Here is a 55,671-nt window from a genome sequence, read left to right as displayed (position 1 = left end):
CCGCGTCCACCGCACCGGCCTCGGTGCCGAATCCGACCCGCAGCGGGTTGTCCCGGTCGTCGGGGCGTTCGGGCGTGGCCAGGAGGTACTGCACCGCGCGGCCCACATAGGTGAAGTACGTCGCCTCGAACTCCCGTACGTCGGAGAGGAACCGGGACGCCGAGAAGCGGCTGCGCAGCGCCACTGCGGCGCCCGCGGCGAGCGCCGGGGCCCAGTCCGCGATCACCGCGTTGCCGTGGAACATCGGCATGCAGATGTAGTGGGTGTCCTGGTCGCGCACGCCGAAGTGCGCGACCAGGGAGTTGCCGGCCGCGGCCAGCCTGCCCTGGCTGCAGATCGCGGCCTTGGGCGCGCCGGTCGAGCCGGAGGTGAAGTAGAGCAGCATGCGGCTGCCGGGGCGCACGGCGGGGGCGATCTCCGGTGTCGCGTCGGCGTAGGGCGCGAGCAGCCGCGCGTAGGCCTCCGTGTCGGTCACCAGGAGGCGTACGCCCGGCAGTTCCAGGCCGTCGAGCAGGGGCAGGTGCGCCCGTTCGGTCACGAGGACCGCGCACTCGGTGTGCAGGATGTCGCGGGCCAGCTCGGCGCCGCGCCGGGTGGGGTTGATGCCCGCCACCGCCGCGCCCGCGAGCGCGGCCGCTCCCAGCCAGAGGGGGTATTCGGGGGTGTTGTCGAGCAGGACGCCGATGTGGGGTTCGCCGCGCCGCGGCAGCAGGTCGCGAAGGAGCGCGGCCCTGGCCGCCGCGCCCGCCGTGACCTGGTGGTGACTCAGCTCCCCCGCCGCGTGCCGCAGCCCGACACGGTGATCGCCCCACCGCGCCCGCACGAGCTCCGCGACCGTGATTCCGGTGCTCTCCATGGCCGCGCACCATAATTGACGTACCGTCAGATGTGGAGAGGCCCGGACGGGTCCACCGGTCAGGGCAGGTCGCCGAAGAGGTCGCTCGCGAAGGAGTCGTGCACGGAGGTCAGGAAGAAGACGCAGAACACGAGCACCAGGCCGAGGAAGCAGAGCTGGCCCACCGTGCCCGCCGCCATGGCGAAGGGCCGCGGCGGCCGGGCGGTCGCCGCCTCGGGGCGCTCGGGCAGGTAGTGCACGGTGACGATGTCGCCCTGGACGGTCGTCGCGGAGCCGTGCCGCTCCTCGAAGCGCACGGACCGGCCCTCGCGAGTGGTGAACTCGTAGACGTGGTGCAGCGTGGTGGACACGTGGTCGCCGTGGCCGCTGGTCGTCGTGTACGCCCGCAGGCAGCGCGCCTCCGCGCCAGGCCCGGCCCACCTCGGTCGAGCGCCTGATGACCTTGGCCGCCATGAGCAGCGCGCCCCCTGCGATGAGCGCGGGAACGACGTAGAACATGAACTCCATGCGGACCCCCCGATCCGGTGCGGGCGCCCGCGCCGATCGCGGGCGGCTCCGCGCACGCCGTGCGGTCGACACGGCGTGCGCAGAACCTACCCGCGGGTCGGGGGGAAGTTCCTCAAGCGTTGCTCAGAACTGAAAGCACTTCTCAGCACTGCGGGCGGCGCCCGGTCAGGGCTGATCGGATCCCTCGTTCCCGATCAGAACTGGACGTCCGAGCAGGCGTAGAACGCGTTCGCCGTGTCCGCGATCGTCCAGACCGCGACGATCACGTGGTGCCCGCTGCGGCCGCCGGGGATGGTGCCGCTGTGCGACAGGGTCGCGGGCGGCTGCTGGCTGTTGTAAGGGACGTTGAGGAAGGGCTGGGTGTCCAGGGCGGACCTGGTCACGGCCTTGCTCTCGTCCCAGCCCTGCTTGGTGATGTAGTACTTGAAATCGGTGGTGCGGTGGCGCGCGGTGAACTGCCAGCGGAAGGTGTAGTTCTGACCCCCGCTCACCTTCGTCGTCGGCCAGGCGCCGCCGCCCGGTGCCTTGGGCGAGTTGAGCTGGTCGAAGCCGGCGATGCCCGCCGAACAGATCTTGCCGTCGGCGGGGCCCCCGGCCGGGAAGCCCTTGGGGCCCTCGACGCTCTGCGGCTCCCACTGGATGGATCCGCAGTTGGACACCACGCCCTTGGCGCAGTTGATCTGCCGGCTCGCGGGCAGATCCGTGTAGCCGTGGCTGCTTGCGCCACCGGCGGAGAGCGCGAAGGCGCCGACGGTGCCGAGGCCGACCATGGCCGCGTACAACTTCTTGTTTCGCATGTGCCGCTCCTGCCGAACGTGGGGAGTTCCGGGTGGGACGTGCGCGCACTGCGGTCTAGACCAAGCCTCAGATTATTGCCGTTAGTTGAACATGTCCATACCAATCGTGGAGAGGATCCGTCCGCATCGCTCACGCGACGTTTCCACGAGTTCACCGTTGGGCCGGTCGTTCGTCGCGACCCAGTCCGCGGCCTCCGCCGGGGTCCGGCCACCCGCCAACTGCCGCTCCACCAGGCGTTGTTCCCGTACCTTTGCTGGTGAATCGATGTACCAGCACTCCCCGAGGAGCCCGTGGGCGGCCCGCCAGCCGGGCAGATCGCAGGCGAGATAGTTGCCCTCCGTGACCACGAGACGGGCCTCGGGGGCCACCCGGTGCCGGGCCGCGACCGGCTCGTGGAGCGTGCGGTCGTAGTCGGGTACGTAGATGTCGTGCGCCCGGTCGTCGAGCACCCGGCGCAGCAGCGCGACGTACCCGCCCACGTCGAAACTCGGCTCCGAGCCCTTGCGGGCGGTCAGACCGAGCCGCGCCAACTGCCCGTTGGAGAGGTGGAATCCGTCCAGCGGCAGATACGCAGCTCCCGCGCCGAGCCGCTCGACCAGGGCCCGCGCGAGCGTCGACTTGCCGGTGCCCGGCGGCCCCGCGATCCCCAGGACCGCGCGCGGGACGGACTCCGTGAGCCGCCAGGCGTCGGCGGCGAGGCCGGCGAGGGAGCCGGGGTGCTGATCAGCGGTGTTCTCCATGGCCCGTATAGAACGCCACCGTCAGGTCCTTCACCAGGGCCTTGCGCTCGTAGTCGTCCAGCTCCACCAGGCCGCGCGTGGTCAGCCGCGTCACGGTGTCCTCGACCGAGTCGACCACCGAGGTCAGCACGGTGTCGCGGTGCCGGGCGTCCAGGGCGGCGACCCGGCGGCGCTGCATCACGGCGGCGACCTCGGGGGCGTACTCGATCCGGGTCGGCTGCGCCGAGAAGACCTCGATGCCGACCGCCTCCGCGTCCACGGCGAGCGCCCGGGTCAGCGCGGCCCCGACCGCCTCCGCGTCGCGCAGGGTGGGGGACTCGTCGTGGAAGGCGTCGGCGGGCAGCCGGGACAGCACCCGGGCCGTCGCCGCCTCCACGCACTCCCGCAGGTACTCCTGGTGGTCCTCCACCGCCAGCGTCGCCCGCGCGGTGTCCCGCACCCGCCACACCACGAGGACGACGGCGTGCAGCGCGACCCCGCCGCGGTCCACGCAGGGCATCGGCTCGCTGCGCCAGTGCCGCAGCCGCACGTCGACCCGGCGGCGCAGCAGCAGCGGATTCACCCAGAGCAGACCGGTGCGCCGGACCGTGCCCCGGTAGCGGCCGAACAGGCTCAGCGCCCAGGCCCGGCCGACCCGCCCGCGCGCCAGGCCGCCGAACCCGAAGAGCCCGAGCGTCCCGGACCCGGCGAGCGAGGCCCACTGCGCGGCGCCGAGCCCGGCGCCCGGGTACCCGGGCAGTCCCGTCACCCGCAGCGCGGGCTCCGGCAGCACCCCCGCCCACCACAGCGAGAGCGCGCACCCGGCGACGCCCGCGCAGCCGCCGAGCACCCCGGCCAGGCCGGGCAGCACCCGGGCCCTGCGCTCCGCCAGGGCCGGGTCCACGTGGACGACGGGGCGCGCCACCGGCTCGGGCGCGGCCACCGGCGGGGCGGGCCTGCGCCCGGCGCGCGGCTGCTCCCCCGTACCGGGCCTGCGCCGCACCACGGCGGGCGACAGCGGGACGTCCCTGATCCGGTCCGGCCTGACCTGGTCCGGATCGTCGCGGAAGAGGAGGTGCACGGGGATCTCGGTGGTGGCCTCGCTCTGGATCACCCGGTACGGCCGCGCGCCGGCGCCCGGCTCGGGGGCCCCGTCGGACCGCGGGGACTGGGGCTGTGAAGCTGCCGTCGCGCTCATCCGTGCCTCCGCGTCATTCCTGCCTCGATCCGATGGGTGGGTGCGTCGGTTCCTGCGTGTGTCGCCGTGCGTGCGCGGCTCCGGTCCGGTGCTCCTGGATGCCCGCTCACCGGAACAACCGCCGCCACGTCTCCGGCCCCGGGTGGCCGTCGGCCGCCGCGCCCCGCCAGCCCTGGGCCCGCTGGAACGCCGCCACGTTGCGCCGGTCGCTCTCGCCCCAGGTCCGGCCCGGGCCCCGCGCGTAGTGCGTGCCGAAGCCCTTCTTCACCAGCTGCCTGCCGAGCAGCTCGATCGCCGCGTGCGACCGGCCCGGACGGAAGACGCCCGGGCCCGGGTAGGCGGGCGCGGCGGCGGAGGCGCCCGCGGGGGTGCCGCCGGGGCCGGCCGCGCCCCCGGGCGGGATGTCCTTGCCCTTGCCCCGCATCAGGTACGACCAGGTCGTCGGGCCCGGCAGGCCGTCCGCGTCGGCACCCGTCCAGCCCTGCGCCCGCTGGAACGCCTGCGTCGCCCTGCGGTCCGCCTCGGTCCACCGGGGTCCTGGCCCGGACCGGTAGAACCGCTTGCCGCCCCGGGCCACCAGCGCCTTGCCGAGCCGGGTCACGTGGGCGTTGTCCGCGCCGGGGCCGAAGGCCCCCGCCCCCGGATAGCGCGTCGCCGGGTCCGCCGTGCCCGAGCCGCCCTGGGCGCCGCCGCCCAGGCCTTTGTAGCGATAGGCCAGATAGCGGGTCCCGTAGGTCCAGTACGCATAGGGGGTGGCCTGTTTCCTGGCGTGCGGGCGGGCCTGCTCGTACGCCAGGTAATGCGAGTGGGTGTAGTCCGTCCATCCCCCGAAAAGGGTCACGTGGGAGCCCTGCGTGGGGTTCGTCGGATTGTGGAAGAGAAGAATGTCGCCGGGCTTCAGCTCGTCCTTCGTAATGCGGACCGCATACGACGCGAGACTGCCCGTCCATTCGTTTCCGCCGAGGTTCCACGCCATCGAGACGAAGCCCGAGCAGTCCTGGCGGTAGCCGTCCGACCAGTAGCCGTCCATGGCGTACGGCACCTGCGCCGCGACCCACTTCTTGGCACGGTTGATGATCGCCGTCCGGGTGGTCGCCCGGTACGCCGCCGCCCCCGGCGGCCCCGGCGCCGCGGCGGCCGGCCTGCCGTGCAGGGCGCTCGCGCCACCCTGGAGGCTGCCCGGCCCCTCGTCCGCCGGAATCCCGCTCCGACCTGCGACGGGACCGGCCGGGACGCGCTCCGCCGGGGTGGCTGCCGCCGCGGGCGGGGCCGGGCCACCACCGAGCACCGAGCCGGCCGCCGCGGCGAGGACCAGGGCCCGGCGGGCGCCGTGCGCCGCCGGATGGCCGCCGAGCGCCGGCGGCAGCGCGTGCACCGCGGAGCGGCGCCAGTGAATACAACCGGGACAGTCGCAGTCGCTCTCGGGGGTGAATTCCTCGAATACCGGAGCGACCTCCATGCGATTCCCCTCACACCCCGCAAAAGAATGTCCTCGCATCTGCACGTCCGTCAGTTTCTCAACTGTCCCGGGATACCGCATGTTGACGGTCCGAATGATGCAGCGGCCGCGCTCCCCGTACTCCCCCGGCGGCCGGGCCCGCGCCGGGCCCCCGGCCAGTGGTCATGAGCACCCCCGGACATCCGGTAGAGTTCTCCAGGTCAGCAGGCGCCGCTAGCTCAGTTGGTTAGAGCAGCTGACTCTTAATCAGCGGGTCCGGGGTTCGAGTCCCTGGCGGCGCACAGACAGCGAAGGCCCTCCGTTCACGCGGGGGGCCTTCGTCGTGCCGTGAGCAGGGCCGCTTCCCGTACCCCTACCGCTACCGTTGCGCCATGGCGCGCGACATCCAGGAGCGGATCAAGAAACTCATCATCGACGCGAGGCTGCCCTCCGGGGCCACGCTGCCGACCGAGCCCGAGCTGATGGAGCGCCTCGGCGTCAGCAGGAACTCCGTGCGGGAGGCCCTCAAGGCGCTCCAGGCCATGGGGATCGTGGAGATCCGGCACGGTTTCGGCACCTATGTCGGGCCGATGTCGGTCGCGCCGATGATCGAGGGGCTCACCTTCCGCACGGTCGCGGGCCACTACCGCGGCGAGGACAGCCTGCTCCAGCTCCTGGAGCTGCGGGAAGCGGTGGAGACCGGCCTCATCGCGCGCCTCGCGGGCCGCGTGCCGGAGTCCGACCTGGCCGAACTCGACGCCCTGGTCGACCGCATGGAGTCCGAGGCGGCATCCCCGGAGGGCGCCGTGCGCGCCGAGACCGACCGCGCGTTTCACGCCACGCTCTACCGCGGCCTCGGAAACCTGCTGCTCGGCGAGGTCCTGGAGGCCTTCTGGGACGCCTTTCACCGGGTTCGCACCGATCTCGTGGACGTGCCGCAGGACCCGCGGGTCACCTGCCGCCAGCACCGGGAGATCCTGGAAGCGGTGCGCTCGGGCGACGCGATGCGGGCCGAACAGGCGATTCGCGAGCATTTCGGCAACATCCGCACCCGCTTGAGCTCACCGGCCCCAACGGACGCCCCAAATCCCCCGTATGACCGGTAAACACCTTGTTTCACCCTTGCGATCATGCCGTAGGGCGTAGAACCCTGTCCGGGAGCCATCGGCTCTCATGAGGCGGACGATACGGGGCAGTTGGGGCACCGAGACGGCCGCGGCGGGGCAGGGACGGGGGTCCCGTTCATGAAGCGATGCCGAGGGGGGCATCATGCAACCGGAAGGTTGTCGTTCCATGTCTAAGGGGACGATGGTCTGCCATTGATGCGTCCGCCACGGCCTCGGGGGACCCGAGCGGACCGAAAGACCAACGAACACGCGGACGAGACCGCGTGCGGGGGGATGACTCATGACGTCGACGCCGACGGGCGCCGGACAGAACGACCCGTCAGAGACGACCCAACTGCGGGCTCTGTCGCACCGCACGGGCGGTTTCCGCAGGATCAAGAAGACCCTGCCGCGGTACGACTACGAGCACTACAGCCGGCTCGCCGGTCCGCTGACCCAGCCGGACCCGGCCAAGCCGTACACCGTGAAGTACCGCTCGCTGCTCTCCCAGGAGCCGCACCGCATCCGCGCGGCCCTGATGCTGGGCGCGGCGCCGCTGCTCTCGCTCGTGCTGCTCGGCTGGCTGCTGCAGCCCGAGCACTGGACCGAGCGCGACTACGTGGCCAACGACTGGCTGCCGGTGCTCGACGTCGTGATGCTGATATCCATCGGCCTGATCGAGTTCTTCCGCTGCATGAACGTGCTCTCCAACGCGCACGCGACGCTCGTGGCCCGCGATCCGATACCCGTGGTCCCCGAGACCGGCACCAGGGTCGCCTTCCTCACCTCGTTCGTACCCGGCAAGGAGCCGATCGAGATGGTGACGAAGACGCTCGAGGCCGCGGTCAGGATCCGCCACCGCGGCCTGATGCACGTCTGGCTCCTCGACGAGGGTGACGACCCGGAGGTCAAGGAGGTCTGCCGGCGGCTCGGCGTGCACCACTTCTCCCGCAAGGGCGTGGCCAAGTGGAACATGACCAAGGGCCCGCACCGCGCCAAGACCAAGCACGGCAACTACAACGCCTGGCTGGACGCGCACGGCGACGACTACGACTACTTCGCCTCCGTCGACACCGACCACGTCCCGATGCCGAACTACCTGGAGCGGATGCTCGGCTTCTTCCGCGACGAGAACGTCGGCTTCGTCATCGGCCCGCAGGTCTACGGCAACTACGACAACTTCGTCACCAAGGCCGCCGAGTCCCAGCAGTTCCTCTTCCACGCACTGATCCAGCGCGCCGGCAACGCCTACGGCGCCCCCATGTTCGTCGGCACGTCCAACGCCGTGCGCATCAAGGCCCTCAAGCAGATCGGCGGCCTGTACGACTCGATCACCGAGGACATGGCGACGGGCTTCGAGATCCACCGCGCCACCAACCCGGCCACCGGCAAGAAGTGGAAGTCGGTCTACACGCCGGACGTGCTCGCCGTCGGCGAGGGCCCGAACGCCTGGACGGACTTCTTCACCCAGCAGCTGCGCTGGTCGCGGGGCACCTACGAGACGATCCTCAAGCAGTTCTGGAAGGCACCCTTCTCGCTGCCCCCGGGCCGTCTCTTCAACTACACGATGATGGTCATCTTCTACCCGATGTCCGCCATGAACTGGATCCTGGCGGCCCTGAGCTGCGCCCTGTTCCTCGGCCTCGGCGCGTCCGGCGTGAACATCGACCCGACCATCTGGCTGATGCTCTACGGCAACGCCTCGGCGCTCCAGATCGGCCTCTACATCTGGAACCGCAGGCACAACGTCTCCCCGCACGAGCCCGAGGGCTCCGGCGGGGTGGCGGGCATGGTGATGTCGGCGCTCTCCGCGCCGATCTACGCCCGCTCGCTGCTCGACGCGGCACTGCGCCGCAAGAGCAAGTTCGTGGTCACGCCCAAGGGCGATTCGGCGAGCCCCGACACGCTGTTCGGGACCTTCCGGATCCACCTGTTCTTCATCCTGGTCTTCGGCGCCTCGATGGCCGCCTCCTTCGTGTACGGGCACTCCCACCCGGCGATGATCACCTGGGCCACCTTCGCCCTGCTGATCACGGCCGCGCCGATCTTCGCGTGGCGCTGGGGCATGCGGCAGGACAAGAAGAAGCCGCGGCCCCCCGAGGCCGCCGGCACGTCCGGACCGCCGTCCGGGGCGGGCACCTCGCTCCCGCAGCAGCACGGCGGCACGGCGCCGCTGCCGCAGGCCCACCCCGGCCCGCCCGCCTCCGGGGGCCGGCACGCGGCCCCGCACGCGCCGCAGCAGAAGCCCAGCTGGGCGTCGCCCGACCAGACCATGCAGATTTCCCTTGGGGGACGTAAGAAATGAAAGACCGTTCCAGCCGCCGCCGCGCCCGCCGCATCGCGATAGGCGCGGCGGTCGTCCTCGCGCTGGCGGGGATGAACGGCCCGTGGCTGTGGCGCGTGGGCTCCGAGAAGTACCACGACTACAAGATCAACAAGCCGGAGTACAAGGCGGACAACGGCCACTGGGAGGTCGTGGACTTCCCCGAGGAGTACCGCCAGAACACCATCCACGCGGCCCTCCTGCACACCGGCAAGGTGCTCCTCGTCGCCGGGTCGGGCAACAACCAGAAGAACTTCGACAAGAAGAAGTTCGACACCCGCCTGTGGGACCCGGTCAAGGGGACCATCAAGAAGATCCCGACGCCCACGGACCTGTTCTGCACCGGCCACACCCAGCTGGGCAACGGCAATCTGCTGATCGCGGGCGGCACCCAGCGCTACGAGAAGCTGAAGGGCGACATCACCAAGGCCGGCGGCCTGATGATCGTCCACAACGAGGACCCGGACGAGCCCAAGACGATCCCCGCGGGCACCAAGTTCACCGGCAAGAAGAACGGCAAGACGTTCGTCTCCAAGGACAACATCCTCGTCGAGAAGGCCAAGAAGGTCTTCGACCCGCAGACCGGCGCGTTCCTGCGGACCGAGCCCGGTCTCGGCCGGGTCTACGTCGAGGCGCAGCGCAGCGGCACCCGGCACGAGACGGGCACCCAGGACAACTACCGCATCCAGGGCCTGAAGGGCGCCGACACCCGCAACGTCTACGGCATGGCGCAGAAGCTCGCCCTGGACAAGAAGGACTTCCAGGGGATCAAGGACACCTTCGAGTTCGACCCGGTCGCCGAGCGGTACATCAAGGTCGACCCGATGAACGAGGCCCGCTGGTACCCGACGCTGACCACGCTCACCGACGGCAAGATCCTCTCCACCTCCGGCCTCGACGAGATCGGCCAGCTGGTGCCGGGCAAGAACGAGGTGTACGACCCGAAGACGAAGAAGTGGGCGTACACCAAGGGCATCCGGCAGTTCCCGACCTATCCGGCGATCTTCCAGATGGCCGACGGGAAGCTCTTCTACTCCGGGTCGAACGCCGGGTACGGCCCGGACGACGTCGGCCGCAAGCCCGGCGTGTGGGACCTGAGGACCAACAAGTGGAAGGGCATCCCGGGCCTGGGCGACAGCAAGCTCATGGAGACCTCCGGCACGGTCGAACTGCCGCCCGCCCAGGACCAGAAGTACATGGTGGTCGGCGGCGGCGGGGTCGGCGAGTCCGAGAAGTCGAGCAAGAAGACCCGCATCGTCGACCTGCTCGCCCAGAAGCCGATGTTCGCGGACGGCCCCGAGCTGGAGAAGGGCACGCGCTACCCGCAGATCTCCACGCTGCCCGACGACACCGTGCTGATCTCCGGCGGCTCCGAGGACTACCGCGGGCGCGGCGACTCCAACATCCACCAGGCGCGGATCTACGACGCGAAGACCGGTGAGCTGCGGCGGGTGGCCGACCCCGAGGTGGGCCGCAACTACCACTCCGGTTCGATCCTGCTGCCCGACGGCCGCGTGATGTTCTTCGGCTCGGACTCGCTCTACGCCGACAAGGCCAACACCAAGCCGGGCGTCTTCGAGCAGCGCATCGAGATCTACACGCCGCCGTACCTCTACCACGGCGCGCGGCCGACGCTCGGCGCCGGCCCGAAGACGATCGAGCGGGGCGGCACGGGGACGTTCCCGACGCGGCACGCGTCGTCCGTCAGGACGGCCCGTCTGATCAGGCCGAGCGCCTCCACGCACGTCACGGACATCGACCAGACGTCGATCGCGCTCGACCTGAAGAAGTCGAAGGGGTCGGTCTCCGTGACGGTGCCCAAGAACCGGTCGCTGGTGGAGTCCGGCTGGTACATGCTCTTCGTGACGGACGACCGGGGCACGCCGAGCACGGCGCGCTGGGTGCGGGTGCCGTAGCCCGCCGGGAGGGGGCGGGGAACCGCGCGGGCGAGCACCCGCGCGCCGCGGTTCCCCGCGCCGCTAGCGGGACGCCTTCGCCAGGCCCAGGGCGTATTCGGGCCACCACTGGCCGGCCTTGGGCCCGCCCCGGCACGTCCCGTCGGACTCGCCGGGCCGCTTGATCCACAGGTAGGCGTCGACGAGCGGATCGCTCGTCCTCGTCGTCGGCGTCTCGCCGAGCGCCCGGCCCGGCGGGTTGCACCAGGGGTCCTTGCCCTTGGTGTAGGGGCCGTTGCCGTTGCGCGCCGTGTCGATCACGAACGGCTTGCCGCCGATCTTCGCCGAGAGCTTCTTGCCGAACTCCGTGCTGGTCGCGGTGGTCTGGAAGTTGGAGACGTTCACCGAGAAGCCGTCGGCCTGCTCGACGCCGGACCACTTCAGGGGCTCCCAGAGCGAGTCCGGGTTCTTCCAGCCCGCGTTGCCCGCGTCCAGGTACACCTTGGTGTCGGGCAGCGACTTGAGCTTGCCGATGGCGCCCTTGAGGAGGTCGTAGCGCTCCTCGTGGAACTGCTCCGGGGTGCAGTTGTCGACCATGTGGAGCACCGCGTCGGGCTCCAGGACCACCGTGGCTCGGCGGTCGCCGATGCCCTTGGCGACCTGGTCGATGAAGGCGCGGTAGGCGTTGCCGTCGGCGGCGCCGCCCTCCGAGTACTGGCCGCAGTCGCGGTGCGGGATGTTGTAGAGGACCAGCAGGGCGTCACGGTCGGCCTTCTCGGCGGCCTCGGTGAAGCCGCGTGCCTGGTCCTGGGCGTTCTCCGGGACGATCCACTCGGCGACCGGCTGCTCGGCGATCTTCCTGAGCTGCTCGGCGTCGTCCTTCTTGCCGTCCCCGGCGTACGTGGCGACCTGCTTGGCCGCGTTTCCGTCCGGGTTGACCCAGTACGGGTCCTTGCCCTTGGGCTGCTGCTTCACCGGCGGGCTCGACGTGTCGTCGTCGGAGTCACCGGAGGAGGAGCACCCGGCCAGGAGCAGCGCCGCCCCCGCGAGCGCCACTCCCGTCCTCACCCCCGTGGCCGCGAACCCGTGCCCGCGACCTGCGTTGTTGCGGTACATCCACTCCCCCTTGGGTGCTCTGTCCGTGTCTCAATCCTGGCACACGTACACCCTGCCCACGAGGTCCGCCCGTACTGCCCACAGACCTGCGGGAGAGCTGTTACAGCGCTCTCGCGGCTGGGTAGGCGCAGTCCGCGGGGAGTTGAGGAGGAGGGGTCATGCGGGACCGCGACGACGAGCTGCGGCTCGCGGAGGTCCTGGTGGAAACCGCGGACACACTGGCCGACGACTTCGATGCCGAGCGGTACCTGCGCTGGCTCGCGGACCGCTGCGTGGAGTTGCTCGGGGCGCGGGCGGCCGGGGTCATGTACACGGGCGGGAACGGCTCGGTGCGCCTCGTGGCGTGCAGCGCCCAACAGGAGCTGGCGCGGGAGCTGCTGGCGGTGCAGCACCGCGGCGGGCCGTGCCTGGAGACCTTCGGCACCCGCAGGGCCGTGCCGCCCGTCGGGACCGGCCCCGGCGCGGCCGGGGGCCGCTGGCCCGAGTTCGCCCGGCGGGCCGGCGAGCACGGCGTGGCGGGGACGTACGCGGTGCCGATGCGCTGGGACGGTGTCGTGCTGGGCGTGCTCAACGTCTTCGCGCCCGAGGCTCCGGCGGAACACCGCCGCGACCGGGCCGAGCGCGAGCTGGGAATCGCACAAGTGCTCGCCGATGCGGCGGCGGTGGGGCTGCACAACCAGCGCACGCACTTCGAGTGCCGCGTCCTTTCGGAACAGTTGCGGACCGCCCTGGACAGCCGAATTCGCATCGAACAGGCCAAAGGCATGCTCGCCGAGCGCTGGAACACCGGTGTGGACGAGGCCTTCGATGCGCTGCGGCGCTACGCGCGCAGGGAACAGCAGGTCATCGACCGGGTCGCCGGTCTGGTGATCAACGGGGTGATCGATGCCGACGCGCTGCGGCCCGGCCGGTCCGGACCATGGTGAGAATCCCCCGCGGCCAGGAGTGACCACGGAGGGAAAGGAGGCGGCGACTTGGCGTCATTCCGTCTCCGACGCCCTCTAGGCCCGCGCGCCCATTCGTTCTAAAGTCGGTGGCAAGGCGCCCAGGCCCCCGGCCCCTTGCCCACCATTCCGGAATACGGAATGGTCCCGAACCTCCTGCGCCGACGCCGGGTTCCTCCCGCAGCTCGTGCGCGCGCGGTCGAGGACCAGCCCGGTCGGCGGCTCCGGGGGGAGCGGGCCGCCGATCGGGCCAGGTGGACCCCCTGGCGGTGTGCCGCGATCAGCGCGACACGTCCGTGAGGTACGCGGAGACGACCACGTTCGCCGTGTAGGTGCGGGTGGCCTTGTCGAAGGAGCCGCCGCAGGTGATGAGGCGCAGCTCCGCGCGCCCCTCCTCGTGCGGGCCGTACGCCTTCTTCGCGTCGAACCGCTTGCGGGTGACGACCTGCACGTCGTCCACGGTGAACTCCGCGACCGTGCCGTCGTCGCGGCGCACCTCGACCGTCTCGCCGGGGCGCAGCGTGCTGAGGTCGTAGAAGACGGCGGGCTTCGTCTCGGTGTCGACGTGGCCGACGAAGAGGGCCGCGCCCGCGGCGCCGGGGCGGGTGCCGCCGCCGTACCAGCCGACGGTGCCGGGCTGTTCGAAGGGCGGCGGATCGATGGCGCCGTCGGCGTCCAGGCCGCGGGCCGTCACCGGGGCGCGGACCCGCAGCGACGGCACGTCGACGCGTTCCGGGCGGGCGGCGGGCAACGGGTCGTGCGCGGGCGGCAGTTCGACGCCGAGGGGGCGGCCGACCTGGGCCACGTCGCCGGTGGCGGGTCCGGAGACGCCGCGCAGGTCGCCGACGTCGCTGCCCCAGAGCCAGAGGCCGACCAGCAGGAGCGCCCAGGCCACGCCGGTCAGCAGCCGTCCCGAGCCGGACGTGCGCTCGCCGTCGGACACCGTCATGCCCCGCCCGTCACTCGGAGCGGCGCCGGCGGACGCTGCGGAACGCGACGGCGACGGCGGCGACGCCGGCCAGCACCAGGCCGATCACGGCGTGCCGGGTGCCGGGGCCCGCCTCGGTGGCCTCGGCGGTCGCGGCCGTGGTCAGCCGCGCGGTGCCGCCGCCGCCCGCCCGTACCGGGGAGACCGGGGAGGGGTTGTGCCGGATGACGTGGACCGTGCCGGCGCCCTGGTGCGGGTGGCCGTCGCAGGTGACGGTGACGTCGTAGGTGCCGGCGACGCCGTGCTTGATCCGGGCGCTGCCGTTGAGGGAGTACTTGTCGCCGTCACGCCCGGTGAGCTTGGCGTCCTCCTCGAAGGCGCCGGACCCGGCCGATCCTGTGGTGCCGTCGCAGCCCGAGACGCTCACCTCCACGGTGGACCCGGGCGCGGTGCTGGACGGGGTGACGGTGGCCCGCACGGAGTCGTGCTCGTGGGCCTGCGCTCCGGCGGCGGGCAGGACGGCCGTCAGGGCGACGGCCACCGTGGCCCCACGGAGAGCAAGGGAACGTATGCGCATCATGAACCTCCTGTCTACGAGGTTCACGCGGGGTGAGCGCCCCCGCCCGTCCGGCGGGGCAAACGGGGGAGCTCCCGGGGGCCGGGCGCCCGCTCAGATGCGCTCGACGAGGTCGGCGATGGAGTCGACGACGTTCGAGGGGCGGAAGGGGTGCTGGTCGATGTCGGCCCGCGAGGTGAGGCCGGTGAGCACCAGGAACGTCTCCATGCCCGCCTCCAGGCCCGCCAGGACGTCGGTGTCCATGCGGTCGCCGATCATCGCGCTGGTCTCCGAGTGCGCCCCGATCGCGTTCAGGCCGGTGCGCATCATCAGGGGGTTCGGCTTGCCCGCGAAGTACGGGGTGCGGCCGGTCGCCTTGGTGATGAGGGCGGCGACGGCGCCGGTGGCGGGCAGCGGGCCCTCGGTGGAGGGGCCCGTCTCGTCGGGGTTGGTGCAGATGAAGCGGGCGCCGCCGTTGATGAGGCGGACGGCCTTGGTCATGGCCTCGAAGGAGTACGTGCGGGTCTCGCCGAGGACCACGTAGTCGGGGGCGTGGTCGGTGAGGACGTACCCGATGTCGTGCAGGGCGGTGGTCAGGCCCGCCTCGCCGATGACGTAGGCGGTGCCGCCGGGCCGCTGGTCGTCGAGGAACTTGGCGGTGGCGAGCGCGGAGGTCCAGATGTTCTCGACGGGCACGTCCAGGCCCATCCGGTTCAGCCGGGCCTGGAGGTCGCGCGCGGTGTAGATGGAGTTGTTCGTCAGGACCAGGAAGGGCTTGCCGGACTCGCGCAGCTTCTTGATGAAGGCGTCGGCGCCGGGGATCGGCACTCCCTCGTGGATGAGCACGCCGTCCATGTCGGTGAGCCACGATTCGATGGGCTTGCGCTCTGCCATGGGGTGCACTCCTGCGTTCTGCGTCGATGCGGGGTAACTGCGGGGCGCCGGGACAGCGCTGTGCCGACGCCCCTCAGCCTAATCAGGAAGACACGATCTTGACCCCGGTCAATTCTTCGTGATCGACACCCCGTCGACGACCCAGTACCAGTTGTTCCCGCCGGTGTAGCGGAAACGGACCTGCGCGGTGCGGGCGCCCGCGGGGACCTGGAGGGTGAGGCGCTCGACGACGGAGGGGGTGTCGGCGGTGTACGTCTTCACCGCGACCGGGGTGCCGCCGTCGTAGGAGACGAGCACCTCGCCCTTCTGCGGGGCTTCCTGGCGGTAGTACGTGGTGTACGTGAGGGTGGCCCGCGCGCCGCCCGTCACGGCGTACGCGGGGCTGATCAGCGTCGAGTCGAAGGTGCCGGTGAACGACTTGTCGGTCCACTCGTCGCCGTCGGCGACCGCGAAGACGCCGCGGGCGCGGACGTTGTTCTCGCGCCGCTGGTCGCGTTCGGCCTTGGTCCAGAACTCGTCGGTGGTGAAGGACCAGCCGCGCCACTCGGTGACGCCACCGGTGCCCATCGCGCCGTTGTCGACGCGCCAGCCGGGGGGCGGGGTGCGGGTGAAGCCGAGGACGCCGGCGCCGATGCCGCCCTCGTCGACGGGCCCGGTCAGCTGGGCACGCAGGGCGTCGAAGTCGTCGGGCGAGGGCTGCTGGATCGGTCGGCCGTCCAGGCCCCAGGCCGGGTCGACGGCGATGCCGAGGTGGGCCAGGGCGCTGGCGGCGACGTCGGGCATGCGGACGTCGTGGCGGACGGAACCCGCGGTGACCGTGGGGCCGGTGGCGATCATGAAGGTCTGGCGTTCGGCCCAGCTGGAGCCGCCGTGGCCGCCCGCGTCGGTGTGCCCGTGGTCCGCGGTGATCATGACGAGCCAGCTCTCGTCGCCGTAGGTCGGCCGGGACCTGACGGCGGCCAGGATCCGGCCGACCTGGGTGTCGACGCCGTGCAGCGCGTCGAGGTAGGCCTGGCTGGCGGCGCCGCTCCCGTGGCCCGCGTGGTCGACGTTGTCGAGCTGGACGAAGACCGCGTCGGGGTTGCCCGTGCCGATCTCGGCGACGGCGCGCGCGGTGGTGCCCTCGTCGTACTCGGCGGCGGGCGTGGAGACGCGGGTGTCGACCTTCGCGGAGAAGATGATGTCGGTGATGGGCGCCCAGGAGGCGACCGCGCAGGTGCGCAGGCCCGGCTTCGCGGCCTCGGCGCGCGTCATGAAGTCCGGGTAGGCCGCGAGCCGGTGGCCGGTGAACTCGTTGTTCACGACCCGGTGCTTGTCGGGCCAGACACCGGTGATCAGCGTCGACCAGCCGGGGCCCGAGGAGGTGGGCGCGAGCGGGTTGGCGTAGAGCGCGCTGGGGGCGGTGAGGCCCTGGCTCATCAGGCCCTTGAGGGTGGGCGCCGCGGCGTCCTTGATCCTGCCGAGCAGCGCCCCGTCGAGCCCGACGACCAGGACCTTGGGGGTCCTGGCCGCGGCTCTCGCGGCGGTGGCGAGGGGGCCCGCGGCGAGGGCGGCGGCCGCGGTGGAGACGAGCAGCGAGCGGCGGGTGATACCTGACGACACGTGGTCCTCCGGAGTCGGTGGTGCACGGGGGGGGGAAGGGCGGGGCACGCCAACGCCCCTGGCGCACCAGGGGCGTTGGGTCCATACCCGTTATCTTTTCGCTACCGAACCCCTGGGGCCAGGGGTGCGCCGGTGAACTCTCAGCTACCGGTCGCCGACTTCCAGTCCGCCACGTAGTCCGACAGGTTCTCGGAGATGTCCGCCCAGTCCGGCTGGAAGATCTCGACCCCGTCGATGATCTTGTCGAGGGCGAGCGCGTTCGCGTCGGTGGCCTTGACGTCCTTGCGGGCGGGGAAGCCGCCGCCGATCTCGCTGACCTGCCGCTGCGCCTGCCGGCCGAGCAGGTAGTCGAGGAACTTCCTCGCGTTGGCGTCGTGCGGCGCCTTGCTCACCAGACCGGCCGCGTAGGGCAGCGCGAAGGTGGTGGGCCGGTCGGGGTCCTTCGCGGTCGCGGGGAACCAGATGCCGAGGTGGGGCATGTCCTTGGACTGCGCGTAGTTCATCTGCACGTCGCCGTTGGCGGCCAGCAGTTCGCCCTTGTCGACCTTGGGCGCGAGCTTGCCGGTGGAGGCGGACGGGCCGACGTTGTTGGTCTGCAGCTTCTTCAGGTAGGCCAGTGCCGGTTCCTTGCCGCCGAAGTCGTGCATCGCCTTGATCAGCACCGCGGTGCCGTCGCCCGCGACACCGGGCGTGGAGTACTGCACCTTGTTCTTGTACGCGCTCCCGGTGAGGTCCTCCCATGTCCGGGGCGCCTTGCCGCCGGGCAGCTCCTTCTTGTTGTGGATGAAGCCGAAGTAGTTGTTCACCACGGACGTCCACTTGCCGTCGGGGTCCTTGTCGGCGCCGTCGACCTGCTCGGAGCCCTGGGGGCGGTACGTCTGCAACAGGCCCTTCGCGTCGGCCTGCTGGATGAACGGCGGAAGGGTGATGAGCACGTCGGCCTGGGTGTTGGACTTCTCGCGGACGGCGCGCTGCACCATCTCGCCGGAACCGCCCTCGACGTAGTTCACCTTGATGCCGGTCTTCTTCTCGAAGTCCTTGAAGACCCGGTCGTACCAGCCGTCGCCGTTCTCGCCCTTGAGGCCGTCGGCGCTGTAGACGGTGACGGCCTTCGCGTCGGACGCGGCGGAGTCGCCGCCGCACGCGGTGAGGGAGCAGGCCAGGACGAGGCCGCCGGTGACGGCGGCGACCGTGCGGAGGCGACGGACACAGCTGAGGCGGGACATGACGTTTCGTACTCCTTGGACAGCCGGGGACGGGGGTGGGTTCAGCGGTAGGAGGCGCGGGTGCGGACGCGGGAGACGGCGAAGAGCACGAGGAGCGTGGCCGCCATCAGGACCACCGCGACGGCGGCGCCGGTGAAGGTGGAACCGCGGTCGGTGGCCGCGTAGATCTGTACGGGCAGCGGCATCCAGTCCGGCGGGTAGAGCATCATCGTGGCGCTCAGCTCGCCCATGGACAGCGCGAAGCACAGCCCGGCGGCCGCGTTCAGGGACGGCAGCAGGAGCGGCAGCTTCACCTTCCACAGGACGTACGCGGGCCGGGCGCCCAGCGAGGCGGCGGCCTGTTCGTACGCCGGGTCGAGCCGGTGCACGGCCGCCGCGACCGACTGGTGGGCGAACGCCGTGACGAGGATCGCGTGCGCGAGGATCACGATCCAGCGCGTGCCGTTGAGGATCATCGGCGGCCGGGAGAAGGCGACGAGCACGGCGAGGCCGACGACCACCGACGGCACGGCGACGGGCAGCACGAACAGCGCGTCCAGGCCCCTCCCCCACAGCCGGGCGGCACGCCCTGCGGACTGCTTCAGCGAGGCGGCGGCCAGCGCGGCCCAGGAGCCGACGGCCAGCGCGAGCAGGCTGGCGGCCACCGCCGTGACCAGGCTGGTGGTGAGGGCCCGCAGCGACGAGCCGCGGGTGGCCGACGCGTAGTGCCCGGTGGTGAATCCGGACGGGAGCGCGCCCGACCAGTGCTCGGCGAACGAGGCCGCGAGGATCACCAGGAGCGGCAGCGCGAACAACGGCAGGAAGAGGACGAAGAAGAGCGCCCAGGTGGCCCACTTCCCCTTGCGGCTATGCACCAGCACGGCGGCTCACCACCCGGTAGAGGCCGTACAGGCCCACGGAGATCGCGATGTTGACGACGGCGACGACGCAGGCCGCCGGATAGTCGGACTCCAGGATCGCCTTGCCGTAGACGAGCATCGGCAGCGTCGTGACGCCCTTGGCGCCGGTGAACAGCACGATCCCGAACTCGTTCAGGCACAGGACGAGGACGAGGCTGCCGCCGGCGGCGAGCGCGGGCAGCGCCTCCGGCAGGATCACCTGGCGCACGATCCGCGCGGGCTTCGCGCCCAGGCTGGACGCCACCTCCAGCTGGGCCGTGTCGATCTGCGAGAACGCGGCGAGCAGCGGCCGCATCACGAACGGCGTGAAGTACGTGATCTCGGCGAGCAGCACGCCCCACGGCGTGGTCAGGAACTGGAAGGGCCCCTCGGCGGCGCCCGTCGCGTCCGTCCACAGCCCGTTGGCCATGCCCTTGGTGCCGTAGACGAACAGCAGGGCGAGGGTGATCAGGAAGGACGGGAAGGAGAGGAAGACGTCGATGAACTTCGCGACGGCCTTCCCGCCGGGGAACGGCACGAAGGCGATGACCAGCGCGAGCGCGAACCCCAGCACGAGGCATCCCGCGGTCGCCCCGGCCGCGAGCCACACCGTGGTCCCGAGCGCCTCCCGGAACGCCTCGGAGGCGAACACGTCCGCGTACGGCCGCAGGGACGTCCCCCCGGTGTCGGGCCGCACGGACTGCCGCACGACGAGCCCGAGCGGATAGAGGAACACCACCCCGAGCAGCACGACGGGCGGCAGCGCCCAGAGCGACGCGGGTACCGCGCGGATTCCGGCCCCCGCGGTCGTGGAGTCGACGGGGGCGGCGGGGGCGGCGGGGTTCCCCCGGGGGAGGGCGGGCGCGGTCCCCGCTGCCGGGGCAGGGGGCGCGGGGGCCCGGGAAGGACGGCTCATTCGGTCACCCCGCCGGCGAGGAGCACCGCGTCTTCGGGCGCGAAGTGCAACCGGACCGTCTCCCCCAGCCCGGGCGGCCTCCGCAGTTCGCGGACGTCCGCCTTCACCCGCTCCCCGCCGACGTCCACGTACAGCCGGTGCGTGGCGCCCCGCCACTGGACCTCGCTCACCTTCCCCACCAGGGAGTTGGGGCCGTCGCCAAGACCCACCAGATGCGGCCGCACGCACAGCGTGGCGCTCGCCCCGGCGGCCGCCCCGCCCGTGTCGAGCCTCAGCTCCGCCCCCGCGAAGGAGACGCCCCCGTCGCCGACGGTCACCGGCAGCAGGTTCGCGTTGCCCACGAAGGAAGCGGTGAACTCGGTCCGCGGCGCGCGGTAGAGCTCCTGCGGTGTCCCGCAGTCCCGCAGCCGGGCCCGGTCCATGACGGCGATCCGGTCGGCCAGGGTCAGCGCCTCGACCTGGTCGTGGGTGACGTACAGGATGGAGACGTCGGGCAACTCGCGGTGCAACCGGGCGAGTTCGGCCAGCATCCCGGACCGCAGCTGCGCGTCGAGCGCGGACAGCGGCTCGTCGAGGAGCAGGACGTCCGGGCGGACGGCGAGCGCCCGCGCGATGGCGACCCGCTGCTGCTGCCCGCCGGACAGCTCGCGCGGGAACCGCCTCGCGTACGCGGCCATGCCCGTCATCTCCAGGGCCTCGGCGACCCGCCCGGGGATCTCGCCCTTGGCGACCTTGCGCGCCTTCATGCCGAAGGCGACGTTGTCCGCGACCCGCATGTGCGGGAAGAGCGCGTACTGCTGGACGACCATGCCGATGCCCCGCTGGTGCGGCGGCAGCGCGGTGACGTCCCGGTCCCCGAGGAACACCCGCCCCGACGCGGGCCGCACGAAGCCGGCGACGGCCCGCAGCGCGGTGGTCTTGCCGGACCCGGAGGGGCCGAGCAGGGCCATGACCTCGCCGGGTGCCACGGTCAGGTCGAGGGAGTCGAGGACGGTGTGCGCGCCGTAGGCGACGGACACCCGGTCGAAGCGGATGCCGCTGCCCATCAGCCGATGCCCCGGAGTATCGCGGGCAGTTCGGCGACGGAGCCGAGCACGTGCGTGGCCCCGGCCGCGCGCAGCGCGGTGCCGTCGTGGGCGCCGGTCAGCACCCCGGCGACGACCGAGGCGCCGGAGCGCACGCCGCTGCGCATGTCGTACGCGGTGTCGCCGGCGACCGCCACGTCCCGCACGTCGTCCGCGGCGCCGGTCCGCAGGAACGCGCTGAGCACCATGTCCGGGTGGGGGCGCCCGCGGCCGCCCGCGTCGGCGGGGCACAGGGTGAGTCCGACGAGGTCGCGCCAGCCCAGCGCGTCGAGGATGGCGTCCTGGGTGACGCGGGCGAACCCGGTGGTGAGGACGACGGTCCTGCCGTCGGCGGCGAGCTCCTCGATGGCCTCCCGCGCGCCGGGGACCGGTGCGATGCGGCCGCCGTCCACGAGCGTCCCGTACGCCTTCTCGAAGGCGGTGTTGGCCTGCCGGGCGAGCGCCTCCTCGCCGAACAGGTGCCGGAAGACGGAGATCTTGGACTCGCCCATGGTGGCGCGGACGTACTCCAGTTTCGCGGCGTGGTCCGCCGAGTCCGGCTCGACGCCGAGCTCGCGGGCCGCGGCGGCGAAGGCCTGCTCGACGAGGCCGCCGTCGGCGACGGTCGTCCCGGCCATGTCCAGCACGACGAGACCGATCCGGCCGGCGTCGCGGTTCTCGGGGTTCTCGCGGTTCTCGGGGTTCGTGTTCTCGGAGTTCTCGGGGTTCTCGGGCTTCGTGTTCTCGGGCAACTTCCTCACCATCCCAGTTCGTCGGCGGTCTTCTCGGCGATCGCGGGCGAGCAGGTCATGCCGCGCCCGCCGGGCCCGGTGACCAGCCACACGCCCTCGCGCACCTGCTGGCGGTGCACGACCCGGGCGGTGTCCACGCACTGCGCGTACACCCCGGCCCAGCGCCGCCTGACGCGCGGCAGCGGGCGGCCCAGGAAGCCCTCGACGACCTCGGTGAGGTGGTCGTAGGGGTCCTCGACGGTGTCGAAGGCGAAGGGGTGCTCGTACTCGTGGGTGTCGCCGATGGTCAGGCCGCCGTCCGCGCGCTGCACCATGAGCAGCTGCATCTTGTGCGCGGCGGCGGTCGGGGCCTGCGCCTGCCCGGCGTTGAGCGCGTCGAGCGCGTCCGACCGGTAGGCCGGGTAGTAGCGGAAGCTGTCGGCGTCGGCCACGGAGGTGGTGAGCGTCTCGCCGAGCGGCTCGGTCTGCATCATCTGCAGCCGGACGCGGCGCACGGGCAGGCCGGGCCCGGCCAGTTCGCGCACCAGGCCGCCGAGCCAGGCGCCGGTGGCCAGGACGACGGCGTCGCCGGTGTGCACGTCGCCGTGGTCGTCGCGCACCGCGCTCTCCCCGACGACCTCGCGGACCTCGCGGCCCGGCAGGAAGGTGTAGCGCGGCGACGCCGACAGGGCCTCGCGCAGCCGCACCTGGGCGGTGCGGGGCTCGACGGCCGCGTCCCGCTCGCACCACAGCCCCGCGACGAAATCGCCCCGCAGCGCCGGGTTGAGGTTGCGCGCCTGCGCGGCGTCCAGCAGCTCGTAGCCGCGGGCCGCCGCGTCGGGGCGGGCCAGCGCGGCCTCGGCGACGGCGCGTTCGCGGGCGGTGCGCACGAGCGTGAGGGAGCCGTTGGCCCGGAAGCCGAGCCCGGGCACGCGCTCGCCGATCCCCTCCCACAGCTCGCGGGCGCGCAGGGCGGTGTCGAGCTCCTCGCCGCCCGCCCGGCCGCTCACCCATATCTGTCCGAAGTTGCGCAACGACGCCCCCCGGGCCTCGCTCTCGCGCTCGATCTGTACGACCTCGTGGCCGCGCTCCACTGCGTGCCAGGCGTGCATGGTGCCCACCACGCCGGCTCCTACGACGATGACTCTCACGTCGGCAACGCTCCTGGGGAGCGGTGACCCGCGCGGGGCCGGTGGGCAACGGGACGGTGAACGGCCACCCAAGCTTGGCCTAGACCCGTTACGCTTCCGTTACCGCAAGCCGCCCGTGGAGCGGGCCGGGAGGGCGGCCCCGAGGTCAGCCCGTGCCGCCGCCGAGGTGCGTCGTGAAGGAGAACCGGTCGCCCCGGTACAGCGTCCGCACCCGCTCCAGCGGGCGGCCCGCGGTGTCCCGGGACAGCCGGTGGATCAGCAGCATGGGCAGCGCGGGCGGCGTCCCGATGAGCAGCGCCTCGCGCGGGGTGGCGAGCACCGTCTCGATCCGCTCGTCGGCGTCCCCGAAGCCGATGCCGAGGCTGTCGCGCAGGTACGCGTAGAACGACGAGTCCGGCTCGAAGTCCTCGTCGAGCCGCGGCACCCGGTCCACGGAGACGTACGTGCTCTCCAGGCCGACCCGCTCCTCGTCGGCGAGCAGCACCCGCTCCATGTGCCAGACGGGCCCGCCCACCGGGACACCGGTCTCGGCGGCGAGCGCGGCCGGGCACGGGAAGCGGTCGAGGGAGATGAGGTTGCGGCCCGGGGTGCGCCCCTGCCGCCGTACGCCCTCGGTGTAACTGGCCAGGGACAGCGGCTGTTCCAGCTTGGGTCCCGCGACGACGGTGCCGCGGCCCTGCCTGCGCAGCCGCCCCTCCAGGAGCAGTTCGCGCAGCGCCTGTCGCACGGTCTCGCGCGCCACCTCGTACCGCTCGGCGAGGTCCCGCTCGGTGGGCAGCGGCTGCCCGTCCCCCAACTCCTCGATCAGCGCGGCGATCCTGGCCTTGACGGCGTAGTACTTCGGGATGCGGCCGTGCTCGGGGATGCCGGAGCGGATCGGGGCGCCCGGCGCCTGGTCGAGCAGGTGGGCGGGGTGTGCCGCCGGGTGTGCGGGGTTCGGGTTGTCCACTCCGGGATGTTCGCAGACGGAGGTGAACACACGGGTGAACGCGGGGTGTCCGGCCCCGGCCCCGTTTCCCCTGCTCCCCGCTTCCCGCTCCCGCTCCCGCTCCCGCCCGGACGTCAGCGTCGTCTGGCCCGCAGGTGCCGGGCCGTCAGGAGCAGGGCCGCGCCGCCCAGCAGGACGGCACCGGCGAGGATGCCGGGCCGCAGCGGCATGCCCGGTCCTGTCGCGGCGAGTTGCTCGGCGGTCGGGGTGCGGGGGTCTCCGGCGGCCTCGATGCCGAAGGCGTAGTCGTTCGACTCGCCGACCCAGTCCCCGTCGTCGTCCGCGCGCTGCACGAGGGCGGCGGTCGCCACGACGCGGTCCGCCGCGGTGTCCGAGGTGAAGGCGAGCCGGACCGTGACGCCGACGGTCCGTCCGGGGCCGGCCTCGAAGCCGGGGAACCCGTCGTCGAACACCCCGACGTGCTCGCCCTCCGCGGTCCGCTCGAACGTCACGGGCCGCCACCGGTCCCCGTCGTCGAACTCCAGCTGGACCTGCCCGGGCCGCAGCGTCCGCCCCTCGTCGACGAGGACGAGGAGCGGGTGCAGGGCCCCGCAGGGCTCGTCGGTGGTGTTGGTGAGGTCGACGGTCCACTCCTGGTATCCGCCCCCGGGCCGGTAGGTGGCGGGGCCCTTGCGGATCCGGGTGTCGATGGGGAAGTCGAAGGGGCGGGCGGCGACGCAGGCGGGGGCGGCGCCCGGAGCGGTGAGGGTGCTCGCGGGGCGCGTACGGGAGGCACGGCGGGCGTCCCCCGGGCAGGCGGTCACGCCCCCGGCGCCCGGCGCCCCTGTCCCCGCGCAGACGTCCCGGCCGTCGCCGCTTCCCGCGCCTCTGCCGCCGTCGGCCGCGGCGGGCGCCCCGGGCAGGACCGGTACGACCGGCAGGAGGGCGGCGACGGCGGCGGCGGCGAGGGAGCTGCGGAAGCGCATGGAGGACCTTTGCTGACCTGAGCCGGGCGGGCTGACGGACCCTCACCCGCGCGGAGGTCGGCGTACCGCCTCCGTACGTGCGCCGGAGGACGGGCGGCGATCCGGGCGGGGCGGGCCGCGACCGGCGTCCACCGGTCGTGCCCCGAGACCCTGCCACGCGCACCCGGGCCGCCCCGGGCGCCACCGCCCGATGGGACCGATCGGCCCGCCCGAGACCCCTCGATCAGGCGAGATCCGACGCAAGAGGGTTCCGCCCCGAAGCCCCGCCAAAACCCACCCCCCACCCCCGACAGCCCTCACTCCCGCCACCCCCGCCGCCCTGGACGGCTCTCACTCCCGCCACCCCCGCACCAGCCCGCGAAGCGATCTCGCGCGCGCCCGCCGCTACCCGCGCCGAAGGCCCCCTCACCCCCACCACCCCGCCCTCACCCCGAAGCGGCCCCGAGGCTGCTCGTCGCCGCTCCCACCGGGAACGCTCCCTCCGCGCGGCCGAAGAGCGGCGCCAGGATCAGTTGGGCCGCGCCTTCCGCGACGCCCCGCTCACCCCCGGGAGCAAGCCGCACCGGCACCCGCCTCGCTCCGGCACCGGCACCGGCACCCGCACCGGCACCCGCACCTCTCCCGTCCCCGCCCTCCCGCCGCACCCGCTCGTCGACCACCGCGCCCACTCCCCGTACGAAGACCTCTTCCGCCGCGAACACGGTCCGGCCGCCGAGCAGGACGCGGTCGATGTCCAGGAGGCCGATCAGGTTGCCCGCGGCCGTGCCGAGGACGCGGGCCGCCTCGGGGAGGTCGCCGCGGGCCACGGCCGCGAGGCAGAGCGCCTCGACGCAGCCGCGGTCCCCGCACTCGCAGCGCGGCCCGTCCAGCTGCAGCACCTGGTGGCCGAACTCCCCCGCGCCGGTGCGGGCCCCGCGGTGGAGCGTGCCGCCGAGCACGAGACCGGCGCCGAGCCCCGTGCCCAGGTGCAGGTAGGCGAAGGAGTCGGCCGCGCCCGCGAGCGCGAGGCCCAGCGCGGCGGCGTTGGTGTCCTTGTCGACGGCCACGGGCAGCCCGAGGTGCGCCCCGAGCGCGTCCCGCAGCGCGAATCCGTCCCACTCGGGGAACCCCGTGACCCGGTGCAGCACCCCTTCGGCATGGTCGAGCGGGCCGGGCAGCGCGACCCCGACCCCGGAGACCGGCCGGTCGCCGCCCGCACCGGCCAGCAGGGCCCCGACCTCCTCCGCCGCCGCCCCGACCACCGCGGGGGCACCCGCGCCGAAGGCGAGCGGGGCGCGGCGTTCGGCGACGACCGTGCCGGTCAGGTCGACGAGGACCGCCGTCAGCTCGTCGCGGTCCAGGTGGAGGCCGACCGCGTGGCCCGCGGCGGGGACCAGGCGCAGCACGGTGCGGGGTTTGCCGCCGGTGGAGGCGCGGCGGCCCGCCTCCGCGGCGAGGCCCGCCGCCCGCAGCCGCGCGGTGATCTTGCTGACGGCCTGCGGGGTGAGCCCGGTGCGCTCGGCGAGCTCCAGGCGGCTGATGCCGGCCCCGCCCGCCGCGCGCAGCAGGTCGAGGACGAGCGCGGCGTTGTGCCCGCGCAGCGCCGGCAGGTTCACTCCGGGGTTGGCCTTGTTCACGTACGACGTCACACGCCCCATTGTCCCGTCCGCTTGCACTTTGGCAACACCGTTGCTTAAGTGGATGGCATGACTGGCACAGGCTCTTCAGGCTCCCCTCTCCGCGTCGGGCTCGTCGGGTACGGCCTCGCGGGTTCCGTCTTCCACGCCCCGCTGATCGCCGCCACCGAGGGTCTCGTCCTCGACACGGTCGTGACGTCGAACCCCGAGCGGCAGGCCCAGGCCCGCGCCGAGTTCGGCGCCGGACTGCGCTGCGCGGCCTCGGCCGACGAGCTGTGGGACCGCGCGGACGAGCTCGACCTGATCGTCATCGCCTCCCCGAACAAGACGCACGTGTCGCTGGCGACCGCCGCCCTCAAGGCGGGCCTGCCGACCGTCGTGGACAAGCCGATCGCGGGCACGGCCGCCGAGGCGCGCGAGCTCGCCGCCCTCGCGGACGAGCGCGGACTGCTCCTGTCCGTCTTCCAGAACCGCCGCTGGGACAACGACTTCCGCACCCTGCGCCGCCTGATCGCGGACGGCGAGCTCGGCGACGTGTGGCGCTTCGAGTCGCGCTTCGAGCGGTGGCGGCCGCGCCCCAAGGGCGGTTGGCGCGAGTCCGGCGACCCGCAGGAGATCGGCGGCCTCCTCTACGACCTGGGCAGCCACGTCGTCGACCAGGCGCTGGTGCTGTTCGGCCCGGCGGTCAGCGTGTACGCGGAGTCGGACGTCCGGCGCCCGGGCGCGGAGGCCGACGACGACACGTTCCTCGCCGTGACGCACGCGAACGGCGTCCGCTCGCACCTGTACGTGAGCGCGACCACCGCCCAGCTCGGCCCGCGCTTCCGCGTGCTCGGCTCGCAGGCGGGCTACGTGAAGTACGGCCTCGACCCGCAGGAGGCGGCGCTGCGCGACGGCAGGCGCCCGGCCACGGAGGACCCGTGGGGCGTGGAGCCCGAGTCGATGTGGGGCCGGGTCGGCTCCGGCGAGTCCCCGCTGACCGGCGGCGGCCGCCCGCTGCCGACGCTGCCCGGCGACTACCCCGCGTTCTACGCGGCGGTCGCCGACGCGCTGCGCGGCACCGGCGAGAACCCGGTCCCGGCCCACGAGGCCGCCGCGGCCCTGGACGTCCTGGAGGCGGCCCGCCGCTCCGCGCGCGACGGTGTGACGGTGACGCTGTGAGCGAGGCACCCACCGTCGACGAGCTGACCGCCCAGGAACGCCGCCTGGTGCTGACCCGCTTCACGCACGAGGACGCGTGGGCGCTCGGCACGCTCCTGGTGGAGCTGGCCCGCGAGCGCCGCGCCCCGGTGGCGGTCGACATCCGCCGCGGCGGCCAGCAGCTCTTCCACGCGGCGCTCCCGGGCTCGACGCCCGACAACGACGCCTGGATCGAGCGCAAGCGCCGTGTCGTGGAGCGCTACCACTGCTCCTCGCTCCTGGTCGGCACCCGCTTCCGCGCCAAGGGCACGACGTTCGAGGACTCCTCCCGCCTGGACCCCGACACGTACGCGGCGCACGGCGGCGCGTTCCCGGTCGCGGTCGAGGGCGCGGGCGTGATCGGCACGGTGGTGGTCTCGGGCCTGCCCCAGGTCGAGGACCACGCACTCGTGGTGGAGGCCCTGGAGCGGTTCACCGGGGCGTAAGTACGCCGACGTACGCGGCCGTATGCGGTCGTATGCCGACGTACGTAGATGTACGCGGCCGTATACCGACGAACACCGACGTACGCCGACGAGAGACGAGAAGGGCGCGGCGCCCCCGGGCAGTACCGGGGGCGCCGCGCCGCACGTCGTGGGGGCGCCTACGCGTCCTTGAGCTCCTGGCGCTGGCGGCCCAGGCCCTCGACCTCCAGCTCGACCACGTCACCCGCCCGCAGGTACGGCTTCGGCTCGGGCCGGCCCATCGCCACGCCCGCGGGCGTACCGGTGTTGATGACGTCGCCGGGGTGGAGCGTCATGAACTGGCTCACGTACCGCACGACCTCCGCGACCGGGAAGATCTGGTCGGCCGTCGTGCCGTCCTGCTTCAGCTCGCCGTTGACCCAGAGCCTGAGGGACAGGGCCTGCGGGTCCGCGATCTCGTCGGCGGTCACCAGCCAGGGGCCCAGCGGGTTGAACGTCTCGCAGTTCTTGCCCTTGTCCCAGGTGCCGCCCCGCTCGATCTGCCACTCCCGCTCGGAGACGTCGTGCGCGACCGCGTACCCCGCGACGTGCGCCAGCGCCTCCTCGTGCGACTCCAGGTAGCGCGCCGTACGTCCGATGACCACGGCGAGCTCGACCTCCCAGTCCGTCTTCTGGGAGCGGCGCGGCACGAGGACCGTGTCGTCCGGGCCGACCACCGTGTCCGCCGCCTTGAAGAAGACGACGGGCTCGGCGGGCGGCTCGGCGCCCGTCTCGCGGGCGTGGTCGTGGTAGTTGAGCCCGATGCAGACGACCTTGCCCACCCGGGCCACCGGCGGTCCTACGCGCAGCCCGTCGGCCGCGAGTACGGGCAGGTCACCGGCGTCGGCGGCGGCCCTGATCCGGCCGAGCGCGGCCTCGTCGGCGAGCACCGAGCCGTCGATGTCGGCGACGACGCCCGACAGGTCGCGCAGGGTTCCCGCGGCGTCGAGGAGCGCGGGACGCTCCGCCCCGGCCGTACCGACTCGCAGCAGCTTCATGGTCAGACTCCATTCCTTCGGTAGCCCGGCCGATGGGTTGCGGCCATCGGAGGTTTGGTCGATCGTCCAAGGTCGCCGTCCGCTCCGCAATACCCCGTTCACGTACTGGACCTTTACCGGGCGGTAGCCCGAGGCACCCGTGCGGCGCTCCCGGAGGCTCAGGCAGCGGCCGCCAGGGCCGCCGTACTGCCCGGCATGTCCCGGTACAGCACCGCGCGCTCGACCGCGCTCCACGTCGTGCTGGTCACCACGTACAGCGCCGCGGCCAGCGGCACGACGGCCACCGTGAACAGAGTCATGAACGACATCAGCGGCATCACCTTGGTGATCGCGCCCATGCCCGGCACCTGCTGGTCCCCGGCCTGCGGCAGCGGGTTGGCCGCCATCTGGGTCCTGGTGCGCCGGTAGTTGAAGGTCGCGACCGCGGCGACGAGCGCGAACAGCGCCAGGTACACCAGGCCCTGCGCCCCGAAGACCCCGCTGTCGGCCAGCGCGTCCTTCCAGCGGCCGCCGAGCGGGGCGGCGAACAGGGTGTGGCCGAGCAGCCCGTTGGCGTCGCCGCCGATGCTGGTGCTGGAGAAGAGGTGGTAGAGCAGGAAGAACGCCGGCAGCTGGAAGAGGCTCGGCAGGCAGCCGGAGAGCGGTGACACCTGCTCCTTGCGGTGCAGTTCCAGGACGGCCTTCTGCAGCTTCTCCGGGTTCTTGGCGTGCTTCTTGCGCAGTTCGGCGATCTGCGGCTGGAGCCTGGCGCGGGCCCGCTGGCCCCGGGCCGACGCCCGCGACAGGGGGTGCACGAGCAGGCGTACACAGGCGGTGAACAGGACGATCGCGGCGGCGGTCGCCGAGGTGTGGAAGAGCGGGTCGAGCAGGTCGGCGAGGCGCTCGACCAACGTGGCGAACACGGACATGAAAGCGGACATGGAGAAGCCCTCCGGGGGTCTCGTCGTGCCGGGAGAGGAAGCGACGGAAGACGTCGCGTCGGCGTGACGACCCACTGAAGGGCGGAAGGCGGGAACCCGGAACCCGGTGACCGGCACCTGGGATTCAGGCACCGGCACCCGGGATTCAGGTACCGGAAGAGCTGTTCTTCTGCGCCCCTACGCGGCCGTCGGGAGGGGACGGCCGGGCGCTCGGGGGCGCCTGCGGCCCCGGGCGTCGGGGTCGCGCTGGGGCAGGAAGGCGGTGCGTTGCTCCCGGTCGCGGATGGCCGTGCGCACCCGGGTGCGGGGCACGGCGGGCGCGCAGCGCGCGGCGATCACGGAGCAGACGGCGAGCGCGGAGCCCGCGGCGGCGGTCGCGGCGAGCGCGACGGCGGCGGTGAGGCTGCCGGTGTCGACGAGGACGACCTCGACGAGGAGGAACAGCAGGAGCAGGGCCGGGCGTGCGGCCGCTTTCCCGTCACGGATCACGTCGCGCATGTCTGCCCTCCTCTCCCGGTCCGTCGCCGGCTCGGCGACACGTGCGTACCGCCCCATCGTAGACGGCGTACCGCCGTTGTACAGGATCGATCTCGACCGGCTGAAGGAGCCTGCGGGGCCGCGCGAGGACCCGGCCGACCGGATCCGAGGGCTCCGGATCGAGTCCCGGGCCGGGCAGCGCGGCCCGGGGCGCGACAGGCCCGACCGGCAGCCCAGGACGGCCTCGCCCCGCACGGCGACGGTCAGCGTGCTCCTGGCGCGGGAGCGGACCCGGCGGCGCTGACGTCCTCGCCGGGTCCGCCGCGGCCGTCGGGGCCGTCGGGGCCGTCCGGCCCGTCGAGGGGGTCGCGCGCGAGCACGTCCGCGTCCGGCCGCCCGTCCGCGCGGTCGGCGGGACCGGCGCAGGACACCACGAGCGCGACGGCCAGATTGACGGCGAGCGCGAGGATGCCCGCGTTCACGCCGAGGACGGGGTCGTGATCGGTGAACACGAGCCCGCACACGATCCCCACCCCCACGACGAGACCGCTCAGCGCCCCCACCAGCGTCAGCTTCCGCCACACCAGGCCGAGGAGCAGGATCGGCACGAGCTGGGCCATCCCCTCGTACGAGATGAGGGACAGCCGTACGAGGGTGTTGGGCGCACCGTACGTCAGCGCGAGCGCGAGGGCCCCCGCGACGACGACCACGGCCTGCGAGGCCAGCTTCTGCCGCTGCGGGGTGCGCCACCGGGGCAGCAGCGACAGCACGCTGCTGCCCCACATCGTGCCGATGACCAGCATGAACACGGCCATCGGCACGATGGAGGAGAGCGCGGCCGCCACACCGATGACGCCGACGCCCCACGCGGGCAGCGAGTCCACGACGAGCTTGAACAGCGCGAGGTTGGACTCGGCGCCCACCAGCCCCGGCACGACGAACAGCGCGGCCATGCCGAGCAGCATGGGCACGAAGAGCAGCACGTTGTAGGCGGGCAGCCAGATCGCGTTGCGCCGCAGCCCGTCCGCACTGCGCGCGCCCAGGTAACCGGCGACGGTGGTCGGAAAGATGACGACGGTCAGCGCGTTGAGCAGCGAGGTCGTGGCGAACCAGGCCTCCCCGTAGGGGCTCCCCCCGCTGCCCGGCAGCGTGAGCCAGGCGCTCTTCTCCTCGACGATCCGGTCGAGGAAGGGCCCGTACCCGTCGAAGTAGTGCAGCGGCACGTAGACGGCGAGGAAGGCGAGCGTGCCGACCACGAGCACGTCCTTGAGGACGGACACCCAGGCGCTGCCGCGCAGACCGCTCACCACGACGAACCCGGTGGTGACCGCGAAGCCGATGAAATAGGCCCAGTCGAGGCTGATCGCCCCGTAGGAGATGGTCGAGACGACCACGCCCATGCCGGTGATCTGCAACTGGATGTACGGCAGCAGGAACACGGTGACGAGCAGCGCGACGCCCGCGCCGAGCCAGGGCCGCCCGTACCGGTGGGCGACCATGTCCGAGATGCTGACCAGGCCGTGCCGGCGCGCGTAGGCCCAGAGCATCGGCCCGACGACGTACCCGACGGCGTAACCGCAGGACATGTACGCGACGACGTACAGGACGGGCGCCCCGTAGTTGTAGCCCCAGCCCGCGGCCCCCAGATAGCTGAAGCTGGTGTAGCCCTCGCCCGCCATCAGCACCCAGATGAAGACCGCGCCGAGGCTGCGCCCGCCGACCGACCACTCGGCGATCCCGCCCTGCCTGCCGCGGCCGCGGACGGCGGCGAGGCCGAGCGCGACGGTCCCGGCCATGAAGACGCCGAAGACGGTGGTGGCGACGGCTCCGTCACTCATGCGGCACGCTCCGGGCGTTCGCGGGTGGACCTCCCGGGGTCGGACCCCTCGGGGCCGGGCCCCTTGCGGGCGGACCTCTTGCGGGCGGACCTCTTGCGGTCGCCCCGGTGGGCGAGCCACACGCAGAGCGGCGTGAGCAGCGTCGCGCACAGCAGCCAGAAGAAGAGGAACGGCAGTCCGAGCACGACGGGCCGCACGCGGTTGGCGAACGGCAGGACCCCGAGATACAGCACGAAGGGGACCAGCAGCCACAGGAGATGGGGGCGTCGGGCGATCACGAGCACCGACCTTAGCCGCTGCCCCCGCGCTACCTGGGCCGCATGGACCGCAGCTCGCCCCACACCACGAGCCGGTACTTGGAGGTGTACTCCGGGGTGCAGGTGGTGAGCGTGATGTAGTACCCGGGCGCGCCGTACCCGTACCCCTTGCGCACGTCGCTGCGCGGCACCTCCCGGATCACCCCGCCGTCGTGGGCGGAGGTCCGGTCCAGCGTCCTGCCGACGACGTACGTGTAGACCGCGCCCCGGGTCTCGACGCGGATCTCGTCCCCGCGGCGCAGCCGGTTGATGTACCGGAAGGGCTCGCCGTGGGTGTTGCGGTGCCCGGCGAGCGCGAAGTTCCCGGCCTGGCCGGGCTGGGCGGTACGGGGGTAGTGCCCCGCGTACCCCTGGTTGAGCACGGCCCCCTTGCTGACGCCCTCGGCGACGGGGACGCGGATGCCGATCCGGGGGATGCGGAGGACGGCGTAGGCCTGGTCCCAGCGGGGGGCGGGGGTGGGGGGGCCGCTCCGGGGGGCTCCGCGCGCCGTGGCCCCGTCGGCACCTTCGCCCCGGTCGCGGTCCCCCGCACCGCCCTCCGCACCGGACCCCGACCCGGATTGCGCACCGGGCCCCGACCCGGCCCCGGGGCCGCCCCCCGGCTCCACCGGCCCCGCCCCGCCGCCCGAGCCCCACTCCTCCTCCAGCGCCTCGACCTTCCTCTCGGCGGCGGCGCGGGCCTGCCGGTTGGTCCACCACAGCTGGTGGGCGACGAGCAGGAGGAGGACGAGGCCGAGGGTCACGGCGACCTCGGCGGCACCCCACAGGGCGCGGACGGCGGGGGTGCGGTGGGGGTGGCCGGGGGGACAGTGGGGTGGGCGGGGACTCCGACGGCGGGCCGGGCCGTGCCGCCGGCCGCGACCGGGGCCCCGCCACGGACCGCGTCCTTGACCACGTCCCTGACCGCGTCCCTGACCGCGTCCCTGCTGGACCACCCGAACCCGCTCGCGCACCGAGGTCTCCTCCGGCCGGGGGCCGTCCCGGCCGCCCGGAGGATAGGCGCAGGGGCCGCAACAATCCATGGCAGGGAAGACGACCACGGGAATCCACGGCGGGACGACGACCACCGGAATGCCGACCAGGACAAGGAGGCACCGGCCGGCAACCGGCACGACAGACAGACACGACAGATACGACGGACACGACAGACACAACGGAACGGGCACGACGGAACGGGCACGACGGACAGGCGAACCGCCCCTGCTGCTGGAGGCCCCCTCGGCAGTACCGTGTCCCGTATGCGCCCCGACAAGTCTGCTGCCGCCGACCACGCCGACGTCGACCACATCGCCGAAGCCGCGCGCCTGGAGCGCACGGCCGGCCTGTACCCCGAGGACGCCGAACCGCTCCTCCTCCAGGCCGCGGCCCACCTGGAGCTGGCAGGAGCCCGCGACCGCGCGACGACGCTCTACGACCGCCTGCTGTCCCCGGACGCCGAACGCCCGGCGGCCTCCCCGCTCCTCATCCGCGCGCTCAAGGCCTCGAACCTGTGGGAGTACGACCACGAGGCGGAGGCACGGGCGATCATCGACGGCATCCGCGGCGCGGCGCCCAGGGACCCGGCGCCGTGGGTGATCGTGGCGGAGTCGCTGGAGTCGCACGACGAGCTGGAGCAGGCGCACGAGACGTTCACGGAGGCGGCGACGCTGCTGCTGCCGCCGGGGACGACGGACGTGCCGTACACGACGCACCCGATCCTCTTCGGCCGCCACCGCGTGCGCCGCCTCCTGGGCGCGGACCACGACGAGTGGGACGCGCTGGCGGACCGGGTCTCCTCGGCGCCGGTCTCCCTGGACGAACTCCACGACCCGAAGCGGATCTGGTCGCTCGGCTCGGAGAACCCGGCGGAGCTGCGCGCGGAGATCACGCGCATCCAGGCGGAGTTGGGCTCGTACAGGGAGGCGCTGTCCCGCCCGTTCCCGGTGGCGATCCTGCACTGGCCGGAGCCGGAGCTGACGGAACTCCTCACGGCGTACCCGGGGTTGTCGACGGAGTACCCGTCGCACGAGGCGCACCTGTCGACGATAGAGGAGTCCCTGCGCGAACTGTCCGCGTCCGGCACGCCGAACCTGGGCATCGTCACGGGCACGGTCCCCTCCTACGAGGCGTTCGCGGCCTCGGAGAGCTCCTCCCCGGAAGACGCGTCCCTCCTCCCCCAATACGCCACAACCCTGGCAGCCCGAGGCCGAGCCACCTCCTGGCCCCCGGAACGCTCGGCGGGGTGCTGGTGCGGGTCGGGGACCGCGTACAGCCATTGCCACGGGGGCGACGGCGCGGCTTGATACCGCCAGGATGGCGCGTCAGCCAGCGAGGCGGAGAGTGAGAGGATCCCAGAGATCGAGGACTGGACTCCCCCGGAAGGCTCGTGGGCCTCCTCTGCGGCGCGACGGCGCAATATGCAGGCGATCCGCAGCAGAGACACGAAGCCAGAACGACTGCTGCGACGGCTGCTGCACGCGCAAGGACTGCGCTATCGCGTCGCCGCTAAGCCCCTGCCGGACCTCAGGCGGACAGCCGACATCGTGTTCCGGCCTACCAAGGTCGCGGTTTTCGTTGACGGCTGCTATTGGCACGGGTGCCCGGAGCACTACGTGCCGCCCAAGACAAATCCGGGCTACTGGTCAGACAAGGTCGCCGGAAATATGAAGCGCGACCGTGACACCGACCGGCGGCTGAAAGACGCCGGCTGGACAGTGCTCCGATTTTGGGAGCACGAATCACCGGCAGAGTGCGCTAGCGCCGTCGTCCGTGTCGTCTCCAGCCACCGCGAAGCTCTGCTGCGCCGGACCGACCTCAGCGGCGACCAGTGACGGGTCAGCCTCAGGCTCGTAAGCCGGACTCGGATCCTCATGGAGCGGTCCGGTGCGGCCCAGCGCTTCGCGGATGGCCTTGCCAACCGCTGCGGCGACCGGCGGCGGGAACGCGTTGCCGACCTGTCTGTAGCGGGCCGTCTTACCTCCGGTGAATTCCCAGGGTCCCTCGGGATCCTCATCGTCGGGAAATCCCTGAATGATGGCAGCCTGCTGCACCGTTAGTTTGGGTCCCCGTCGCAGATTGCCAAGGTCCCGGCCGGGGTCGGTCATCTCCTCTTCGTCATTCGCTACGCCCAGTCCGTCAACGCCCAGAGCCTCCCAGGCCCGCTTGGCGCGTGTGGGGCCAAGATCCGCTCCACCGTGCTTCTTGGAACCACCCACCAGCGTGGGCGCGACGGTGCCCAGACTCGCGGATCCGTGCCACTTATTGAAGAGCTCGGTGCCCGCTCCGAGCCGTCGTTCCATGCTGGGGCCTAGCGCGTCGACTACGCGCTTGATCTTCTTTTGGGGCACCGGCCAGTCGAAACCGCGGTACTGGTCCTTGCGGATAGCCACCAGGATGGCGCGCGGGCGCAACTGCGGCACCCCGAAATCCTGTGCCTGGAGCACGCGCCAGCCACAGATAACGTAGTCAGCCTTGCGCAGCCGGTTCTTGATGTAGTTCCGGTAATAGCGGAACTTGAGCTCCGGCTCGACGATCCCTCGGACGTTCTCAATCATGACCGCGCGGGGCTTGAGCTCCTCGACGAGTTCAAGCATGCGAGGAAAGAGGTCACGCTCGTCGTCCCTGCCCAGCTGCCGCCCAGCCGCGGAGAAGGGCGGGCAGGGCACTCCGCCAGCGAGCAGATCAAGCTGTCCCGCCTCAAGCATCTTCTTGCCGGGACCCTGCTTTCCCCCGTGCCCCTCCGGATTACGCACTTCGTCCAGTGGGCGGAAGTCGGTGACGTCCGTCTCACTGACCAGGCAGTGCTCCTTCTCCCAGCTCCACGACGGTCGCGTCCGAATGTTCTTCCTCAGTGTCGCGGCAGCGTGCTTGTCGATCTCCACCAGCGCGAGGTGCCGGAAGCCGGCCTGGTGAAGTCCAACAGCCTGGCCGCCGGCACCCGCGCAGATCTCGATCGAGGTCAGCTTGCGGTGGGCGGTCCCCATCGGCTCCTCCTGGTGCGGCGAATTGCAGACACGCAAGTGTCGCATCCCTCGGGAACCAGCAAGCACAGGACCGGCCGACTCCCCGGCAGAGACCTCAGCGCCCCAGGAACCCGTCCATGCCCCTCCTTCACGTGTCACCGACGGGAGCCTCGCCGGTCCGTTGCGCTGGGATCAGGTCAGGCTGGCACCGTTGTCCGGGTCACGCTCACCCCCCACAACGGCATGAAGGGGGGTACCGATTCCCGGATGATCCGCCGGCCCTCCCTCGTCACGAGTCCAGGGGTCAGCGCGGGTCCGGGGACCGCAAAGCGAGCGGACTCCCATGCGCCCGTGCGCTCACGGTCTACCGGCGCCGCCTGAAGGAGCCAGTCCCGGTCAACCGATACCAGGTTCAGGGCCTCGCCCTGCCCATTCAGCAGCACCGCGGCAAGGAGCCAGTGGGGATCGCCGCGCATTACCTCATGCTCGTGACGCGTCAGGTGGATGATCAGCCGCGTCGGGTCGGTCGTCCCCTTCACCTCCAGGTGGGCGGGGACGCCCTCCCACGACTCCGTGTCGATATCGAATCCGTAGGAGTCCGACACCGCGGCCACATGGGCGATCCGGCGGGCGCAGCCAAGCGCGAGCAGCTTCAGGACGGCGGTTTCGCCCGCCAGGCCGATCGCACGCCGGGCGGCCTCCGCGCCTTCGTTCCATTTGACCCGCGCCATATGCGGAACGGCGGCGCTTTCAGGGGCTTCGCACCCACTGACCCGCACGAGAGGCTTGCCTCCCTCATCAAGGAGTCCGCTCCCCCGCAGCCAGGCAAGCCCTTCCGCGTACTGCACCGGCGTGAGGTCCGCGTAGTCCGGATGATGAGTGAACACAGCCCGGGCCCGGGGTACATCGGCGATACGAAGCAGCTCTAACCAGCGGACGGCCGCTCGCCGTGTTCCTTCACCGGGCAGCATGGGCGTCGATGTGACGGAGGAGAGCTCGGACGTCAGCCATGTCCATTCCCGCCGCGAGGGAAGGCTCTTCCTGGAGATCCGCGAGCTGCTGTACGGACGGATCGTCGAGGATCTTGCCCATGAACTCGAGCTTCTCCCCCAGCCGCATGGCCACCACCTCATCGATCGTGCCTTCGGCCGCCAGTGCCGTGACCCTTGTCTCGGTGCCGGGAGCAAGTCCGAGCCGGTGGATTCGGTCGAGGCTCTGCAGGAACCGGCCAGCCATGAAGTCGCGGTCTACGTACACAGCGTCGTGGCAGACCTGGTGAAGGCTGATGCCCTCCCCCAGGGTCGCCGGATTGGAGAGGAGCACATGACAGTCAGGGTCTTCCCTGAATCTTCTGAGCTGCTCATCGCGATCCATTGTTCCCCCGTGCACCACGGCCGGCTGGTAGGCCGAGAACAGCCTCTCCATCGTGGTGAGGCTGCGGACGAAGGTCGTCCACACCAGCGTCTTCCGCCCCATGGAGGCGTTCCGCGCGACGATACTCAGCGCTTCCTTGTATTTCGGGGAGAGCTCGTAGTCCGGCAACTGCTTGAGGAGGGAGAAGAGGGAGTCCGTCCGCGGCACATCGAGGGGCGGAACACGGTAGTCAAGCGGGGCGTACCGGCTCTCTCCCTCCATCAGCAGGGCAGGGCTCGTCGCCGCCATGAGCAAGCGCAGCATCGCCTTACCCAGAGCGTCGAAGTCCTCCCGGCCGGCCTCAGCCCGGGCGGTGTACCGGCCGACGAGCGCGTCGTATACCTCACGGTGGAGAGGCGGCAGCTCGACGAAGCGAATGCGTGTCTCAAAAGGAGGAAGCCCGAGCTCGTTCTTGGTGGTCCGGGTGAAGAGCGGCCGCAACACGGTGCTGGCATGCGCTAGGTCGCCACCGGCCACGGCGCTGGTGACGACCCGACGGCCGTGCCCAGGCCATACGAAGGACAGCAGATTCTCCAAGTCGCGGGCACCGTTGGGCGCGGGCGTCCCGGTGAGGATGAGGCGTCGCCGCGCCAAGGGGCCGAGTGCCATACAGGCACTGCCATAAATGCCGCGCGCACCGAGCTTCATGCGGTGCGCCTCATCGAGAATGATCATTGAAGGGGCTCCGCGGAGCCAGGTCGCGAGCGCTGCGAGGGACCGGTCAAGTCGCTCGTAGTTCACGATCAAGACGTCGGTCCCGGGATCAGGGACGCGCCCCATGACGCGAGTCACGAGTGGCTCCTTGAAGCACACGTCACTCTCGTAATTCCACGATTCGTATGCGGACTTGGGGCTCACCACCAGCAGACGGCGAACGTCCCCCCTCTCACGCATCGCGGCGAATACGGCCAGGCCGACACGGGTCTTGCCAGCTCCCGGGACGGAGAAGTTCGCACCATGGCGCAGAGACAGGAGGCGTGCGATGTCCCGCCGCTGGAAGTCAGTGAGGTCTCCGCGCCACCCTGGACCGAGCTGATCCAGAAGCACGTCCGGCGATACGTCGGCTGGTGCGCTGGAGTCCTGCAGCCACTGCTCGGCACGCTCCGCGTCATCAAGGACGCCACCGACGAGGGTCGCCAGCTCCTCTTCCCACTCGACGTCCGTGAAGGGCCATACGGCCAGCGCCTCAAGCCCTGTGAGGAAGTCATCGAGGTCGACCTCCACCGACAGCGAAGTCCGCTGCCCGGCAGCCGGGAAACGCGCGGCCAGCCTGGCGAAGTCGGCCTCGCGCCCTGGAGCCGCACGCAGAACGGCACGCGTGCGGGTGACGTCGGACGCGATACGCAGAGACGGTTCCCCGGCCGCGGTCACACCCCCTCCTGCCTGACCGAATCGCGCAGCCAGGAGACGCCGTCGCCGGGCGCCTTGATGCTGCGCTGGGTCGCGACGGCGAGCTTCGTCAGAGTCTCACGAAGGGTCAGAACGGCCTCGTCGAAGGCCTCTTCATCCAGGCTGCCGGAAGCCCTGGCGAGCGTAAGGTCGGTAATGCACTGCTCGATGTCCTGGCAGGCGTCAGTGATGCGGTCCTGTGCGGCCTGCTTACGCTTACGGACCCGCGCATCCTTGCCTGCCGGTTCCAGAGCGTCCTCAAAGGCCCCGCGCGCGGCACTGAACGCCTCCGTGGCCGTCCTTCCCCGCTCAGTGAGCGAGCTGTCCTCCGCGGTCTCGATCGCCTTCGCCCTCAGGACCTGATCGGTCAGCTTCTTGGCCGCGGCGACCTTGGGAGCAGCTGCCTTCATCGTCCGGTTGAGACCGGGAATCGTCACCCCGGCCGCCGGGGCGGCAGCCTCCGCCTTCAGCGTGTTCGGCAGTCTCCTGTCCAAGTACCGCTCCCTGAAGTCCGGTTCGATGAGCCGCACGTCAGTCTTGGAGAATCCAAGGACGATGGCAGCAAGCCGCGTTTCCTTCTGGACCTCCGCGTTCTCCTTGCTCACCGACGACTCCTTCGAGTACCGGCGGTATACCTCACGGAGCTTTTCCTGATGCTGCTCGAAATCCAGCAGACGCAGCCGCGCGCCATCGTCGTGAGACCGCTCAATCAGGTCGCGAAGGGTAGAGAGGACCCACAAGTCCTGCTCGCACGTAGCGGCGCGGATACGGAACTCTCGTGCTACGTCGGCAAGCGTCCGTCCCAGGAGGTGCTGCTCTTCCATGGCCAGCAGCCGGTTGATGTACGAGTAGTCACGACGCTGGTCCGGCCGCAGCTGAAGGGACAGCTCCACCGCGTTGATGTCGTCCCACGTGCACGATTCAGGCAGCACGCCCACGCGGATGTTCGCGACGCCCAGCTCCTTGAGAGCCGCCCGGCGCGTGTTGCCGTTGACGAGGATGCCGTCTCGCGTGATGAGGCCGGGCTCCTTCTGCCGGTCAGTGCGAAGGCTCTCCAGCAGGTCACCGAAGTCGGGGTCCTTCTTGTTGGGGTCCGCCGGCAACATCTGCAGCAAGTGGTGCAAGTAGTCCTGGCTCTCCGGCAGCCAGGGGTCTTCATCAAGAAGCGTGTCCAGCTCGGGCTCATGACTCCGCTGAGCGCGGATGCGGTGGGTTCCCGGGTTGTAGTAGAGCGCGTCGACCGGCATGTCGATGACCTCTACGTACAGCGGCTGCGTACGCCACTCGACGGTGAGCGTCTCGCGGACGCCGCTCCCACCCTCGATTTCCTTCAGTCGCCGTTCGACCAGCGCCTTGTTCTCCTCCGCCAGCGGCGGCCGGGCGAATTCCTTGCCCACCAGATTCTCCTCAAAGAAACGTCAGGTCTGTCTTTTTGCCTCCGGAGGAGCTCCCTCTCCGCAAGGGGGAGGGAGCTCCTCCGGGATCAGCGACGGCTGAGGCGGCTACTCTGCCGGCGGCTTCAGAGCGTCACGAATCTTCGCCCTCGACTCTTCGGGAAGCGTCCGGTAGTCAGCCCAGAACGATTCGGCGGCACTGAACTCACGCTGGTCGCGCTCCACCCAGGCCGAGAGCATCCTGCGGTCCAGGGCGCTGAGCCCTTCCGCGCGCTTCAGCATCTCACCCAGATCCGTCACAGCACCGCGCCCGCCCACACGACAGCGGTTGCACTCCGCTACGAGCTCCGTCTTCTCAGTACCGTTCGGCTGCCGCACCATCCGGCGGGCGATATCGATCTGAGCCGACTCGTAAGTGCCGGCGTAGACCTCACCCGGCGCGATGCCGCACGAGCGGCAGAAATGGCCGTCACGTGCGAGCACTTCGCGCCGGCGGGTCTGGGTGATGGAGGTACCAGGACGCGTCGCCTTGCCCGGCAGCCATACCGGCTGCCCCTGCTTCACGAAGCGCTGCTCGTGCTGGCCGAGGAGCATGTCCTCCCGGTTCGTACTGATCTGCCACCCGTGATCGCGCAAATCACGTACGCGGCGATCGGCCTGGCTTACCCCGGGGAAGGCGGCCTTCACGTCCTCCTTGGTGAATACGTTCCCTTCACCCACCACGGTCACGAGCCACAGGGCGGCCCTCTTCATGGTGCCGAGCTTCGGGTCCGTCCACGACGGCATGTCCACCACGTACCCCTTTGGTTCAGATCCTCTGTGTCCCCACCGAAGCCAGCGGTCGATCCGGCTCCCGGTACCAGAAACCCTGACCCACTCCCACCCGAGAAATCCAGCCCGGACGATGAATTGCGGCACCGCAAGATCTTGCGGTGCCGCAATCGACGAAAGTCCCTATTCAGCACCGCTGCGAGGAGAGCAGTATGGAAGGTCCACGCAAACTCTCAGCACCAGTAGGGAAAGGCTGGCATGGCCAAGAGGGCTGTACGCAGAACCACCCCACGCGGTGGTGCCGTACCGACGATCAGGGCATCGTTCTTCGCCGCCTTCAGCGCGACCATGGAGGCTGTCGGCGTGCCCCACAAGGTGATCGCGCGGGAGACCCGCCTGGGCCTGTCCACCATCTCCTGTTACAAGAGCGAGCGCGTGCCGGAGGGCCCCGGGCCACTAGAGCTCATCTACAAGGTGCTGGAGAAGGAAGCACAGGCATGCGGCATGAAGTTGCCGCACACCCTCCCCTACCTGCTGGCACTGCGTACGGCCGCCACGATCGAGAAGACCGATCCAGGTGCTGCCGAAGCGGTCCTGGCATCGCTGGTGCGGAAGCCGGCTTCAGACGCGTGGTTGCGCGGTCGCAAGCGGCGCGTGCTGCATGCCCGCAGGAAAGCGAGGGCCCTGCAGTCACCGGCCGAGGTGCCGGTCCCCCCAGAGCCGGGGGACCGGCACCTCGCCAGCGACGAACATTCCGCCGTCATCGCCGACTACGTCCGTCACGTTGCGGCGGGGCGGTTCCGGCACGCGCAATTCATCGCCTGGGGCGTGGGCACGAGCCTCGACCCGGTCGAGTTTCCGGCCCTGGTCGCCTCTCTCCGGCTGGCCGGAGCGGAAGACGCCATCGAGGCGGTGCTCAACGCGGCCGCGGGCCGCGACGACACCCGGGCGTCCATCAACATCGCCATGCGGCTGCTTGATGAGGGACAAGTCGCCGAAGCCCAAACCATGTTGGCCGCTATCCGGCCCCGTGAGTAGCACCGAGTCGATGCCGGCACGGCGTTCTGGCCAGCGCGGTGTCAGGTGAGCCCACGGCTGACGGCCCGGATTGGCTCCTGATCGTCCAGAGTCGACGCCGCCCAGCCCGCCCGTCACTTCTCGATCACCACCCGCTAGCCTCACCCCAGAGACCGGGGACCAACCCGGACGTATCACCGAGAGGCGGACCAATCATGGCGAGGATACCGGCGGCCGCGGTGGCCGCGAGTGGGCTCATCGGCGGCTACGCCACCGCCCGTTTCACCAAGAAGCGGCCCCTTGGCGGGGTCGTGCTCGGGGTCGCCGGGGTCGTCGCCGCCCGGCAGTGGCGGGAGGTGGCCGGGGGGAAGACCGCGGCCGCGCTCAGCGCCGCGTACCTCGGCGGGTTCGCCGGGTCGCATCCGCTCGCCAAGAAGGTCGGCGCCTGGCCCGCCGTGTTCGGTGTCGCCGGCGGGGTCGGACTCGCCTCCTGGGCCCTGGCCGACCGGCGGGGCGGGGTCCGCTGAGACGTGTGCCCTGGCCGACCGGCGGGGCGGGGGCCCGCTGAGATCTGTGCCAGGGCCGGCACGCGGGGCGAGGCCCGCTGTGAGACGTGTGCCGGGGCCGGCCGGCGAAGCGGGGCCCGCTAGGGCCTCGTGAGGCTCGGTTCGTCGGGGGTGTCGGCCGCGCGCCGGGCCACCCGTGCCGTCGCCAGTACGCCGACCCCCAGCACCAGCGTGAAGAAACCCCAGGCCGGCGGCCACGCCTGGGCGTCCAGCGTGGGGTGGGAGTCGAGGGAGACGTACAGGAGCGCCGACGGCGGGCCCGCCGTCACCAGGAGGGCCCAGGCCGTGCGGTCCCGGGCGCCGAAGTAGGCCGCGAGCGCCAGCAGGGTCAGGATCAGGCCCACCACGCCCGGCGCCGTCACCGGTGACGTCTCGTCGAGCGCGCCCGGCGTCTCCGCGCGGTTGCGCAGGTCCCAGGGCAGGCACACCACGTACGCCGTGGCCGCGAGAGCCGCGCCCAGGAGGCGGGTCGCGTAGCGCGGCAGCGGCGCGGTTTTCCTCAGGGGAATCAGCAATGCGTTCATGCGTACGACGATGACGTGTCCGTGCGCCGGCCCGACAGAGTACGCGTACTCATCCCGGGGATGAGTGGCCGGACGCCCCGCGGAACGTCGTCCGGTACGCCCCCGGCGACACCCCCACCCCCGCCACGAAGTGCTGCCGCAGCGACGCGCCCGTGCCGAAGCCCGCCTCCGCCGCGATGCGGTCCACCGTGTGGTCGGTGGATTCGAGGAGTTCGCGGGCGCGGTCCACCCGGCGCTGGGTGAGCCACTGGATCGGCGTCAGGCCCGTCTCGTCGCGGAAACGGCGGCTGAAGGTGCGGACGCTCATCGACGCCCGGCCGGCCAGCTCCGCGAGCGTCAGCGGCTCGTGGAGGTGCCGCACCGCCCAGGCCCGCACGCCGCCCGTGGACGTCGACTCCTCGCGCGGCACCGGGCGTTGGATGTACTGCGCCTGGCCGCCCTCCCGGTGCGGCGGCACCACCGTGCGGCGTGCCACGTCCGCCGCCACCGCCGCGCCGTGGTCCCGGCGGATCATGTGCAGGCACAGGTCCATCCCGGCCGCCTCCCCCGCCGACGTCAGCACCCGGCCCTCGTCCACGTACAGGACGTCCGGGTCCACGCCCACCGCCGGGAACGTCCGGGCGAAGTGGTCCGTCGACAGCCAGTGCGTCGTCGCCCGGCGGCCGTCCAGCAGGCCCGCCGCCGCCAGGACGTACGCCCCCGTGCAGATCGACGCGAGCCGCGCGCCGTCCGCGGTGGCCAGCGCCCGGGCGAGCGGGGCCGGCAGGCCGGCCGGGCCCAGCGACTCGTCCTCCTCGTGGGAGGCCGGCACGATCACCGTGTCCGCCCACGCCAGCGCCTCGGGGCCGTGCGGGGCGCCGATCGGGAAGTCCGCGTCCGTGCGGAGTTCGGCGGGGCCGTGCACCGCGCAGGTGCGCAGCTCGTACAGCCGCTCGCCCGCCGGGCCGCGCGCGCCGCCGAACAGCTGGTGCACCAGGCCCAGTTCCATCGGCAGCACGCCGTCCCGTACGAGCACCGCCACCCGGTGCCGCTCCTGTGTCATGGCCGGATCCTTGCACGACAGGGCCCGTTGGCCATTACTTGGTCGCCGGGGCCACCGACGACAGCGGTGCCGCGATGTCCTCCAGCGAGCGCTGCTCCGCCTTCACCGCGAAGACCGCGGCCACCAGGCCCGCCGCGCACATCAGGCCCGCGCCGATCCGGAACGCCAGGACCGTGTCGCCGACCACGCCCGACTCCGTCAGGTCCGCGAAGATCAGCGGGCCGCTGATGCCGCCGGCCGCCGTGCCGATCGCGTAGAAGAAGGCGATCGCCATCGCCCTGGTCTCCATCGGGAAGATCTCGGAGACCGTCAGATACGCGCTGCTCGCCCCCGCCGAGGCGAAGAAGAGGACCACGCACCAGCAGGCGGTGAGCGTCGTCGCGCTCAGCGAGCCGCGGCCGAACAGCCAGGCCGTGCCGAAGAGCAGGATGCCCGAGACCAGGTACGTCGAGGAGATCATGATCCGGCGGCCGACCGTGTCGAAGAGCTTGCCGAGGAAGAGCGGGCCCAGGAAGTTGCCGGCGGCGATGACCGCGAAGTAGTAGCCCGTCTTGCCGGAGGGGACGTCGAAGAACTTGGTGAGGATCGCGCCGAAGCCGAAGGTGATGGCGTTGTAGAGGAACGCCTGGCCGATGAAGAGGGACAGGCCGAGCACCGCGCGCCGCGGGTAGTCGCGGAAGACGGTCTTGGCGATCAGGCCGAAGCCGACGCTCTTGCGCTGGTGGATGGTGATCTCACCGGCCGGGCGCGGCAGCGGTTCGCCCTTCTCCTCCTCGATTTCGCGCTCCACCGACGAGACGAGCGCCTCGGCCTTCTCCCCGCGCCCGTGGATGAACTGCCAGCGCGGGCTCTCCGGGACGTGCCTGCGCACCAGCAGGATGACCAGGCCGAGGACGACGCCGAGGGCGAAGGTCAGCCGCCAGCCCAGGTCCTTGGGGAAGATGTCCGTGTTCAGCATGACCACGGAGAGCAGCGAGCCGCCGATCGCGCCCAGCCAGTAGCTGCCGTTGATGATCAGGTCGACCCGGCCGCGGTACTTGGACGGGATCAGCTCGTCGATGGCCGAGTTGATGGCCGCGTACTCGCCGCCGATGCCGAAGCCGGTGAGGAACCGGAAGAGGAAGAACCACCAGGCGTCGAAGGAGAGCGCCGTCATGGCGGTGGCGCCGAGGTACACCACGAGGGTGACCATGAAGAGCTTCTTGCGGCCGTACTTGTCGGTGAGCCAGCCGAAGAAGAGGGCTCCGACGCATGCCCCGGCCACGTAGAGGGCGGCGGCGATGCCGGTGACCTGCGCGGAGCTGACGGCGAGGCCGCTGCCCTCCTCGGAGAGGCGGCCCGCGATGTTGCCGACGGTGGTGACCTCCAGGCCGTCCAGGATCCAGACCGTGCCGAGGCCCACCACGATCATCCAGTGCCAGCGGGACCAGGGCAGCCGGTCCAGGCGGGCGGGCACGGCCGTGGTGACGGTCCCCGTGCCGTCGCCGTCGCCGCCCCCCTCGGGGTGGCCCGTCCCGCCCCCGTCCTTGCGGCGGCCGTGCTCTGCGTGGTCAGCGGTCATGACACCTCCCAGGAGCCCCGTGGTTCTCCTCCCAGGGGCTTCTCCAGAGTGCCCAGCAGACGCGCTCTCACGCGCGGCGAGCGGGGCGCACACCGCGGGCGCACGCCGTGCCGAGCGGGGCGTACGCCGGTCACCGGCCCGCGGTACGCCCCGCTCCCGCGTTTTCGCCTACGCCCCCAGCAGCCGCGACACCGTATAGATCGCGAGCCCCGCCAGGGAGCCGACCACCGTGCCGTTGATGCGGATGAACTGCAGGTCACGGCCGATGTGCGCCTCGATCTTCTTCGAGGTGTGCTCCGCGTCCCAGCCCGCCACCGTGTCGGTGATCAGCGAGGTGATCTCGTCGCGGTACGTCGTCACCACGTACACCGCCGCACCCTCGACCCAGCCGTCGACCTTGCGCTGCAGGCGCCCGTCCGTCGCCATCCGGGCGCCGAGCGAGAGCAGCGAGGCCCGCACCCGCAGGCGCAGCTCGCTGCGCTCGTCCTCGGCGGCGGCGACGATCATCGCGCGGACCGAGGACCAGGCCGAGGCGATCAGGTCCTGCACCTCGCCGCGGGCGAGGATGTCCCGCTTGAGGCGCTCCACGCGCGCGCGGGTGTCCGAGTCGGACTGCAGGTCGGCGGCGAAGTCGGCGAGGAAGCGGTCGACGGCGCCGCGCGCCGGGTGGCCCGGCATGTCCCGCATCTCGGTGACGAAGCGGAGCAGCTCCTTGTAGACGCGCTCGCCGACCCGCTTGTCGACGAACCGCGGGGTCCAGCCGGGCGCGCCGCCCTGCACGGCGTCCATCACCGAGTCGGCGTGCTCCACGAGCCAGTCGTGGGCGCGAACGCAGACCAGGTCGACGACCCGTTTGTGGCCGCCGTCCGCGACGACCCGCTCCAGCATCTTGCCCATGCCGGGGGCGATCTCCTGGGCGTCCGCCCGCCGCGTGATGGCCTCGCCGACGACGGCCTGCACGTCGGAGTCGCGCAGCACGGTCAGGGCGCCGCGCAGCGCCGTGGCGAGCTCGGCGGTGACCCGGTCGGCGTGCGCGGGCTCGGCCAGCCAGCTGCCGAGGCGGCCGCCGATGCCGACGGCGTGCAGCCGGCCGCGCACGACGTCGGCGGAGAGGAAGTTCTCCCCGACGAAGTCGCCCAGCGAGGCGCCCAGCTGGTCCTTCTTGTTCGGGATGATCGCGGTGTGCGGGATGGGCAGGCCCAGCGGGTGGCGGAAGAGCGCGGTGACGGCGAACCAGTCGGCGAGGGCGCCGACCATGCCGGCCTCGGCGGCCGCGGCGACGTACCCCGCCCAGGGGCCCGCGCCGGAGTGCTGCGCCCACTTCGCCAGGACGTAGACGACGGCGACGAAGACCAGCAGGCCGGTCGCCGTGATCTTCATGCGGCGGACCCCGCGGCGCTTCTCCTCGTCGGCCGCGCTGTACGTGAAACCGCCCGGCGCGGTCACTCCGGGTGACGGGCGCGGGGCGTCCGGGGGGCCGGAAAAGGCCCCCGCGCCTCCGGAAGTACTCCCCGCGGCCCCGGAAACGCTCCCCGCCGCCTCGGAAAAACCTCCCGGGCCCCCCGCACCGACCGTGTCCTTTGAGCCATTCGTGGAGTTACCCCGCGCGAGCGGGACAGGACCCCCCTCACCGGACCCCACGGGGGCGCGGCTTGGCGGGGGATTCCCGCGGGCATGCTGCTCGCTGTCCGGCTCGGCCGACTCGTCCGACTCGTCCGCGTTAGCGCGTTCCACTCATCCCACCTGGCCCGTTCGCCTCGTCCTCGTCCGCACTGTTCCCCTGTCCTGTGTCCTGATTGTCCCCATGCACTGTGTCCTACGCCCCTTCCTGACCTACTCCTGGAACGGACGACAAGTTCCCGGCGTCTGAGAGGGCGGAGGGGGGCAGTGTCGGCCGCCTCACGGCCCATGACGCATCATGGGGTGATCACACCGGAGCCTCGGGGCTCCCCCTGCCCGAGGAGAAAGAGCCAGCATGACCAAGCGACACGGTTATGCCCTTCTCGCCGCGGTCATCGCGGTCATAGTGGTGATTTCCGCCGCCATATACGTCGGGGTCACCGGCACCGACGACAGCTCGCGGGACACCATCAACGCGGGGGGCCGCAACCCCCGCAACTCCGCCAACCCCGCCTCCTCCGGCGTCTGGGTCGGCTCCTGGTCCGCGTCGCCCGCGGGCGCCGAGCCCGGCACCGCCCGCAAGGGCTTCGCCGGCCGCTCCATCCGTAACGTGGTGCACACCAGCGTCGGCGGCTCCAGCGCCCGCATCACCCTGTCCAACCTGTACGGCACGACGCCGCTGAGCATCACGCACGCCTCGCTCGCGCTGGCCTCCGCGTCGAACAACCCGGCCGCCGCGGCGGGCACGCTGCGCAGGCTGACCTTCGACGGCAACACCTCGGTGGTCATCCCGCCGGGCGGCCAGGTGATGAGCGACGCGGCCCGGCTGCGCGTCCCGCACGACGCCGACCTGCTCGTCACGACGTACTCGCCGACCCCGTCGGGCCCGGTCACCTACCACCCGCACGCACGCCAGATCAGCTACGTCGCCGAGGGCGACCGCACCGAGGACCAGCTCGGCGAGGCGTACACCGAGCAGAGCCCGTACTGGCGCTACCTGGCCGCGGTGGACGTGCTGAGCAACGAGACCGACGGCACCGTCGTCGTCTTCGGCGACTCCATCACGGACGGCATCTCCTCCACGATGGGCGCCAACCGGCGCTGGCCCGACGTCCTGTCCGACCGGCTGCGCGACGAGGCGGGCGGGCCGCGCTACGGCGTGGTCAACCAGGGCATCAGCGGCAACCGCATCCTCTCCGACGGCCTCGGCAGCCCCGCGGTCAACCCGAGCGGGCTCTCCCGCTTCGACCGGGACGTGCTCAGCCGCACCGGCGTCAAGGCCGTGGTGATCGCCCTGGGCGTCAACGACATCCTGCGCAACCCGCACCAGAACAACCCGGACCGCATCGTCGAGGGCCTGCGCGAGCTGACCCGCCAGGCGCACACCCGCGGCCTGCGCGTGGTCGGCGCGACGCTGATGCCCTTCGGCGGCCACCGCGGCTACACGCCCGCCCTGGAGGGCGTGCGCGAGGCGGTCAACGAGCAGATCCGCTCGGGCTCGGTCTTCGACGACTTCGTCGACTTCGACCGCGCGCTGCGCGACCCGTACGACCCGCGCAAGCTGCGCGCGCAGTACGACTCGGGCGACCACCTGCACCCCTCCGACGCGGGCTTCCACCGCATGGCGGAGACCTTCAACCTGTCGCACCTGAGGGGCTCGGCGGCCGCCGAGCTCTGACCCCGGCCGCCTCAGTCCCGGTCCTCGCGCCGCTCCTCGTGCGCGAGGCGGTGCCGCTCGGCGCGGTCGACGTGCGCGGCACGGCGGGCCTCGCGGCGCTCCAGACGGTCCAGGCGGCGCTCCTCCCTGAGCCGGAGCTTGTCGGCCTTGCGCAGCTTGCGGTCGACGCCGACGCCGCCCATCAGGGCGAAACCCTTGACGACCACCCGGGGCGAGCCGGGGGTGCCGGCGCCCGTCGCGTTGTCGTCGAACCCGCCCATGAAGCCGAAGCCGCGGACCACCACCTCCATGTCGGGCGGCACGATCACCTGCATCCCGCCCATGATCGTGAAGCAGCGGATCTCCACCTCGCGCTCCGTGAAGCGGGCCTCGCGCAGATCGATCTCGCCGCCGCCCCACAGCGCGAACCCGGTGAACTGCCGGCCCACCACCCAGCCCGCCTTGCGGCTGAACCCGCCCCAGACGGCGATGCCGAGGCCCGACGACGGTTCGCCGCCCACCATCCGCTCGTCCCAGTCGATGGCGGCGGGGGCGGCGGGGTCGGCGAGGGCGGCGAGGTCGTCGCTTACCTGCCGCTTCACCATGGACACCTTGGCGCCGTGCGACGGATTGGCGCCGTGCGAGGGCAGGTCGCGGGTGAGCGGCTCCAGCTCCCGGTAGGTGCGCGCCCGATACGTCGCGTCCAGGCGCTCCTCGAACTCCGCCATGTCCAGGCGGCCTTCGGCAAGCGCGTCCCTCAACTGCTCGGCGACCCGCTCGCGGTCGGCGTCGGAGGCCCGCAGGTCGGGGAGTTCGTCACTCATACCCCGCAGCCTACGAGGTGGACTTGTCCGCGTACATCTTCGCGATGACCGCCTCGATGTCCGGTTCCCTGATCGAGAGATCGGCCATCGGGTAGCGCTCGGCGATCCGGGCGACGAGCGGGGCCGCCGACTGCGCGGCGGGGAAGGCCAGCCACTGCCGCGGCCCCTCCACCCTGACCACGCGCGCCGACTCGACCCGGATCGGCGGAAGTTCGCGTTCCAGGTCGACGACGAGGGTGCGCTCGCTCTCCCCCACCTCGTGCAGCCCGGCCAGCGGCCCGTCGTACATCAGGCGCCCGTGGTCGATGACCATCACCCGCTCGCAGAGCTGCTCGATGTCGGTCAGGTCGTGCGTGGTGAGCAGCACCGTGGTGCCGGCCTCGGCGTTCAGGTCGCGCAGGAACCCGCGCACCTTGGCCTTGCTGATCACGTCGAGGCCGATCGTCGGCTCGTCCAGGTACAGCACCTCGGGGTCGTGCAGCAGCGCCGCCGCGATGTCGCCGCGCATCCGCTGGCCGAGCGAGAGCTGGCGGACGGGCACGTCCAGGAGGGCGCCCAGTTCGAGGAGTTCGACGCAGCGGTCGAGGTTCTCCTCGAAGCGGGCGTCCGGGATCCGGTACATCCGGTGCATCAGCCGGTACGAGTCGATCAGCGGCAGGTCCCACCACAGGGTGGTGCGCTGGCCGAAGACGACGCCGATGCGGCGGGCCAGGCGGGTCCGCTCCCGGGAGGGGTCGATGCCCGCCACCCGCAGGCGCCCGCCGCTGGGGGTGAGGATGCCGGTCAGCATCTTGATCGTGGTGGACTTCCCGGCGCCGTTGGGCCCGATGTAGCCGACCATCTCGCCGCGCGGCACGGTGAAGGAGATCCCGTCGACGGCCCGCACCTCGTGCCGTTCGCCGCGCAGGAAACCGGTCTTCTTGCGGACGTCGAAGACCTTCTCGACGCCGTCGAGCTCGATGAGGGGTTCTTCCACGGCGGTTCAGCTCCCGGTGCTGCGGTACGAACGGAGGCCCGCGCGCCAGGCGAGCCCGGCGAGGGCGAGACAGGCTGCGGCCACCAGCGGCGGGGTGAACGCCACCCAGGTGGGCAGGTCGAGCGGATAGGGGCGCCCCAGCACGTACAGCGCGGGCAGCCAGTTGACGAAGGCGAGCGGCAGCACGAAGGTGACGCCCCGCAGCAGGTCCTTGGCGAAGACCGTCGGCGGGTACTGCAACAGCGTGTTGCCGCCGTACGTGAAGGCGTTCTGCACCTCGGCGGCGTCCTGCGCCACGAACTGGAAGGCGCCGCCCACCACGAACACCGACCCGAAGATGACCGCGCCGCACAGCAGCATCAGCGGCACCATCAGGACCTTCAGCGGCGTCCAGTGGACGTCGACGGCCACCAGGGCGTAGCCGAGGACGAGGGAGCCCTGGGCGACCCGGCCGATCCGGTGCAGCCCGAAGCGGTCCCCGGCGACCTGCGCGATGACCGGCGCGGGCCGCACCAGGAGCGTGTCGAGGGTGCCGTCGCGCACCCGCCGCCCCAGCCGGTCCATCGAACCGATGGCGAGGTCGGCGAGGCCGAAGGCGGTGCACGAGGCGCCGTACAGGAGGGCGATCTCGGCCAGCGTGTAGCCGCCGAGGCGGTCCACCTGGGAGAACATCAGCAGGATCGCCACGAAGTCGAAGGCGGTCACCGCGAAGTTGCCGAGCGCGGTCATCGCGAACGACAGGCGGTAGGCCATCAGGGAGCGGATCCACATGGCGGAGATCAGCCGGTAGGCGCGCAGCCCGTCGCGCAGTCGGCCCGGTTCAGCCACCCTGGACCACCACCCGTCGGGTGGCCGTGGCCTGCAGCAGCCGTCCGGCCGCCAGCAGTACCGCCGCCCAGCCGAGCTGGAAGGCGTACGCCCGCAGCAGCCCGGTGCCCGTGTACCGGCCGAGGAACACGTCGGCGGGCAGCTGCAGCAGCGCCGACCAGGGCAGCGCGCGGGCGATGTCGCCGAGCGCGCCGGGAAAGACGTTCAGCGGGAGCAGCATCCCGGAGAAGAAGCTGCCCGCGAGCATCGCCACCTGGGTGGTGCCCGCGCCGTCCAGCAGCCAGAACGCGGAGAGCGCCACCAGGTAGCGGATCCCGAAGCCGACCAGCGCGCCGAGCACGACGGCCACCAGGAACGCCAGCCAGCGCAGCGCGTCCGGGGGCAGCGTCAGGTCGAAGACGAGCGCGCCGAAGACCATCGGCACCGCGCCGCGGCCGATGAGCTGGAACGCGGCCCGCCCCAGGTCCGTCGCCAGCCACCACATCTGCAGGTCGGCGGGCCGGTACAGGTCGACGGCGATGTCCCCGGTGCGGATCCGTTCGATCAGCTCGCCCTCGAAGCCACCGCCCATCAGGGCCATCACCGTCAGCATCGCCTGCCCCAGCCACACGTACGTGAGCGCCTGCGACTGGTCGTATCCGCCGAGGCCGGGCCGCTCGTCCCAGAGCGCCACATACGTGTACGCGAGGACGAGGCCGAAGACGGTGTTGGTGAACACCCCGGCCGCCGTCGCCACGCGGTACGTCGCGTACCTGCGGAAGCTTCCCCGGGCGACGGCCGCATACAGACGGAACCGTCCTGCGCGCACGAGCATCCCTTTCACCGTGAGCTTCGTCCCGAAGCGGGCCAAAGCGCTGGAGCCTAGTGCGATCGGGCTCGCTCGTGCCAGGCATTTTCGGCGCCGGGGCGCGTGCCTGGTCACGAACGCCTGTGGCGACGGTGTGCAATGGGGTGTACGAGGCGTACTGGACGTACGACGCTAACCGGGAGTTCCGCAAGACATGAGCGACGATCCGCAGCAGCAGGGCCCCGCCCGGCGCCCCCGCTGGTCCCCCAGGGAACCGCAGGGCACGTCCGCGGGCGCCCCCAAGCTCCTGCCCGGGGCCCTGCCCGGGTCGGCGGGGGCGACGGCGGGCAGCGCCGCGGACGGCGCGAAGGGCAAGAAGCCCAAGCGGCCCAAGCGCACCGGCTGGCGGCGGATCCTGCCGACCTGGCGCATGGTCCTGGGCGGCTTCGTCCTGCTGATCCTGCTGTGCGTCGGCGGCTTCATGGCGGGCTACATGCTGGTCGACATCCCGCCGGCGAACGCGGCGGCGACCAAGCAGAGCAACGTCTACCTGTACGCCGACGGCAGCCAGATCGCCCGGGACGGCGAGGTCAACCGCGAGAAGGTACCGCTCAAGCAGGTCCCGCTCGCCGTGCAGCACGCCGTGCTCGCCGCCGAGGACCGCGACTTCTACGGCGAGTCCGCGGTCGACCCGAAGGCGATGCTCCGCGCGGCCTGGAACACCGTCACCGGCAAGGGCAAGCAGTCCGGCTCCACCATCACCCAGCAGTACGTGAAGAACTACTACCTGGGCCAGGAGCAGACGGTCACCCGGAAGGTGAAGGAGTTCTTCATCTCGATCAAGCTGGACCGCGAGGTGAGCAAGGACGACATCCTCGAGGGCTACCTGAACACCAGCTACTTCGGCCGCAACGCGTACGGCGTGCAGGCCGCCGCCCAGGCGTACTACGGCGAGGACGTGCAGGACCTCTCCACCGCCCAGGGCGCCTACCTGGCCACCCTGCTGAACTCCCCCAACGCCTACGACGTCGCCACCCACCCGGAGAACAAGCCGCGCGCGGCGGGCCGTTGGAACTACGTCCTGGACGGCATGGTCACCGAGGGCTGGCTGAGCAAGGGCGAGCGGGCGAAGACGAAGTTCCCGGTGCCCGACGAGGCCAAGGGCGCGGCGGGCCTGTCCGGGCAGCGCGGCTACGTGGTCAAGGCCGTCGAGGACTACCTCACCGCCAACAAGATCATCGACGAGGACACCCTCGCCAAGGGCGGCTACCGCATCACCACGACCCTGCAGAAGGACCGGCAGGACGCCTTCAAGGAGGCCGTCGACAAGCAGGTCATGGCCAAGGTCGACAAGGACGCCCGCAAGGTCGACCGCAACGTCCGGGCGGGCGGCGCCTCCATCGACCCGGCCACCGGCAAGGTCGTCGCGATGTACGGCGGCATCGACTACACCAAGCAGTACGTCAACAACGCGACGCGGCGTGACTACCAGGTGGGATCCACTTTCAAGCCGTTCGTCTTCACCTCCGCGGTGGAGAACGGCTCGGTCACCCAGGACGGCCGCCCGATCACCCCGAACACGATCTACGACGGCACCAACAAGCGCCCGGTGCAGGGCTGGAGCGGCGGGACGTACGCCCCCGAGAACGAGGACCACGTCGACTACGGCGACATCACCGTGCGCACCGCCACCGACAAGTCCGTGAACTCGGTGTACGCGCAGATGGCCGTCGACGTCGGCTCCGACAAGGTCAAGAAGACCGCCGTCGCGCTCGGCGTCCCGGAGAACACCCCCGACCTGACCGCGTCCCCCTCGATCGCGCTCGGCCCGTCCACCGCCAGCGTCCTGGACATGACCGAGGCGTACGCCACGCTCGCCAACCACGGCAAGCACGGCACGTACACCCTCGTCGAGAAGATCACCAAGGACGGCGACGAGATCGAACTGCCGGGCCAGAAGACCAAGCAGGCCGTCTCCCGCGAGGCCGCCGACACCACCACCACGATCCTGCAGAGCGTCGTGCAGGGCGGCACCGGCACGGCCGCCCAGGGAGCGGGCCGCCCCGCCGCGGGCAAGACCGGCACCGCGGAGAACGACACGGCCGCCTGGTTCGCCGGCTACACCCCCGAACTCGCCACGGTCGTCGCGGTGATGGGCCAGGACCCGGACACCGGTGCGCACACCCCGCTGTACGGCGCGCTCGGCGAGCAGCGCATCAACGGCGGCGCCTACCCCGCCCGGATCTGGGCGCAGTTCACCAAGGCGGCGCTCAAGGGCCAGCCGGTCAAGGACTTCGACCTGGAGGTCGGGCAGGGCGCCGAGGTGCCCGAGGTGCCGGACCCGACGACGGGCGGCCTGCCCGACCCGGCCACCGGCGGCACCACGGACGGCGGCACCACCGACGGCGGCCAGGACACCGGCGGCACGCCCACCGGGGGCCAGGACACCGGCGGCACGCCCACGGGCGGGCAGGACGACGGCGGCCAGGACGGCGGCCGGACGGGCGGCCAGAACGGCGGCACGACGAACGGCGGCACCCAGGGCGGCCCGAACGGCGGCCAGGACACCGGCGGCGGACCCACCGACGGCGGCGCCCAGGGCGGTCCCAACGGCGGCGGCACCGACACCGGCGGCGGGGGAAGCGCCGACGGCGGCAACGACGACGACGGCGGGGCCCTGGGCGGCCTGACGGACGGCTAGGGGGCGTCTCTCCGATCTTCGTGGACAGGCCGCGGCGTCTGGTGCGGTGCATCGCCGTGCGGCCGGGCCGCCCTCGTACCACCAGTACGAG

At 71.8% G+C, this 55,671-nt stretch carries 51 protein-coding genes and 1 tRNA gene (1 of these 52 only partly in view); 13 read left to right on the top strand and 39 right to left on the bottom strand.

Annotated elements, in window-relative coordinates:
- From ACFYXE_RS34625 to ACFYXE_RS34600, 6 genes are all read right to left on the bottom strand, one after another.
- Positions 1 to 856, bottom strand: partial view of an AMP-binding protein gene (locus tag ACFYXE_RS34625; protein WP_389319489.1) — the 5' portion only. 809 nt of this gene lie to the left of the window's left edge; 856 of the gene's 1,665 nt are visible here — the first part of the coding sequence; it begins with the start codon at positions 854 to 856; its stop codon lies beyond the left edge, outside the window.
- A 59-nt stretch (positions 857 to 915) separates the two neighbouring features.
- Positions 916 to 1,206 carry a DUF3592 domain-containing protein gene (locus ACFYXE_RS34620; protein ID WP_389319487.1) on the bottom strand — a complete coding sequence of 97 codons (291 nt, stop codon included), beginning with the start codon at positions 1,204 to 1,206 and terminating at the stop codon, positions 916 to 918.
- Positions 1,207 to 1,557: 351 nt separating this feature from the next.
- Complete coding sequence (locus tag ACFYXE_RS34615; protein ID WP_389319485.1) at positions 1,558 to 2,160, bottom strand: lytic polysaccharide monooxygenase; 603 nt, start codon at positions 2,158 to 2,160, stop codon at positions 1,558 to 1,560.
- Between the two features lie 81 nt (positions 2,161 to 2,241).
- Entirely contained in the window at positions 2,242 to 2,901 is a 660-nt protein-coding gene (locus ACFYXE_RS34610; protein ID WP_389319483.1) for a nucleoside/nucleotide kinase family protein, read from the bottom strand.
- Entirely contained in the window at positions 2,885 to 4,078 is a 1,194-nt protein-coding gene (locus ACFYXE_RS34605; RefSeq protein ID WP_389319481.1) for an SPFH domain-containing protein, read from the bottom strand. The genes ACFYXE_RS34610 and ACFYXE_RS34605 overlap by 17 nt, the downstream gene beginning before the upstream one ends.
- 106 nt (positions 4,079 to 4,184) lie before the next feature.
- A complete protein-coding gene (locus ACFYXE_RS34600) occupies positions 4,185 to 5,537 on the bottom strand; it encodes a peptidoglycan-binding protein (protein WP_389319479.1) in 1,353 nt (450 codons plus the stop codon).
- Positions 5,538 to 5,744: 207 nt separating this feature from the next.
- Here ACFYXE_RS34600 and ACFYXE_RS34595 point away from each other — a divergent pair.
- The 4 genes from ACFYXE_RS34595 to ACFYXE_RS34580 all read left to right on the top strand — a co-directional run bounded on the left by ACFYXE_RS34595 (position 5,745) and on the right by ACFYXE_RS34580 (position 10,861).
- Positions 5,745 to 5,818, top strand: a tRNA-Lys gene (locus tag ACFYXE_RS34595).
- A gap of 90 nt (positions 5,819 to 5,908) precedes the next feature.
- Positions 5,909 to 6,622, top strand: a complete 714-nt coding sequence (locus tag ACFYXE_RS34590) for a FadR/GntR family transcriptional regulator (RefSeq protein WP_389319477.1) — start codon at positions 5,909 to 5,911, stop codon at positions 6,620 to 6,622.
- 301 nt (positions 6,623 to 6,923) lie between these two features.
- Positions 6,924 to 8,927 carry a glycosyltransferase family 2 protein gene (locus tag ACFYXE_RS34585; RefSeq protein WP_389319475.1) on the top strand — a complete coding sequence of 668 codons (2,004 nt, stop codon included), beginning with the start codon at positions 6,924 to 6,926 and terminating at the stop codon, positions 8,925 to 8,927.
- Positions 8,924 to 10,861 (top strand): galactose oxidase-like domain-containing protein, encoded by a 1,938-nt coding sequence (locus ACFYXE_RS34580; protein ID WP_389319473.1) that lies wholly within the window; start codon positions 8,924 to 8,926, stop codon positions 10,859 to 10,861. The genes ACFYXE_RS34585 and ACFYXE_RS34580 overlap by 4 nt, the downstream gene beginning before the upstream one ends.
- 63 nt (positions 10,862 to 10,924) lie before the next feature.
- Here ACFYXE_RS34580 and ACFYXE_RS34575 read toward each other — a convergent pair whose 3' ends face one another.
- Complete coding sequence (locus tag ACFYXE_RS34575; RefSeq protein WP_389319471.1) at positions 10,925 to 11,956, bottom strand: glycoside hydrolase family 6 protein; 1,032 nt, start codon at positions 11,954 to 11,956, stop codon at positions 10,925 to 10,927.
- Between the two features lie 158 nt (positions 11,957 to 12,114).
- Here ACFYXE_RS34575 and ACFYXE_RS34570 point away from each other — a divergent pair, with 158 nt between their 5' ends.
- On the top strand, positions 12,115 to 12,882 hold the full coding sequence (locus ACFYXE_RS34570; protein ID WP_389319469.1) for a GAF and ANTAR domain-containing protein: 768 nt from the start codon (positions 12,115 to 12,117) through the stop codon (positions 12,880 to 12,882).
- 298 nt (positions 12,883 to 13,180) lie between these two features.
- Here the strand turns inward: ACFYXE_RS34570 and ACFYXE_RS34565 are convergent, their stop codons facing one another.
- From ACFYXE_RS34565 to ACFYXE_RS34505, 13 genes are all read right to left on the bottom strand, one after another.
- Complete coding sequence (locus ACFYXE_RS34565; RefSeq protein WP_389319467.1) at positions 13,181 to 13,849, bottom strand: class F sortase; 669 nt, start codon at positions 13,847 to 13,849, stop codon at positions 13,181 to 13,183.
- A 10-nt stretch (positions 13,850 to 13,859) separates the two neighbouring features.
- Positions 13,860 to 14,408: a hypothetical protein gene (locus ACFYXE_RS34560; RefSeq protein ID WP_389319465.1), complete on the bottom strand. Its 549-nt coding sequence runs from the start codon at positions 14,406 to 14,408 to the stop codon at positions 13,860 to 13,862.
- 90 nt (positions 14,409 to 14,498) lie between these two features.
- Entirely contained in the window at positions 14,499 to 15,278 is a 780-nt protein-coding gene (locus ACFYXE_RS34555; RefSeq protein WP_389319463.1) for an HAD-IIA family hydrolase, read from the bottom strand.
- 108 nt (positions 15,279 to 15,386) lie between these two features.
- Complete coding sequence (locus tag ACFYXE_RS34550; RefSeq protein WP_389319461.1) at positions 15,387 to 16,880, bottom strand: alkaline phosphatase family protein; 1,494 nt, start codon at positions 16,878 to 16,880, stop codon at positions 15,387 to 15,389.
- 140 nt (positions 16,881 to 17,020) lie between these two features.
- A complete protein-coding gene (locus ACFYXE_RS34545) occupies positions 17,021 to 18,106 on the bottom strand; it encodes a 2-aminoethylphosphonate ABC transporter substrate-binding protein (RefSeq protein WP_389319459.1) in 1,086 nt (361 codons plus the stop codon).
- 41 nt (positions 18,107 to 18,147) lie between these two features.
- On the bottom strand, positions 18,148 to 18,966 hold the full coding sequence (locus ACFYXE_RS34540) for an ABC transporter permease (protein WP_389319457.1): 819 nt from the start codon (positions 18,964 to 18,966) through the stop codon (positions 18,148 to 18,150).
- Positions 18,953 to 19,900 carry a 2-aminoethylphosphonate ABC transporter permease subunit gene (locus ACFYXE_RS34535; RefSeq protein ID WP_389319455.1) on the bottom strand — a complete coding sequence of 316 codons (948 nt, stop codon included), beginning with the start codon at positions 19,898 to 19,900 and terminating at the stop codon, positions 18,953 to 18,955. The genes ACFYXE_RS34540 and ACFYXE_RS34535 overlap by 14 nt, the downstream gene beginning before the upstream one ends.
- Positions 19,897 to 20,946: an ABC transporter ATP-binding protein gene (locus tag ACFYXE_RS34530; RefSeq protein ID WP_389319453.1), complete on the bottom strand. Its 1,050-nt coding sequence runs from the start codon at positions 20,944 to 20,946 to the stop codon at positions 19,897 to 19,899. Before ACFYXE_RS34530 ends, ACFYXE_RS34535 begins: the two co-directional genes overlap by 4 nt.
- Entirely contained in the window at positions 20,946 to 21,602 is a 657-nt protein-coding gene (locus ACFYXE_RS34525) for an HAD family hydrolase (RefSeq protein WP_361166279.1), read from the bottom strand. The genes ACFYXE_RS34530 and ACFYXE_RS34525 overlap by 1 nt, the downstream gene beginning before the upstream one ends.
- Before the next feature lie 119 nt (positions 21,603 to 21,721).
- On the bottom strand, positions 21,722 to 22,846 hold the full coding sequence (locus ACFYXE_RS34520) for a TIGR03364 family FAD-dependent oxidoreductase (protein WP_389319451.1): 1,125 nt from the start codon (positions 22,844 to 22,846) through the stop codon (positions 21,722 to 21,724).
- A gap of 145 nt (positions 22,847 to 22,991) precedes the next feature.
- On the bottom strand, positions 22,992 to 23,795 hold the full coding sequence (locus tag ACFYXE_RS34515) for a GntR family transcriptional regulator (protein WP_389319449.1): 804 nt from the start codon (positions 23,793 to 23,795) through the stop codon (positions 22,992 to 22,994).
- Positions 23,796 to 23,908: 113 nt separating this feature from the next.
- Positions 23,909 to 24,760 (bottom strand): hypothetical protein, encoded by an 852-nt coding sequence (locus ACFYXE_RS34510; RefSeq protein WP_389319447.1) that lies wholly within the window; start codon positions 24,758 to 24,760, stop codon positions 23,909 to 23,911.
- Between the two features lie 425 nt (positions 24,761 to 25,185).
- Entirely contained in the window at positions 25,186 to 26,397 is a 1,212-nt protein-coding gene (locus ACFYXE_RS34505; RefSeq protein WP_389319445.1) for an ROK family protein, read from the bottom strand.
- A 48-nt stretch (positions 26,398 to 26,445) separates the two neighbouring features.
- Between ACFYXE_RS34505 and ACFYXE_RS34500 the strand changes: the two genes are divergently transcribed.
- A complete protein-coding gene (locus tag ACFYXE_RS34500) occupies positions 26,446 to 27,537 on the top strand; it encodes a Gfo/Idh/MocA family oxidoreductase (protein ID WP_389319443.1) in 1,092 nt (363 codons plus the stop codon).
- Complete coding sequence (locus tag ACFYXE_RS34495; RefSeq protein ID WP_389319441.1) at positions 27,534 to 28,001, top strand: heme-degrading domain-containing protein; 468 nt, start codon at positions 27,534 to 27,536, stop codon at positions 27,999 to 28,001. Before ACFYXE_RS34500 ends, ACFYXE_RS34495 begins: the two co-directional genes overlap by 4 nt.
- Positions 28,002 to 28,159: 158 nt before the next feature.
- Here ACFYXE_RS34495 and ACFYXE_RS34490 read toward each other — a convergent pair whose 3' ends face one another.
- From ACFYXE_RS34490 to ACFYXE_RS34465, 6 genes are all read right to left on the bottom strand, one after another.
- Positions 28,160 to 29,017 (bottom strand): fumarylacetoacetate hydrolase family protein, encoded by an 858-nt coding sequence (locus ACFYXE_RS34490; protein WP_389319440.1) that lies wholly within the window; start codon positions 29,015 to 29,017, stop codon positions 28,160 to 28,162.
- A 158-nt stretch (positions 29,018 to 29,175) separates the two neighbouring features.
- Positions 29,176 to 29,937 carry a YidC/Oxa1 family membrane protein insertase gene (locus tag ACFYXE_RS34485; protein ID WP_389319438.1) on the bottom strand — a complete coding sequence of 254 codons (762 nt, stop codon included), beginning with the start codon at positions 29,935 to 29,937 and terminating at the stop codon, positions 29,176 to 29,178.
- A 177-nt stretch (positions 29,938 to 30,114) separates the two neighbouring features.
- A complete protein-coding gene (locus ACFYXE_RS34480) occupies positions 30,115 to 30,435 on the bottom strand; it encodes a DUF6412 domain-containing protein (protein WP_361166170.1) in 321 nt (106 codons plus the stop codon).
- A gap of 242 nt (positions 30,436 to 30,677) precedes the next feature.
- Entirely contained in the window at positions 30,678 to 32,252 is a 1,575-nt protein-coding gene (locus tag ACFYXE_RS34475; protein ID WP_389319435.1) for a sodium:solute symporter, read from the bottom strand.
- Complete coding sequence (locus tag ACFYXE_RS34470) at positions 32,249 to 32,530, bottom strand: DUF3311 domain-containing protein (protein WP_389319433.1); 282 nt, start codon at positions 32,528 to 32,530, stop codon at positions 32,249 to 32,251. Before ACFYXE_RS34470 ends, ACFYXE_RS34475 begins: the two co-directional genes overlap by 4 nt.
- 29 nt (positions 32,531 to 32,559) lie before the next feature.
- Positions 32,560 to 33,312, bottom strand: coding sequence for a class E sortase (locus ACFYXE_RS34465; RefSeq protein WP_389319431.1), 753 nt, complete (start codon positions 33,310 to 33,312; stop codon positions 32,560 to 32,562).
- Positions 33,313 to 33,807: 495 nt separating this feature from the next.
- Here ACFYXE_RS34465 and ACFYXE_RS34460 point away from each other — a divergent pair, with 495 nt between their 5' ends.
- Positions 33,808 to 34,851, top strand: coding sequence for an SEC-C metal-binding domain-containing protein (locus ACFYXE_RS34460; RefSeq protein ID WP_389319429.1), 1,044 nt, complete (start codon positions 33,808 to 33,810; stop codon positions 34,849 to 34,851).
- 54 nt (positions 34,852 to 34,905) lie between these two features.
- A complete protein-coding gene (locus ACFYXE_RS34455) occupies positions 34,906 to 35,379 on the top strand; it encodes a very short patch repair endonuclease (RefSeq protein WP_389319611.1) in 474 nt (157 codons plus the stop codon).
- Here ACFYXE_RS34455 and ACFYXE_RS34450 read toward each other — a convergent pair.
- The 5 genes from ACFYXE_RS34450 to ACFYXE_RS34430 all read right to left on the bottom strand — a co-directional run bounded on the left by ACFYXE_RS34450 (position 35,287) and on the right by ACFYXE_RS34430 (position 41,498).
- Complete coding sequence (locus ACFYXE_RS34450; protein ID WP_389319425.1) at positions 35,287 to 36,531, bottom strand: DNA cytosine methyltransferase; 1,245 nt, start codon at positions 36,529 to 36,531, stop codon at positions 35,287 to 35,289. The genes ACFYXE_RS34455 and ACFYXE_RS34450 overlap by 93 nt on opposite strands.
- A 176-nt stretch (positions 36,532 to 36,707) precedes the next feature.
- On the bottom strand, positions 36,708 to 37,481 hold the full coding sequence (locus ACFYXE_RS34445; RefSeq protein ID WP_389319423.1) for a protein NO VEIN domain-containing protein: 774 nt from the start codon (positions 37,479 to 37,481) through the stop codon (positions 36,708 to 36,710).
- Positions 37,468 to 39,294, bottom strand: coding sequence for a DEAD/DEAH box helicase (locus tag ACFYXE_RS34440; RefSeq protein WP_389319421.1), 1,827 nt, complete (start codon positions 39,292 to 39,294; stop codon positions 37,468 to 37,470). Before ACFYXE_RS34440 ends, ACFYXE_RS34445 begins: the two co-directional genes overlap by 14 nt.
- Entirely contained in the window at positions 39,291 to 40,709 is a 1,419-nt protein-coding gene (locus ACFYXE_RS34435; protein WP_389319419.1) for a transcriptional regulator, read from the bottom strand. The genes ACFYXE_RS34440 and ACFYXE_RS34435 overlap by 4 nt, the downstream gene beginning before the upstream one ends.
- Before the next feature lie 105 nt (positions 40,710 to 40,814).
- On the bottom strand, positions 40,815 to 41,498 hold the full coding sequence (locus ACFYXE_RS34430; protein ID WP_389319417.1) for a hypothetical protein: 684 nt from the start codon (positions 41,496 to 41,498) through the stop codon (positions 40,815 to 40,817).
- A gap of 237 nt (positions 41,499 to 41,735) precedes the next feature.
- Between ACFYXE_RS34430 and ACFYXE_RS34425 the strand changes: the two genes are divergently transcribed.
- Together ACFYXE_RS34425 and ACFYXE_RS34420 are read left to right on the top strand one after the other, a co-directional pair.
- Positions 41,736 to 42,515: a hypothetical protein gene (locus ACFYXE_RS34425; RefSeq protein ID WP_389319415.1), complete on the top strand. Its 780-nt coding sequence runs from the start codon at positions 41,736 to 41,738 to the stop codon at positions 42,513 to 42,515.
- A gap of 194 nt (positions 42,516 to 42,709) precedes the next feature.
- Complete coding sequence (locus tag ACFYXE_RS34420; protein ID WP_389319413.1) at positions 42,710 to 43,021, top strand: hypothetical protein; 312 nt, start codon at positions 42,710 to 42,712, stop codon at positions 43,019 to 43,021.
- Positions 43,022 to 43,140: 119 nt separating this feature from the next.
- Here the strand turns inward: ACFYXE_RS34420 and ACFYXE_RS34415 are convergent, their stop codons facing one another.
- The 4 genes from ACFYXE_RS34415 to ACFYXE_RS34400 form a co-directional block, all read right to left on the bottom strand.
- Positions 43,141 to 43,584, bottom strand: a complete 444-nt coding sequence (locus ACFYXE_RS34415; RefSeq protein ID WP_389319411.1) for a hypothetical protein — start codon at positions 43,582 to 43,584, stop codon at positions 43,141 to 43,143.
- 49 nt (positions 43,585 to 43,633) lie between these two features.
- The gene (locus ACFYXE_RS34410) at positions 43,634 to 44,626 is read right to left on the bottom strand and encodes a GlxA family transcriptional regulator (protein ID WP_389319409.1); all 993 of its coding nucleotides are present in this window, start codon (positions 44,624 to 44,626) and stop codon (positions 43,634 to 43,636) included.
- A 34-nt stretch (positions 44,627 to 44,660) separates the two neighbouring features.
- Positions 44,661 to 46,187, bottom strand: a complete 1,527-nt coding sequence (locus ACFYXE_RS34405) for an MFS transporter (RefSeq protein ID WP_389319407.1) — start codon at positions 46,185 to 46,187, stop codon at positions 44,661 to 44,663.
- A gap of 168 nt (positions 46,188 to 46,355) precedes the next feature.
- Entirely contained in the window at positions 46,356 to 47,633 is a 1,278-nt protein-coding gene (locus ACFYXE_RS34400; protein ID WP_361166134.1) for a DUF445 domain-containing protein, read from the bottom strand.
- Between the two features lie 529 nt (positions 47,634 to 48,162).
- Between ACFYXE_RS34400 and ACFYXE_RS34395 the strand changes: the two genes are divergently transcribed.
- Positions 48,163 to 49,485, top strand: coding sequence for a GDSL-type esterase/lipase family protein (locus tag ACFYXE_RS34395; protein ID WP_389319404.1), 1,323 nt, complete (start codon positions 48,163 to 48,165; stop codon positions 49,483 to 49,485).
- Positions 49,486 to 49,496: 11 nt separating this feature from the next.
- On the opposite strand, the gene ACFYXE_RS34390 is transcribed toward ACFYXE_RS34395, so the two are convergent.
- The 4 genes from ACFYXE_RS34390 to ACFYXE_RS34375 are packed head-to-tail and all read right to left on the bottom strand — an operon-like array spanning position 49,497 to position 52,906.
- Positions 49,497 to 50,288, bottom strand: coding sequence for a DUF1707 domain-containing protein (locus ACFYXE_RS34390; RefSeq protein ID WP_389319402.1), 792 nt, complete (start codon positions 50,286 to 50,288; stop codon positions 49,497 to 49,499).
- A gap of 10 nt (positions 50,289 to 50,298) precedes the next feature.
- Positions 50,299 to 51,264 (bottom strand): ABC transporter ATP-binding protein, encoded by a 966-nt coding sequence (locus ACFYXE_RS34385; RefSeq protein WP_361166125.1) that lies wholly within the window; start codon positions 51,262 to 51,264, stop codon positions 50,299 to 50,301.
- 6 nt (positions 51,265 to 51,270) lie between these two features.
- Positions 51,271 to 52,035, bottom strand: coding sequence for an ABC transporter permease (locus tag ACFYXE_RS34380; RefSeq protein ID WP_361166268.1), 765 nt, complete (start codon positions 52,033 to 52,035; stop codon positions 51,271 to 51,273).
- 49 nt (positions 52,036 to 52,084) lie between these two features.
- On the bottom strand, positions 52,085 to 52,906 hold the full coding sequence (locus ACFYXE_RS34375; RefSeq protein WP_389319400.1) for an ABC transporter permease: 822 nt from the start codon (positions 52,904 to 52,906) through the stop codon (positions 52,085 to 52,087).
- Positions 52,907 to 53,093: 187 nt separating this feature from the next.
- Here ACFYXE_RS34375 and ACFYXE_RS34370 point away from each other — a divergent pair, with 187 nt between their 5' ends.
- On the top strand, positions 53,094 to 55,580 hold the full coding sequence (locus ACFYXE_RS34370; RefSeq protein WP_389319398.1) for a transglycosylase domain-containing protein: 2,487 nt from the start codon (positions 53,094 to 53,096) through the stop codon (positions 55,578 to 55,580).
- The last annotated feature ends 91 nt before the right edge of the window (positions 55,581 to 55,671 follow it).

Origin of the sequence: Streptomyces sp. NPDC002564, from assembly GCF_042889645.1 — a bacterium.
Taxonomy (GTDB): Bacteria; Actinomycetota; Actinomycetes; order Streptomycetales; family Streptomycetaceae; genus Streptomyces.
The sequence above is the reverse complement of the archived record's forward strand: the minus strand, read 5'-3'. Positions and strand labels throughout refer to the sequence as shown.

What these genes read in the sequence shown, in the direction of transcription:
- ACFYXE_RS34615 (WP_389319485.1), bottom strand. Translation starts at nt 2,160, where the DNA reads ATGCGAAACAAGAAGTTGTACGCGGCCATGGTCGGCCTCGGCACCGTC.
- ACFYXE_RS34610 (WP_389319483.1), bottom strand. Translation starts at nt 2,901, where the DNA reads ATGGAGAACACCGCTGATCAGCACCCCGGCTCCCTCGCCGGCCTCGCC.
- ACFYXE_RS34605 (WP_389319481.1), bottom strand. Translation starts at nt 4,078, where the DNA reads ATGAGCGCGACGGCAGCTTCACAGCCCCAGTCCCCGCGGTCCGACGGG.
- ACFYXE_RS34600 (WP_389319479.1), bottom strand. Translation starts at nt 5,537, where the DNA reads ATGGAGGTCGCTCCGGTATTCGAGGAATTCACCCCCGAGAGCGACTGC.
- ACFYXE_RS34590 (WP_389319477.1), top strand. Translation starts at nt 5,909, where the DNA reads ATGGCGCGCGACATCCAGGAGCGGATCAAGAAACTCATCATCGACGCG.
- ACFYXE_RS34585 (WP_389319475.1), top strand. Translation starts at nt 6,924, where the DNA reads ATGACGTCGACGCCGACGGGCGCCGGACAGAACGACCCGTCAGAGACG.
- ACFYXE_RS34580 (WP_389319473.1), top strand. Translation starts at nt 8,924, where the DNA reads ATGAAAGACCGTTCCAGCCGCCGCCGCGCCCGCCGCATCGCGATAGGC.
- ACFYXE_RS34575 (WP_389319471.1), bottom strand. Translation starts at nt 11,956, where the DNA reads ATGTACCGCAACAACGCAGGTCGCGGGCACGGGTTCGCGGCCACGGGG.
- ACFYXE_RS34570 (WP_389319469.1), top strand. Translation starts at nt 12,115, where the DNA reads ATGCGGGACCGCGACGACGAGCTGCGGCTCGCGGAGGTCCTGGTGGAA.
- ACFYXE_RS34565 (WP_389319467.1), bottom strand. Translation starts at nt 13,849, where the DNA reads ATGACGGTGTCCGACGGCGAGCGCACGTCCGGCTCGGGACGGCTGCTG.
- ACFYXE_RS34560 (WP_389319465.1), bottom strand. Translation starts at nt 14,408, where the DNA reads ATGATGCGCATACGTTCCCTTGCTCTCCGTGGGGCCACGGTGGCCGTC.
- ACFYXE_RS34555 (WP_389319463.1), bottom strand. Translation starts at nt 15,278, where the DNA reads ATGGCAGAGCGCAAGCCCATCGAATCGTGGCTCACCGACATGGACGGC.
- ACFYXE_RS34545 (WP_389319459.1), bottom strand. Translation starts at nt 18,106, where the DNA reads ATGTCCCGCCTCAGCTGTGTCCGTCGCCTCCGCACGGTCGCCGCCGTC.
- ACFYXE_RS34535 (WP_389319455.1), bottom strand. Translation starts at nt 19,900, where the DNA reads ATGAGCCGTCCTTCCCGGGCCCCCGCGCCCCCTGCCCCGGCAGCGGGG.
- ACFYXE_RS34530 (WP_389319453.1), bottom strand. Translation starts at nt 20,946, where the DNA reads ATGGGCAGCGGCATCCGCTTCGACCGGGTGTCCGTCGCCTACGGCGCG.
- ACFYXE_RS34525 (WP_361166279.1), bottom strand. Translation starts at nt 21,602, where the DNA reads ATGGCCGGGACGACCGTCGCCGACGGCGGCCTCGTCGAGCAGGCCTTC.
- ACFYXE_RS34510 (WP_389319447.1), bottom strand. Translation starts at nt 24,760, where the DNA reads ATGCGCTTCCGCAGCTCCCTCGCCGCCGCCGCCGTCGCCGCCCTCCTG.
- ACFYXE_RS34505 (WP_389319445.1), bottom strand. Translation starts at nt 26,397, where the DNA reads ATGGGGCGTGTGACGTCGTACGTGAACAAGGCCAACCCCGGAGTGAAC.
- ACFYXE_RS34500 (WP_389319443.1), top strand. Translation starts at nt 26,446, where the DNA reads ATGACTGGCACAGGCTCTTCAGGCTCCCCTCTCCGCGTCGGGCTCGTC.
- ACFYXE_RS34490 (WP_389319440.1), bottom strand. Translation starts at nt 29,017, where the DNA reads ATGAAGCTGCTGCGAGTCGGTACGGCCGGGGCGGAGCGTCCCGCGCTC.
- ACFYXE_RS34485 (WP_389319438.1), bottom strand. Translation starts at nt 29,937, where the DNA reads ATGTCCGCTTTCATGTCCGTGTTCGCCACGTTGGTCGAGCGCCTCGCC.
- ACFYXE_RS34480 (WP_361166170.1), bottom strand. Translation starts at nt 30,435, where the DNA reads ATGCGCGACGTGATCCGTGACGGGAAAGCGGCCGCACGCCCGGCCCTG.
- ACFYXE_RS34475 (WP_389319435.1), bottom strand. Translation starts at nt 32,252, where the DNA reads ATGAGTGACGGAGCCGTCGCCACCACCGTCTTCGGCGTCTTCATGGCC.
- ACFYXE_RS34460 (WP_389319429.1), top strand. Translation starts at nt 33,808, where the DNA reads ATGCGCCCCGACAAGTCTGCTGCCGCCGACCACGCCGACGTCGACCAC.
- ACFYXE_RS34450 (WP_389319425.1), bottom strand. Translation starts at nt 36,531, where the DNA reads ATGGGGACCGCCCACCGCAAGCTGACCTCGATCGAGATCTGCGCGGGT.
- ACFYXE_RS34445 (WP_389319423.1), bottom strand. Translation starts at nt 37,481, where the DNA reads ATGCTGCCCGGTGAAGGAACACGGCGAGCGGCCGTCCGCTGGTTAGAG.
- ACFYXE_RS34425 (WP_389319415.1), top strand. Translation starts at nt 41,736, where the DNA reads ATGGCCAAGAGGGCTGTACGCAGAACCACCCCACGCGGTGGTGCCGTA.
- ACFYXE_RS34420 (WP_389319413.1), top strand. Translation starts at nt 42,710, where the DNA reads ATGGCGAGGATACCGGCGGCCGCGGTGGCCGCGAGTGGGCTCATCGGC.
- ACFYXE_RS34415 (WP_389319411.1), bottom strand. Translation starts at nt 43,584, where the DNA reads ATGAACGCATTGCTGATTCCCCTGAGGAAAACCGCGCCGCTGCCGCGC.
- ACFYXE_RS34410 (WP_389319409.1), bottom strand. Translation starts at nt 44,626, where the DNA reads ATGACACAGGAGCGGCACCGGGTGGCGGTGCTCGTACGGGACGGCGTG.
- ACFYXE_RS34405 (WP_389319407.1), bottom strand. Translation starts at nt 46,187, where the DNA reads ATGACCGCTGACCACGCAGAGCACGGCCGCCGCAAGGACGGGGGCGGG.
- ACFYXE_RS34395 (WP_389319404.1), top strand. Translation starts at nt 48,163, where the DNA reads ATGACCAAGCGACACGGTTATGCCCTTCTCGCCGCGGTCATCGCGGTC.
- ACFYXE_RS34390 (WP_389319402.1), bottom strand. Translation starts at nt 50,288, where the DNA reads ATGAGTGACGAACTCCCCGACCTGCGGGCCTCCGACGCCGACCGCGAG.
- ACFYXE_RS34380 (WP_361166268.1), bottom strand. Translation starts at nt 52,035, where the DNA reads ATGTGGATCCGCTCCCTGATGGCCTACCGCCTGTCGTTCGCGATGACC.
- ACFYXE_RS34375 (WP_389319400.1), bottom strand. Translation starts at nt 52,906, where the DNA reads ATGCTCGTGCGCGCAGGACGGTTCCGTCTGTATGCGGCCGTCGCCCGG.
- ACFYXE_RS34370 (WP_389319398.1), top strand. Translation starts at nt 53,094, where the DNA reads ATGAGCGACGATCCGCAGCAGCAGGGCCCCGCCCGGCGCCCCCGCTGG.